This window comes from Microbulbifer zhoushanensis (genome assembly GCF_021729055.1).
Lineage (GTDB): Bacteria > Pseudomonadota > Gammaproteobacteria > Pseudomonadales > Cellvibrionaceae > Microbulbifer > Microbulbifer zhoushanensis.
The window spans coordinates 57,672-115,342 of the sequence record NZ_JAJSAO010000007.1 but is presented as its reverse complement, the minus strand read 5'-3'; the positions used below and the strand labels follow the sequence as shown (position 1 = coordinate 115,342).

Sequence of the window (57,671 nt, the reverse complement as noted above, 5' to 3'; positions counted from 1 at the left end):
CTGCCCGAGGACTTTCCCAGCAGGGTGTTCTTTACCCTGGACGTGGACGGGATCGACCCATCGGTCTTCCCCTCCACCGGCACCCCGGTCCCCGGGGGGCTCGGCTGGTACCAGACGCTGAACCTGTTCGAATCGGTGGCCCGGCAGCGGGAGATCATTGGTTTCGACCTGCTCGAGTTCGCCCCCATCGAGGGCTTCCACGCCTATGACTTCGCCGCCGCCCAACTGCTCTACAAACTGATGGGTATTGTCCAGCGCAACCGGCAGTGACCGGGGGTTTCCGGGCGGAGCAGGCAACAATTCTTAACAAATGGCCATGGCGCCGGGCCAATGAAAGGGGTTAAAATTTAAACTAATGTAAGTACTCGCTTCGCCGGAGAAGCCATGAAATCGTTGAAAACGACGCTATGGGTGGCCGCCGTGGTGGTGCTGACTGCCTTTGCGTTTGCCCCCGCCGCCGACGCCCGCGGCGCCGGCTACGAGCGCCACGGCTACGGCCATCATCACTTCAAGCGCCATCACCATGGCCCCCGCCACTGGCGCGGCAGCCACGGCCCGCGAATCTCGCTGGGGCTGACCTTCCCGGTACTGCCCCATGGCTTTGTCAACCTGAGTGTCGGTGGCAGGCCCTTCTACTACCACGGTGGCCATTTCTACCGCCACGGTCCGGCCGGTTACGTGGTGGTCTCCGCCCCCCTGGGTGCCTCGGTGGTCTCCCTGCCGGGCAGCGCCGTGCGGGTGGAAATCGGTGGCGCGATCTTCTACCAGTACGCCGACGCCTTTTACCAGTGGCATCCCGCGCGCCGGGTCTATGTGGTTGTCCCCCCGCCCGCCGGGGCCAATATAGCGGCACCCGCGCCACCCGCGCCACCCGTGCCCGCAGCCCCGATAAAAGGCGGCAGCGGGCCGGTCAAGGGTGGCACTGGCTACGCACCGGGAGAAGTCCTGGACAGCCTGCCCACAGGCTACACGGCGGAGATTATCAACGGGGTCCAGTACTACCGCTACGGCGACCAGTACTTTATGCCCACCCAGCGCGATGGCCAGGAGGTCTACGTAGTGGTGCAGTTATAGGGCAGACCGCACAGCCAGGTGATTACGGCTGTGGATATGACAGGGGCGATCCGGGTGGATCGCCCTTTCTGTTTCAGGAGGGGGAAACGGGGCGTCAGTCGTCGCCCTGGTAATACTCCGGCGCCAGGTTGTCGAAGCGCGTGTACTTGCCCACGAAGGCCGCGCGGCAGGTGCCGATCTCGCCGTTCCGCTGCTTGCCGATAATCAGCTCCGCCATCCCCTTGTCGGGGCTGTCCTCGTTATAATACTCGTCGCGGTAAATAAACAGGATCACGTCCGCGTCCTGCTCGATTGCACCGGATTCCCGCAGGTCAGAGTTCATCGGCCGTTTGTTGGGGCGCTGCTCCACACCCCGGTTCAGCTGTGACAGGGCGATGACCGGGCATTCGTACTCTTTCGCCAGCCCTTTCAGGGAGCGGGAAATCTCCGAGATCTCCTGGGTACGCCCCTCGGTGGCCCCCTTCACCTGCATCAGCTGCAGGTAATCCAGCATGATAAGGGCCGGCTGGCTCTTCGCCTCGGCGTCCTCACGGCTCATCTGCGGATTCTCCCGCAGCAGCTTGTTGGTGTGATCGCGCACGGTGCGCTTGGTCCGCGCCCGCACCTCACTGGGGGACAGCGCGGGAGTGTCATCGATATACAGGGCCTTGCCCTTCATCTTCTGCACCGCACTGGAGAGCTTGGGCCAGTCATCTTCCTGCAGTTTGCCGTTGCGGATACGGCCCTGGTCGATGCGCCCGATCGAGGACAGCATCCGCATTACCAGGGAGTCGGAGGGCATCTCCATACTGAATACGAGCGTCGGTCGCTCCTGGCTGAGCATCGCCGTCTCGATAAAGTTGAGTGCCAGCGCGGTCTTGCCCATGGACGGGCGCGCGGCGAGGATGATCAGCTCGCCGGGCTGCCAGCCGGAGGTGCGCTGGTCAAGTTCGGTGAGGCCGGTCCCCAGGCCGGTGAGGTCGCCCTCGGTCTTGAAGAGTTCGTCGATCCGCTCGACGGTCTTTTTCAGCAGCGCGTCGACACCGACAAAGCCACCGTCCTTCGCCCGCCCCTCGGCAATTTCCGCCACCCGGCGCTCGGCCATCTGCAGCAGGTCCGCCGAGGCCAGGCCGCCGGGGTTGAAGCTGGTACGACTGATCTCGCCAGCAGCGGCAATCAGCTGGCGCAGCATCGAGCGCTCACGCACGATCTTGGCGTAGGCGACGATGTTTGCCGCGGAGGGGGTGTTCTCGGCCAGTTCAGCCAGGTAGGCAGGCCCGCCGACGTCTGCCAGCAGGTCGCGACTGGCCAGGGCCTCGGCCAGGGTGACGATGTCCAGCGGCTGTTCCGCGTCCGCCAGCTGGGTCATTACGCCAAAGATCACCCGGTGACTGGCGACAAAAAAGTCCTGCTCGCCCAGCTGCTCCGCCACACTGTCGATGCGGCTGGAATCCAGCATCAGGCCGCCCAGCACCGACTGCTCCGCCTCTACAGAGTGCGGCAGGGGCGAGGTCTCCTCGGTCTGCAGTTCTTCTTCCGCTGCGGCGTATTCTTCGTTCATTGCAATAACTGACTACCAGAAACAGATCGGGCGCTGGATCCACAGGGAATCCAGCGCCCGATTGTAGCGCGACTGGGCCGCAGATGGGCATCCCATTGGAGTGAACCAGGTTCACCCGGGAGAATGCCCGGCCCGGCGGGCGAACCGCAGGGGCCGCCCGGCCGCCAGATAAGCGCGTGGCGCTTATTCTGCGACGATCACAACCTTGACGGTGGCGACAACGTCAGCGTGCAGCTGTACGTCGATGTCGTACTCACCGGTCTCACGCAGGGTGCCTTCCGGCAGGTTGACCTCGGCCTTGGCCACTTCAACGCTGTCGGCAGTAATTGCCTCGGCGATGTCACCGGCGCCCACGGAACCGAACAGCTTACCCTCATCGCCGGCATTGGCGGTGATGGTAACAGTCAGGCCGGACAGCTTCTCGGCACGCTCCTCGGCAGCCTTCACCTTCTCGGCGGCGGCAGCTTCCAGCTCGGCGCGCTTGGCTTCGAACTCGGCGATGTTGGCGGCAGTAGCACGGATGGCCTTGCCAGTGGGCAGCAGGAAGTTGCGGCCGAAACCGGCTTTGACCTCAACGCGGTCACCCACGTTGCCCAGCTTGCCTACTTTATCGAGCAGAATAACTTCCATCTCGGTTTCCTCAATTTCAGTATTGTGCGGCCCGTTCCTACTTGTTGGCGGAACGCCCGCGAATATCAATCCAGCTATCGATCAGCGCCAGCCCACACAGGAACCCGGCCAGCGGCAGTGCCGCGATTACCAGCGCCACATACATGGCCACCAGTGGACCGCGCCCCCAGCCCCGCTGGGCTACCAGCGAGTGGATCAGCGCAATGCCGGCCAGTACCAGCGGGAAGGCGACCACTGCGCCCCAGAAAGCCAGCCCCGGGGTCAACAGGCAGAATACCCACAGCAACATGGCCGTCGCCGCCAGCGGCAGCGGCATGCGCAGCTGGTGGAACTCCTCACGCAGCCCGCCAGGGTTGTACAGCAGCGCCTGCCACCAGCGGCCCAGTACCAGCGCCAGGGTGGCGGTAATCGCCGACACCAGTGCCAGGTAACCGGTGGCCAGGGCCTCACTGTTGAAGACCTGGCGCAACTGGTCGGCCTGTGCACCACCGGATTCCGTGGCAGCCTGCAACAGGGTCTCCAGCAGGCCACCGCTGAAATGCGATGTCGCCAGGATTCCCGCTGAGGCTACTGCGGTGAGCGCCACCAGCCCCGAAGTCCAGGAGCGGGTCCCGCGCAGTGCCAGGGCACCACAGAAGACCGCTGCCAGGTGCGTGGCTCCCAGGCCTGTCATCAGCGGGGAAAAGACCCCGCTCATGCCACCGGCAACCACCGGCAACAGGGCCCAGACCAGCACCATCAGGCCATCGTTGGTCCCCTTGCGCAGGCTCACCAGGGCCAGCGCTGCCGGGCTGATCAGGGGGATACCCACCATCGCAGTGAGCACCGCCCGCACGCGCCCGCGCATAATAAACTCAGCCAGGGCGCGCATATTTAGATAGCTTCTCTTGTAACGATTCTAAGCAAAACGGCTGCTTAGGCTTCGTGGCTGTCCGTGTACGGCAGCAGTGCCAGGTAACGAGCGCGCTTGACCGCAGTGGCCAGCTGGCGCTGGTAACGGGCCTTGGTACCGGTGATACGGCTCGGTACGATCTTGCCGGTTTCGGAAACGTAGGCCTTCAGGGTATCGAGATCTTTGTAGTCGATACGCTTTACACCTTCCGCGGTGAAACGGCAGAACTTACGACGACGGAAAAAACGTGCCATCTGGTAACCCCCTTACTCTTCGCTTGCCTGGTCGGAAGATTGCTCTTCGCTGGGCTTGGATTCGCCGGAAGACTTGTCGTCCTTCTCGGCGCGCTCGCGGCGCTCACTGCGCTCGGCACGGGCGGCCTTGCGCTCGCGGCTCTCTTTTTCCGCCTTCATGATCGGGCTCTCTTCGGTGATCGCTTCATCTTCGCGAATCACCATATTGCGCAGCACGGCATCGTTGTAACGGAAGTTGGTGGTCAGCTCTTCCAGAGCTTCTTCGGTGCACTCGACGTTCAGCAGAACGTAGTGCGCCTTGTGGATCTTGTTGATCGGGTAGGCGAGGCGGCGACGACCCCAGTCTTCCAGGCGGTGAACCTGGCCACCGCTGTCCTTGATGGTGGCGGTGTAACGCTCCACCATGCCGGGTACCTGCTCGCTCTGGTCCGGGTGAACCAGGAATACAATTTCGTAATGACGCATTTTTGCTCCTTACGGGTTAAACAGCCTCCCGGACAGTCCGGTGAGGCAAGGAGAGCGACGGCCCTGTTTGCGGGGGCACATCGCGGGCGGCGTATTCTATGCACTTGCCACCCTGGTTGCAAGTTGATCAATCGATCCAGCATACCCTCAGCCACCCCCGGGGCAAGTGGCCAACCGGTTTCATCTTTCCAGTCATGTCAGCATCCGCCGACCGGGGGTAACTTACTCCCCTCCACCCCGGAAACTCAGGAGCTGCCATGGCACCCAGCCAGGAGATACTCGATCACCAGTTCGGTCCCTTCCGGGTACCGGTCATGCTTCGCAGGCCCCGCGGCGACGCCCCGCTGCTGCTTGTGCTGCCCGCCCTGGGCGTGCCCGCCTCCCGCTACCAGCGCCTGCAGGAGAGCCTGGCGGAAGCCGGCTACAGCAGTGCGGTCACCGAGCTGCCTGGCACCGGGACCAGCCGGCCGCGCCCATCGCGGCGCTCGGACTTCGGTTACAACGACCTGGTGCACGGGTTCCTGCCTTCATTGCTGGAGCGGCTGGGATTGCCGACGGCAGTTCTCGGCCACAGTATCGGCGGCCAGGTGGCGACACTGGCTGCGAGGGAGGGGCTGACGGGACAGGCGCGTATTGTCACGGTCGCCGCGGGACACCTGCATTTCCGCTGCTGGCAGGGCAGCATGCGTATGAAGGTGCTGGCCCTGGCGGGGCTGGCCTGGGGCAGCGGCCACCTGCTGGGCTATTTCCCCGGCCGGGTACTGGGTTTTGGCGGTCGCGAGGCGCGCGGGGTAATGGCGGACTGGGCAGCCTCAGTATTCAGCGGACGCTTCGCGCCGGAGCGGCGACAAACTGGTGAGAACCGGGCAGGACCCTCCCTGCACCTGGCCATCAGCGGCGATGACTTCGCGCCACCGGCGGCAACTGCGCGACTGGCCTCGTTGCTGGGGGGCGAGGTACGCCACCTCGACCTACCGCTGACCGGCGGCAACCCGCACCTGAGCTGGCTGCGGGCACCGGACGCCATCGTTGCGGAACTGCAACGCTGGCTGGAATAAAGCCGGCACGCTTCCCTGTGCGCCGGGAAAAACTGTCGGCCCGCTTGTCGACGGGCCGTCGGGGACAATCAGAAGGTGTAGGTGACGCCGAGGCTGGCCTCGGTTTTGTCGTGGTCATACACCGCGAAATTCTCCTCGTTGTTGGTGAATGTCAGGTTGCCCGCCAGGCGCAGCCGCGGCGACACCAGCCACTGGGAGCCCAGCCACGCCTTGAGGCGATCGGCTTCCCGCTGCGCCTCGCGCACGACACCGTCGGTGTCAACCAGCCGGTTCTCACCGTCATAGGTACTCAGCCGGTACTCGGAACCTGCAGACAGTAACCAGTTGCCAGCGAGCGACCACTGCACCTCGGCGCCGAAGGTGTGCCGGACCGGGGAGTAGCTATAGAAGTTGTCGCCCGTCTCCGTGGCAACCAGCAGGTCGTCGCGGTCATTCAGGTCCAGCTGGTAGCCCACTTCCAACTGCGCGCGGCCCAGGGGCTGTTCCCAGTCGGCCCCGAACCGCTGGCGCGTCCCATCCAGGTATTCGTAGCCACTGCCACCGGAAAACCGTGAGGGCATAAACGAGAGCTCCAGCTCGCCGTCACCGATCCGCTGCCGGGCCTTGGCCTGGAGGCGCAGCTGTCGGAAAACCTCTTCGCCATCGAGGCCCACCTGTTCGGCCGCACCGCCCAGCTCAAGCTGCCAGGCCCCCCAACTCAGGTCCCGGGCGACACCGGCACTGAGGCTGCTGAGATCGAGGGAGCTGTACTCGGAGTAAGAACGCCGGAAGGCGTACCCCTGCAGGCGCCAGCCGTCGCTTGGCGTGCCTGCCAGCCGGTACTGGCCCCAGGCAAAAAGATCCGTATAGCTATCCTCCCCTTCGGACGCACCCGCCAGCAGCTCATCCCGCAGGGCGTAGGCGTTGTCATCGTAGCCCGCGGCCAGTCTCAGCAGCGCCGAGCCGCGCCGGCCGCCACCGCGGGCCGCCCCGCTGTCACGCGCGGGCCCGGCAGGCCTGGCTGGGTCATCCAGGTGATCCAGCCGGACACCAGCGAGGCGACGCAGCTTTTCCGAGCGCGACGCCGCTACTCTTTTATAGCGCCGCTGCGCCAGCTTTCGGTCTCCCTGCTTCTCTGCCACCAGCCCCAGCTGGAACAGTGCCAGGTCGTGCCACTGCGGGCTGTCGAGCAGGGACTCAAACCAGACGCTGGCCTCCGGATAGCGCCCCAGCCTGTACAGGGTCACCCCCAGGTTGTAGGACAGGTTGTTACTACGGTTGCCACGCGCACGGGCGGCCTCGAAACGCTCCAGGGCCACGCCATAGTCTCCGCGCTTGAATGCAGTGGTCCCCTGGGAGAAAGCATCCTGCTCAGCGCTTGCCACGGTCGCACTGGAGGCGAGGCAACAGGCTGCCAATGCATTTATTATCGTGCGCACAAAACACCTCTTTTATATACACAAAAAGGCCGGGCATTCCTGCCCAGCCTGAAACCACATTTTTCCTTGCGCGAATCACCCGCCCGATGGCGTGTCGACCTCGGGGGTTTCTATATCCGGCCTGTTATCCAGCACTTCGTTTAACCTGTCCAGCACATCCTCAGGCAGGTTCTCAATCACATCGTCCGGGATATTCTCCAGGATTTCCTCAGCGGACCCCCCACCGGAGAGCGCATTATTAATAGCCTCACGAGCGGCCTCATTGGCATTGGCTGCCGCTTCGGCCAGTGCTGCTTCCGCATTCATGGCCGCTTCTTCAGCAGCCTCTACATCCCCGGCCACCTCTTCCAGCTCCTGGTCATCACCGCCCAGTTCGCCACTGCGTGCCGCCTCGGCCACCGCCAGGCCACCTTCCTGGATCGCCATGCGGGCAACATCACTGATCGCCTCCGGCAGCTCGATATTGTTGACAGCGTCTGCGGCGCTCTCGTTTGCCTCGACCACGGTTACTTCAATATCGAGGTCGTCATTATCGGCCTCTTCCTGTCCGAGCGCTGGTAGTGCAACCTGGGACGACAGGAATACGGCTGCAATCAGCAAGTTCTTATAAGCTTTCATTGTCCACCTCATCGTGGTTCGCTTTTCAACTTCTCTCTATATCTTTTGCATTCCCTGTGCATCCTGCCCCTGCAAGACGGCACCATTACCGCCGGGGACCGGTACCCGGAATTCCCGGCGGGCACCGTCGTGCTCTATCTCGATCAGAATCACATCATTTTCGCGATCATTACGCTGGCGTATCGGAAGTGTCAGCCGGTTGGCCCCGGCCTTCAGGTCCGTGCGCCACTGCAGGTCGCGCTGGTTCTCGAATCCGTCCACTTCCAGGTGCTCAGGCATTACCACCCGGATTTTTGCACCTGCCAGGTCCCGCCCACTCTTCAGGGCAAGTGTTACCGGCATCACCCCTGGGCTCACGGTTCCCGCCAGCTGCCCAACCGGCTCCGCTGGAGTCGGCGCCTGCCGGGGCAGGGCCAGGAAGATCGCCAGCAGCAGGCTCGCGGCAGTGGCCAGTTTCCAGCCGACAGCATTCGCCCCCTGCGGCACCCCGCGCGACTGGCTGATCGCAGTGCGCAGAACACGACTCTCGAAGCCTGCCTCCGGCTCGGGAGCCGGCATGGTACGCAGCAGGCGAGCGACCCGCAGGTCCTCGGCATATTCCCGGCAATCATGACAGCGACGCAGGTGTGTCAGCAGATCCGGCTCATTTTCGGGCTTGAGCTGTTCAAGCTGCTGCTGTGCCTGTCTGCAATGCATCATCATTCGCTCCCGTTTGTCCCTTAACACGACTCGGCAACGGTTTTGGTTCCCGTTTCCAGCGCCAAACGCAATTTTTTTCGTGCACGGTGCAATCGCGATTTCACCGTGCCCACACTCAGGTCGAGGATTTCGGCCACTTCCAGCACCGCATAACCCTCTACATCGTGAAGCAGAACCACATCCCGCCAGCCGCTGTCGATCGAGGACAGGGCCCGGTTGAGTTCGCGCTGCAGGATCAACCTCTCCAGCTGCTCACTCTCTACGGTGAGCCGCTCGTCAAACAGTGCATCATCCCCGGAGGGCTCGACACTATCGTCAATGGGGGAGTTGGCATTGCGACGATAGAGGTCGACAAAGCGCCGATACAGCACCCGGACCAGCCAGGGGCCCAGCTTGTCCACCCTCTCCAGCTCGTCGACTCTCGGAAACAGGCGGGTGAGGATGTCCTGCACCAGGTCCTCAGCCTCGTCGTTATTCTGTGTCCAGCGGTAGGCCATGCGATGCAGGAGGCGCAGGTGCGGGCGCACCAGGGCGGTAAACCGGTCTTCCGGTCTTTTTGGCCAGCGTAAAAACGTCATCGGGCTTACCCGTTCCCCCTAGAAATCGCACACAGACTGCTTGTGCATCCTACACGTGTCAGACAGGGAAAAGGTTCCCGGGCAGGAGCAATTATTTTCCCAACGCCCCACAGGCTTCGCCCAAACAGGCGTTCCGCACAGTTTCGCTGCAATGAAAAACCATTAACTGCCGGCAAGGAGAAACAGGGATCTCAAAGACAGGCATATAACGCGATCACGATTGCGCAAGCCATTGACTGGCTTCGACCCGCACCCGCCAGAAGAATTCCCCCGGCAACACTCGTGGGGCAAATGCCCGCACAGTGATGACAATGGGCACCGGGGACTGCAGCACTGGTGACCGGGACGGCAACCCGCGCCTGGTCCCCGGCCATTGTCACGATCTCCACCGCTTTCCTGTCCCCGCACTACATGCGAATATTCCGTAGCGGCACTGCAGGCCTTGCACTGCGGGCGCCACGATCACAAGAATAACTACAGAGAGGCGGTTTTCATGGATTCCCTGGTCGCAATGTTTGAAGATGCGGTTCCGGCAGAAGTATGCGATCACCTGATACAGCGCTTCGACAGCGCACCGGACAAGCAGGCGGGCCGCATCGGCTCCGGTGTGGACAAGAGCAAGAAAAACAGCTCTGACCTGTATATCTCCAGCATGGAGTCCTGGCGGGAGGAGTGCACCTCCGTCAACCAGGTGGTGCTGCGCGCACTGATGGCCTATTGCCGGCGCTACCCGCATATGCTTACCGGCGCCCTCTCCCCGACCATCTACGATGACAGCCTGCAGGCGCCACGGAACCTGGCCAGCGACGATATCGCGCAGCTTCCCGATGAGCAGCTGCGGATGCTGGTCTCCGGGATCTTCCACTTCGACGGCATCAATTTCCAGCACTACCGCCAATCCACCGGCGGGTTCCGTCACTGGCACTCGGAACACTACCCGCACCCCACCGATCCCGGGCAGAAATCCCTGCACCGGGTGCTGTTCTGGCTTCTTTACCTGAATGATGTGGAGGAGGGGGGCGAGACCGAGTTCATTTACCAGGATATTCGCCTGAAGCCGCGGCGGGGTAGCCTGGTACTGTCACCCTGCGGTTTCACCCATACCCATCGGGGCAATGTACCCACCTCCGGTGACAAGTATGTGCTCACCTCATGGGTGATGTACCGCCCGGCGGCCGAGCTCTATGGCACCCGGCAGTAAGCGGCGGCCTGTTGCCGCCCCCCCCCAGGCACTTGCGCAGGTAACCCAACAGGGAATGCGATGCTGGCAGGAACACCCGCGCATACACACCCTCCAGGTCCGGGGGGATAGAACAACTGGTTCACGCGGTAGCTCACACGGCCCTGCGGGTGAAACAGGTGCAGCATCTTGAAATCCACTACCTCACTGAGGTTGGTGGCGGTCACTGGGCAGTCGAGCCCCCTTCCTCCAGTTCCGGCTCGCATAACAGCGTAGGCAGAGGCGGGATCACTGCAGATGCTGGCGTTACTGGCGTTACTGGCGTTACTGGCGAAGGTGCCATCCTTATTCAGGCAACCGGTAGTATTACCCACGCAGGTTACGCAGACCGTATCGCACCATTCCCGGGTAAACCCCCGTGCGCCGGCCGGAAGTGACATGGCCAGGGTTCTCATCACTGCGGCAGGTCACAAGCGAAAGCACGGCAAATCCAATGGCGGCAAATTTTGGCGCAGCAATAATCTTGCTTACCTTTTTGGCCCGGCATGACCGCGACCCAACCAACAAAGCAGGCAAAAACCAGGGAAGCAATAATTTAAGACTCACAAAGGCAAAAGAGAGGCAATTCGGTCAGGTATTGAAGATTGAGGGGCCACTCGAAGAAAAATATATTTTCTATCGGGCTTCGCCCCCTGAATAAGGGAAAGTGCGAAGCATAAATAGATTACCAACGAACATGAAACTGTAATTAAAAATGGCGGCTTCACGGCATAGACAAGGGAGAGGTCTACAGGATTCGATGAAGCCGCCGGAAAAGCACCTCTGGCCAGGGCGTGACGGGCAGGGAAAACATGCAGCTCTACCCTCCCCGGCCGATTCCGCCGGGATCAGAAAATATAACTGACCCCCAGGCTGAACTCGGTTTTATCGAATGTATAGATATCCCGGTTTTCACGGTTATCGATATTGAGCACCTTACCATCGAGGCTGAATCTCGGGCTCAGCCGGTAGCGCGTCTCGACCCAGGACTTTATTCGATCAGACTCACGCTGATACCGCACGACAGAGCCGTCATCACCGGTCAACTGGTTGGTGCCGTCATATACACTCTGGCGAAACTCCATCCCGGCGGAAACACTCCAGCGCAGTGTCAGCGGCCATTCCAGCTCAGCGCCCAGCGAGTTGCGGGCCGGCGAGTAGCTGTAATAATCCCGGGCCTCCCGCTCCAGGTCGGCACGGTCGTTACTGTCGTACTGGTAGAATGCCAGCAACTCTCCCGCCAGCAGCGGACGGCGCCACTTTAACGCCACCCGCTGACGCCAGCCGTCCAGGTATTCGTAGCCCTCCCCGCCCAGGTAATAACCCGGCAGGTAAGACAGTGACAGACTACCCAGACCGAACTCCCTCACAAGCCTGCCCACAAGATTGAGCTGGCGGGAAACCTGGTCGCCACCAAGGTAGATAAACTCGCCGGCCACCCCCAATTCCGTGTCCCAGCCCCACCAGCGCCGATCCCGGGACAGGGCTGCGCTCACGCTGTTGAGATTCAGGTTCTCCAGCTCCCGGTAGCGGCGACTGAACGCGTATCCATGCAAGCGCCAGCCATCCACCGGGCTACCGTGCAGACGGTACTGCCCCCAGGCAAAAAGCTCTGTGAAACTGTCTTCCCCTGTTTCCACATCGGCGAGCAGGTCATTTTGCAATGCGTAGGCGTTGTCGTCATAGCCGGCGGAAAGACTGACGAGACCCAACCACTGGCGGGACAGGGCCCCGCGCTCTTCTGCAGCCAGGGCGTTGAGCCGGCTCGTGGCGAGCTTGCGCAGTTTTGCCGAATCCGTAGTCTGCGTCACCTGTCGGTAATGCTTTGCTGCCAGCAGTGGCCGGTCACGCTTTTCCGCTGTAAGCGCCAGGTTGTAGCGTGCCAGGTCGCGCCATTGCGGGTCGTTGAGGAGCTGGTAGAAGTAGGTACCGGCCTCCCGGTATCGCCCCAGCTTTACAAGAGTGACGCCCATGTTGTATTTCAATCGCGGACTATCCTGTCCACGTGCCTCCAGCGACGAAAAAGCGGTGAGCGCACGCTGGTAGTCCCCGGTCTTGAACGCTTTCACACCGTCACCGAACTCTACTGCAGCCACGGACTGTGATACCGCACTCAGTGCAGCCATCAGTGCCAGGCCTCTCAGGTATTCCTTTACCTTCACTTTGCTTACCCCATTGTTCCCTATCAGTATTACCAGTTACAGTCCCGGCACGGGGCACTTCCCCGCGCCAGGCACACATATACTCCACTGTCAGGTTTCGGGGGTATCAGTGGTGGTCCCTTTCGCCTCCTCGATCAGGGTGTTGATATCAGCAGGCATCTGCTCGCGCACATCCTCCGGCAGGCTATTGAGAATATCCTGCATCATCTGGTCGATAATGCCCTCGACTTCCGCACCGGTGAGGCCGTTTTTAACCGCTTCCTCGATCGCCTCGCGGGCGGCCTCAGCGGCCAGCTGTGCGTCGGCTACTGCAGCATTGGCAGCGGCGGTATTACTTGCGGCCATCTCGCGGCTGCGCTCCAGGGCCTCGGCAAATCGCGCCTGTGTCTCGGGATCGAGACTGGCCTGGTCTTCACCGGATGACTCCCCTGCCCGGGCCGCTTCCATCGCCGCCAAGATGGCTGCCATCTGCTGCTCCGCCACTTCCCGCAACTCCGGTGGCAATTCAATGCTGTTCAGCACATCCTGTGCATCCTGTGCGTCCTCGACAACCGACATGGTGACATCCAGGTCGGCCTGGCTTTCAACTTCCTGGGCATGGGCTGGCAATGCCAGGCAGGCGCCAGTGGCCAGCCCCAGGACGAGTAGATTTTTCCGTAACATCTTCCTTTACCTCTTCTGGAAAAAAACAACCTGCTTTCAGGTTTTGGTGATGGACGCACCGCCGCCATCCGGTGGCGACGGGATTGAAATTTCCAGCGCCTTGCGCGCGCCGCCATGCTCTATTTCCACCTGGACAGTCCCGCCGCTGATACCCTCCTGCACCAGAAGCGGCAGGGACAGCCGGTTGCCACCGGCAGGAATATCCGCCTGCCACTGCAGGGTATCGACGTCGCGGTACCCCTCCAGCACAGCACCGGCCGGCAAGGTCACACGGATGATTGCGCCCCGCAGCTGGCGCGGGCTATCCAGCACCACATGCACTGTATGCGGAGTTTGCCCAACCGGAGCCCATGCCTGGCCCGCCATCGGCGACCGTTCCCGCAGTGCGCCCTGGGAGAAAACCAGGGTGAGCAACATGATGGCGGCAGCTGCCACCGGCCAGCGCGTCGGCTGGAAAAACCAGGCCGGACGCTTATTTCGGGCTTGCTGCGAATCCAGTACCGCACGGAGTACCCGGCGCTCGTAACCGGCGTCCGGCTGCGGGACTGGCATATCCCGGAGAGCGCCAATTAACTCATTGTCGGCCAGTTGCGCGGGGGTGGGATGATTCACTGTGTGCCTCGATCGCATGAGCTGCTCCTATGCTCACTAACACGCTTCAGAAATCTGAAGGGTTCCGGGGGAGAGACTTTTTTTAAGCTTGGCGCGGGCGCGATGCAGGCGGGACTTCACAGTCCCCACACTGATATCCATGATGTCCGCCACCTCGATTGTGGTGTAGCCCTCCATATCGTGCAGTAACACGATATCGCGCCATTCATCGTCCAGCTCCTGCAGGGCCCTCTGCAATGCGCGCTGCATTTCAGTACGCCTGAGATCTTCACCGCCATCACCGGGCAATCGACTCTCCTGATCCGTGTCATCCAGCGACTGGCTGGGATCAATGGGTGATGCGCAGCGGCGGCGGTAAAGATCGACAAAGCGCCGGTAGAGCACCCGTACCAGCCAGGGTCCCAGCCGCTCGACGCTTTCCAGCTCTGCCGTTCTCGGCAACAGCCGCACCAGCACGTCCTGCACCAGGTCTTCGGCCTCGTGAGCATTCAAGGTCCACCGGTAAGCCATGCGGTACATTCGGCGCAGGTGGGGCGAGACCAGGGACACAAACCGGTCTTCCGGTGAGCGCGGGGCATGGAAAAAACGCGTCAGCCAGGTATTCAAACCACTACTCCCGATTGGCTGGAACTTGGGGTAATGCCGGCCCAATGCGGAAGTCCCCGGAGGGGAGGCATACTGCTGAGGCGGCCTGTCGCTGTTACACGAGCGGGCGGGACAGAGGGTTCCGGAAAATTCTGCCGCGGGGAAAATTTAGCAGGAGGAGGGTGTATTCTGACGCAACGCCTGAACCCAGGCGTCGATTACCGCCGGATTTTGCGAGAGGTTTCAATTGCCTGGCGAAAAAAGGCTTGCCGGCCACTATCGCAACCGGCACAGCTTTCAGCAATGGGATAACGCAATGGCGGCGGGACCGCTATTCCGGGGTTCAGCTGGCGCGCTGGCGCACCGCCTCGAACAGGCAGACACCAGTGGCAACGGAGACGTTGAGGCTGCTCACCTCTCCAGCCATGGGAATGCGAATCAGGTGGTCGCAGTGCTCCCGGGTCAGGCGACGCAGGCCCGAGCCCTCCGCACCCATGGCGAGGGCGACACCACCCGTGAGACTGGCAGCAAACACATCCTGCTCGGCCTCGCCGGCGGCGCCGAAAATCCATACCCCCGCCTGCTGCAGTTGCTGCATGGTGCGCGCCAGGTTGGTGACTGTCACCAGCGGCAGGACTTCGGCTGCGCCACAGGCAACCTTGCGCGCAGTCGGTGTTAGACCGGCGGACTTGTCCTTGGGCACAATCACCGCGTGTACCCCCGCGGCCTCGGCGGAGCGCAGGCAGGCGCCCAGGTTATGGGGATCGGTTACGCCGTCGAGGATCAGCAGGAAAGGCGCCTCGGATTTCTGGTCGAGCGTTTCCAGCAGCTCCTTGAGGAACCGTTCATCGTAGACTTTCGCGGCCCCCGCACATACGGCCACCACGCCCTGGTGGTTGCCATCGTCTCCCACCTTTTCATCCAGGGCCCGACGGTCCACATAGCGCAGGGCAATATCATTTTTCTCCGCCTGGCGGACCAGCTTTTGCAGCTTCTGGTCCCGCCGCCCACGGAGTAGCAGCAGTTCCTGTACCTGCTGGGGAGAGCTTTTCAGGAGAGCCTGCACTGCGTGCAGGCCATAGACGATCTCTGTGGCCATAAATCCAATTCAACTGGTTGGGTCAACGGGAACCTGCACGTGCCTGGCTACTTTTTCTTCTTGCCCTTGGCGGCGACATGCTTCTTGCGGACTTTCTTCTTGCCCTTGCCGTTACCGGCCTTGGCGGCTTTCTGCGCCGCCTTGCGTGCGGCCACTGCGGGGCGCTTGCCTCCCTTGCGGGGAGGGGTCCGGCGCGGACCGCGCCGGCGGGGCGCCTCTTCCCCCTGTTCACCACCGGCAGGGGCGGATTCCCCTGTGGCCGGGGTCGCTGCAACCGGTTCGGTCTCAGCGGATCCCACCTTGCGCTTACGGAATGGCGTTTCGCCCGGGGGGGTTTCCGGGCGCTTCTTCCAGGGGCTACCGGCGGCACGGCCGGCTTTTTTTGCAGCATCCCGTTCCGGGCCCTTGGCGCCACCCGAGCCATTGCGTCGGCCCCGCTCTTGCTGGTGTTCAACCGCCATCTCCATGGCGCGCGGGCTGACTCGGGTCTCTTTCTCTTTGCCTCCGCTCTCTTTACCCCCGCTTCCTTTACGCGGGCGCTTGCGCTTGGGGCTCGTCAACAGCTCTTCCAGGGTGAAATCCACCTTGCGCTCTTCCAGGTCCACCCGTGCCACCTGCACGGTTACCGAATCGCCCAGGTGGTAGCGGGTACCACTGCGCTCACCCACCAGGCGCTGGTGCGCCTGCTCGAAGTGGTAGTAGTCCTTGGGCAGCGCGGTGACATGTATCAGCCCCTCCACATACAGCTGGTCCAGTTCCACGAACAGGCCGAAGCCGGTGACCGCACTGATCACCCCGGGATAGACCTCACCCACGTGGTCCTGCAGGTATTCACACTTGAGCCAGCTGACCACATCGCGGGTGGCGTCGTCGGCCCGGCGCTCGGTCATCGAGCAGTGCTCACCCAGCTGGACCATGGCGGGCATGTCGTAGGGAATGATCTTTTCCCGGGGAATGGCTTCAGCACCCGGCACCGGGTGAACCTTTTTGGCCACCGCCGCCGGGTTGGCGCTGCCATTGCGAATCAGCCAGCGCAGTTCGCGATGCAGCAGCAGGTCCGGGTAGCGCCGGATCGGCGAAGTGAAATGGGCATAGGCCTCATAGTCCAGGCCGAAATGCCCGCGATTCTCGGGCTGGTACACCGCCTGGTTCATGGAGCGCAGCATCATCATCTGGATGATGTGGGCGTCGGCACGCCCCTCCACCTGCTCCATCAACACCTGGAAATCCATCGGCTGTGGCTCTGCCCCGCCTGGCAGGCGCAGCCCCAGCTCACCCAGGTACTCCCGCAGGTTGGTGAGCTTTTCCTCCTTGGGGGTATCGTGCACACGGAAGAGTGAAGGCAGTTCCGACAGTTCCGCCAGCTTGGCGGCACAGACGTTGGCCGCCAGCATGCACTCTTCGATCAACTTATGGGCGTCGTTGCGCTGCACCGGCACGATACGCTCGATCTTGCGCTGCTGGTCGAACAGGATCCGGGTTTCGGTGGTCTCGAAATCGATCGCGCCGCGCCGGTCCCGCGCGCCCCGCAGTGCCCGGTAGAGGTCGTGCAGGTTATCCAGGTGCGGAGTGAGCGCGGCAAACTGCTTGCGCAGGCCACTGTCGCGGCTGTCGCGCTCCTCGATCATCTGCCCCACCTGGGTATAGGTCAGGCGCGCATGACTTCGCATCACGCCCTCGAAGAAGCGGAAATCACGGATCTCCCCGCGCTGGTCAATCTGCATTTCGCAGACCATGCACAGGCGATCAACCTCCGGATTCAGGGAACAGAGGCCGTTGGACAGTTTCTCCGGCAGCATGGGCAGCACGAAATCGGGGAAATACACCGAGTTGCCGCGACTATGTGCCTCCTCGTCCAGGGCACTGCCCGGGTGCACATAATGGGACACGTCGGCGATGGCCACCAGCAGCTTCCAGCTGTTGTCCGGCATCAACTCGCAGAACACGGCGTCATCGAAATCGCGGGCATCCTCGCCATCGATGGTCACCAGCGGCAGCTGGCGCAGGTCGACCCGCGCCTTTTTGTCCGCTTCCCCCACCTCATCGGCGATGGCATCCACCTCTTTCTGCACCGCTGCCGGCCAGGTATGGGGCAGGCCGTAATTGCGGATGGCGACATCGATCTCCATCCCCGGCGCCAGGTGGTCGCCCAGCACTTCCGCCACCTCGCCCTGGGGCAGGCTGTCGCGGCTGGGCTGGGTGACGATATCCACCACCACGTACTGGCCGTGCGCCGCACCGGCCACCTTGTCCGCCGCCACCATGATGTCCTGGTTGATGCGCGGGTTGTCCGGGCGCACGAAACAGATGCCATTTTCCTGATAAAGGCGACCTGCCAGCTGCCGGGTATTGTGCTTGAGCACCCGGACCACCGCCGCCTCGCGCTTGCCGCGGAAGCCACCGGGGGTCTCGCGTACCAGCACCTCGTCCCCGTCGAATACCTTGCGCATCTGCCGGTGGGACAGGAACAGGTCGTCGCCACCGTCACGGGGCGAGACAAAGCCAAAGCCGTCGCGATGGCCGATCACACGCCCGCGCACCAGGTGCATCTTGTCCAGCACACCGAAATCCCCGGCGCGGTTACTGGCAATCTGCCCGTCCCGGGACATGGCGATCAGGCGCCGGCGCACGCCCTCGCGGCGATCCTCATCGTGGATATCCAGCAGTTCCGCCACCGCCTCCCAGGACACCGGCTCATGCTGTTGCTCCAGCAGCTGCAGCAGGTATTCGCGACTGGGCACCGGCTTGTCGTATTTCTCCGCCTCGCGCTGGGCGTGGGGATCGGCGTCGGTATGGTTTGTAGGTTTGTCTCGTGTCAAAACATCGTCCGTTGTTGGGGAACCGCGGCTCATCCACGGTCGCCGGGATCATCCGGCGGAGTCTGCAGGCGGCGGGGAATTGAGAATATGGCCGGGAACCGGCCGGTCGGTGTTGCCGCTCATTGCTGGCAGTATAAGCGATTTCCCCGCGTTTCCCGACCATACCAGAAAAAGTTGAATTAAACGCAAAAAAGGCCGTTGACACCCTGCGGCCAAATCTCTATAGTTCGCGACCTCAACGGCACACGCCGCTGAATTGCCCAGGTGGCGGAATTGGTAGACGCGCTAGCTTCAGGTGCTAGTGACCGCAAGGTCGTGGAAGTTCAAGTCTTCTCCTGGGCACCAATTCCGAAAAGGCCGACTCGCGAGAGTCGGCCTTTTTTCGTTGGGGCGCCCTGCCCCCTGTCCTACGCCGCACTAACGATTCGGGTCGCACCGGTCACAGTCGGCGATTGACACGCCCCGGAAATTCTTTATATTGCGCACCCTCGACGGCGCACACCGTCGAATTGCCCAGGTGGCGGAATTGGTAGACGCGCTAGCTTCAGGTGCTAGTGACCGCAAGGTCGTGGAAGTTCAAGTCTTCTCCTGGGCACCAATTCCAAAAAAGGCCGACTCTCGCGAGTCGGCCTTTTTTATTTCTGCCCCACCCGGCGGCGGGCATCAGCCGGTATTGCGCATCCCCGCGGCGATGCCGGCAATGGTGACCATCAACGCGCTCTCCAGCACCGGGTCGGTATCGCGCTCGCGCAGCCGCGCCATCAGCTCCGCCTGCAGCAGGTGTAGCGGATCCGTATAGGGGTCGCGCACGCGAATCGACCAGCGCATGACCGGGTTGTTGTCGAGCAGGCTCTCATGGCCGGTCAGTTCATGCAGTGCCGATACCGTGTGAGCCAGCCGCTCACGCAGCAGGCCACCGAGGCGAACCAGTTCAGCGTCGCCGGTGAGCCGCTCCTCGTACCATGACGCCACCCGGGTGTCGGATTTCGCCAGCACCATCTCCAGCATATCCACCGCGGTCTGGAAAAACGGCCACTCCCCGCTCATGGTGCGCAGGGTGGCGGCGCCCTCCTCGCTCTGCAGGGCACTCTCCAGCGCCGCGCCGGTGCCCAGCCACGCGGGCAGCATCAGCCGGATCTGGGTCCACGCAAACACCCAGGGAATTGCCCGCAGGGTCTCGACCCCACCGCCGGGCTTGCGCCGTGCCGGCCGGCTGCCCAGGGCCAGGCGGCTGAGCTCGGTTTCCGGCGTGACGGTGCGCAGGTAACCCACCAGCGCCGGATCGTCGCGCACCACTTCGCGATAGCTGTTGACCGATACCTCGGTGAGCCGGTCCATGGCCGCGCGCCACTCGGGGCGCGGCTCCGCCGGGGGCAAGAGGGTGGCCTCCAGGGTGGCGGCCACGTACTGCTCCAGGTTGTAGGCGGCCACGGACGGCCGCCCGTACTTGAAGCGGATCATCTCGCCCTGCTCGGTGACCCGGATACGGCCGGCGACCGACCCCGGCGGCTGCGACAACAGCGCCATGCGGGTGGGCGAGCCACCGCGGGAAATGGAGCCACCGCGACCGTGGAACAGGGTGAGCGGGATACCGTGCTCGCGGAAAATTGCCGTGAGTCCCTCCTGTGCGCGGAACTGGGCCCAGGCCGCGCCCAGGAAGCCGGCATCCTTGGCGGAATCGGAGTAACCGATCATCACTTCCTGGCCCTTCGCCACACGCTGCCGGTAAGACGGAATCTCCAGCAGCGCGCTCATGATATCGCCGGCGTTGTTGAGGTCATCGAGGGTCTCGAACAGCGGCACCACCCGCATGGGTTCCTGCACACCGGCAATCTTCTGCAGCAGCATTACCGCCAGCACATCGGACGAGGCCCGGGCCATGGAAATCACGTAGGCACCCAGCCCCTCCGGTCCCTGCTCTGCAATCACGCCACAGGTCTCCAGCACCTGGCGTACCTCGTCATCACAGAACTCGCTCTGGTAGAAGGCGCTGTCGACCAGCGGCCGGCGATTCTCCAGTTCCGCCAGCAGGAAGCGCTGCCGGGTCGGCTCGTCCCAGTCCCCGTAACTGCCGAGGCCCAGGTAGCGGGTGATGGCATCGAGTGCGTCGCTGTGGCGGGTGGACTCCTGGCGGATATCCAGGCGCAGCAGGGTGATGCCGAAACAGTTTAGCCGGCGCAGGGTATCCTTCAGCTGGCCATCAGCGATGGCGGACAGCCCTACCTCGCGCAGGGAGCGATCAATCAGGCGCAGCTCGCCGGCCAGCTGTGCGCCGCTGGTGTAACCCTCTCCCGCCGGCTCTGGTTTGCCGTTGACCCGCGCTTCCATCTGCTCGCGGGTCAACTGCAGCTGGTCGCGAACCTGTCGCAACAGTAACCGGTAGGGTTCATGACTGGGCCCGGTGCGCGCCAGCAACTCATCACTGGCGCGATGCATGGACAGGTCAGCCAGCAGGTTTTCCACATCGCGCAGGTACAGGTCCGCGGCCATCCAGCGGGCCAGTTGCAGCACCCGGCGGGTAACAGCGGCAGTCACATTGGGATTGCCATCGCGGTCACCGCCCATCCAGGAGGCAAAGCGGATCGGCACCCAGTCTGCCGGTAGCGGGTCCAGGCCCGCCAGCTCCAGCTCCGCCTCGATTTCGCGCATGACTGCCGGCACCGCTCGCCACAGGGACTGTTCGATAGTGGCGAACCCCCACTTGGCCTCATCCACCGGCGTCGGGCGCTCACGGCGAATCTCGTCGGTGCTCCAGGCGGACAGGATCTGTTCGCGCAGGTGGCGGCGCAGGTGCTCCGCCTCCTCCTCGGTGAGGTCGGGCCGGTCCCGGTCGGTGAGCAGGTCGGCAATCCGGTCGTACTTGCGAATCAGGGTGCGGCGGGTGACCTCAGTAGGATGTGCAGTAAGCACCAACTCCACAGACAACTGGTCCAGCACCGAGCGCACCTTAGCCTTGTCGACACCGGCTTTTTTCAGCTCGGCAAGTACCTGTCGCAGGCCCTGGTCGGTGTCCGGGTCTCCCGGAAAACGCTGGTGATGCCGGTGCAGGCGCTCGCGATGGCGCTGCTCGGCAATATTGGCCAGGTTGAGGAACTGGCTGAACGCCCGCGCTACCTCCAGCAGGGTGTCATCGTCCAGCGGGTCCAGCAGTTTGCGCAGGCGCCCCGCCTGCATCTCACCCTGGCCACGGCTCTCCACCGCCGCCTGGCGTATGGTTTCCACGGTTTCGAAGAGCGGTTCGCCGGCCTGCTCACGCAGAACCGATCCGAGCTCCTCGCCAAGCAGGCGGACATCCTCTCGCAACGGTGCGTTCTGGTCCTGATTCACGAATCATTATCTCCCTGGCAGAAATTTGGCGTTATGTTCGCATATTTCCGCCTGTCGGTTGCCGGGTTGCGCGACAAGCCGGACCACTGGCGGCACGAGTGGCGCAACAGGACCCCAGAATGAAAAGGGGCGACGCAATAACTTCGGCGCCCGCAGTGCGCCGCGCGGAGACTGCGTGCTTTTTACCTGGTGCGGGCAACCAGTATTCCGGCCGCGGGCCTGTATAGTAGTAGTTCAGTTCGGAAGCAGGCAGCTGCAGCTGGCCAGCCGACTGGGATAGAGTCGCCAATAATGGGACCAGCCCGGTTGCTCGACAAAGCCACGCCAAGGCATCGCATTCCGCCTGTTGAAGCTTCTTACGAACCTGCCAGCAAAATCCGCGATCAACCCCTGCCGAGAGAGTCCTGCCCGAAGTGTGTACGGTGGCTAGCGCAGGTTCTCATGAATCATCCGCGCGCTGCCAACCAGGCTGCCAATGCTACCCAGCAATCCCATCACTGTGGCCACTATCAGGTAAATCGAGTTCCCCGAGCTGATGGCGATTGCCCCAACCAGCAGCAGGATCACCAGCGTCACCGGCAACCGGTAAGTGAGCCAGGCGCCCTGGTGACCGCTCTCCAGCAACTGGCGCATGGACTCCAGATCCTCGGCGTTCAGGACAAAGTAGGCAAAGCTGTTGTTCACGATCTGCACGCGGCCGTTTTCGATGCGCACCAGGCCCTGTATCGCCAGCTGTTCAAGTACCTGGGTGTTTGCGGGATTGATGCGCTTGCCGCGCGCAAGGTAGTACAGGGCCAGCTTCTCTTCACTTGAGCAGGCTTCCCACTGGTAGCGGAAACGGGCGCCGGCCTTTAGCAGGATACACAGGATCGAAGCCCACTCCGGCCCGGTCTTGTGCCGGTCCAGCAGGGTGCGCCAGCCCTGTCGCAGGCGACCGCTTGACCCGCGCGCGTGCTCGGCAAGTTCAGGGATCAGGTAGCGCAGCAACCGGCCACCCCGGCACTCCTCAATCACAAAAGCCGGATCTGCGCGCTCCACCAGCGCCTGCGGCAAGTCGACGGTAAAGTCCATCAGCAACTCGGCCCAGGCTGCCCGCTCCTGCGCATCGGGCCAGCTGCGTCCGGGCGCCGGCGCATGGGCATTGAGCAACAAGGTCTCGAAGCACTGGCTCTCCAGGCACAGGCGCAGTTCCGACAAACGTCCTGACAGCTGCATGGACTTTAACTGCCGGACCAACTGCAGCAACCGCGCGCGCCCCGGCGGGGTAGCGAGGCAGGTCTCGATATTTTCCAGGCAGATTGCTGGCGCCTTGCCGGCGACCGGTGCTCCGCCCCGGGAACCCATCCCATTGAGCCGGACACGCACCTCGGGAAACTGCTCTTCATCCTCACTGCTGGTACGCAGCGCCGGGCAGTGGGCCAGCAGCAGGTCCAGTACCGGCGTGGCGGGACCATTGTCCTGGCCGGCCCGGTGCACCAGCATATCCAGGCCGATACCCGTGACTTCCTTATCACACAAATCCACAACCAGTCCTGGTGCCGGCCGAACGCCGCGCAGGCGCCCGCCCGGTCCTGAGAGCTGCTTCAGGTGCACAAGGAAATCCGGCGTACCAAACATCCTGGGAGTAATAACACGCCGGTAGAACATCAGCCAGAGACGGCAGATCACCAGGAATACCAGCACCTGCAGGACAATATACAACGCCATGTGGCCAGCCAGCTGTAATGTGCCGTCACCAGCAGGGCTGGCATCGGGGAGTTCTGCCTGCCCACCGCCAGGGCTGTCGACTTTCCCAACATCGTCGCAAGGATCGGGCGCGTGGCCTGCCCGCCAGCGACCGTCATTGGTCCATCCGAGCACATAGCGTCGAAGCCAGTTCGCCACCCCAGTGGTGGCTGTGAGCTGGCTAAAGGTGCCGATTTCTGCCGGCAGCCGATGCCGCTGGTTCGAAGGCTTGCCGTCGCGGGTGCAGGCCAGCGCCGTCCGCCAGCGCGGGCTGATCGGTAACAGGTCCAGCGGATCAGCAGCAAATCGCTTGATAGTATTGGGGTAACGGGTCAGCGCGATCGTTTCCAGTTCGGCCAGCTCCTGGTTGAGACGTGCCGGGTAGAGCTTGCTGGAAAAGTACCAGTGCATCGCCGAAACCGGTGTATTTCCGACACGCTGCAGCTGGCCAATAATCGCCAGGCCAAACAGGAAATACAGCGTCAGCAGGACCAGCAGCCCGCGGTCCGGTGCCAGCCCTGCATCACCACCGGAGACGCGCCGCATGTGGAAATAGCGACAGCACCCCCAGGCCAGCACCAGCAACAGTGCGATAACGGGCGCCCATACCGGGGCCGCCGTCGATACAGGGCCCTCGCCGAGCTCCCCCTGTATCACCGAGCCCATGCGGAAACCCAGGTAGAGGCTGGCAATCAGGATTGAAGTAAACAAAAGTGTGTTATGGCGGTTGATCGCCAGCGGGATACCCAGCCGCGCTTTGGGATCCCCAAAAATGGCGGGCAGTGCGTATAGCAGTGCGGTCACCAGCAGCAGCGAAAGTCCCATCCCCGCCGTCATCGACAGGAAGAAATTCGTCATCAGGCTGTCGGTACCATCGTCGGGAATAAACGCCACAGCCACCCATTGCTCCAGCGGCAACCGCCCGGCAATAAAATCACCCGAGATGCCGCGGTAAAACCCGGGCACCGCCCGGTTGCGATACAGGCCCGAGCGAATCACCTGACTGATTGCTACCGTTCCCTGCCCCGAGTGAAACAGGTTCTCCACCATGGTCCGTCGGTGATCCATATGAAACAGGACGTCACCTGTGGAGCGATCCACCACCATCAACACCAGGTCCTGCAATTTTTGCGGCTCGTGCCACTCATTGAGCGTCATCGAGGGCAACAGGATATCGGACCCGAGGATATAGTCGCCGGGCGGCCAGTCGGCACCATCTGCCGCCCCTACCCCTTCTTTAGCCAGCGGCATACCGACCGTGGTGCCGCGAGTTCCGCTGCTGAAGTTCAACAGGCGCTGGATATAAAAATTGTGGATACTGCGGGTATCCCCTTCGTCGATGCCATGCTCCGGGTCGGCGCAAGTGGCCCAGCATCCACTGACCGGCGCAGGCCCGCTACCGCGCGCGAAAACCCCGTGCCAGCCTGTACCCGCGCGCACTTCGCGAAAATAATCCCGGTGCCCAAGTGGATAACTGATCGGCGTTTTGTTGCTTTCGACAAACTGGAAGGTCGGCAACACCCGGTCGCCGCTCTGGTTCATCAGGAAGACATTGATCAACTTGGGTCCGCGTTGTGCAGCCATCTGGCTGCTATCGAACCTCTCGCCGACCTCGCCTGGCGTGACAAGTCGCGCACCACAACCAAACAGGTAAACCTGAGAAAACGGAAGCAGCCCCTCAGAACGCTTGTCGGTGATACTGCGTGCAACCGCAACCTCATCAGGACTGAGGGTCCACTCCTTTTCAGCTTCCTCGGGTCGTTCATAGCCGCTCCCGTCTCCTAGGGTCACTGCCTCAACCTGGCGGCAATTAACATTCCCCCCTGGCAGCACCAGTAACCCGGGATCCCGTAGCTCGCCCGCAGCGCCGGGCGTGCCTTCAGGTTTCGTGCCTGCCTCTGGGTGAACCCCGGATGACAACAGCCGGGCATAATAGGTGTGGAAGCTCTCCAGGTCGCGGAACAGCCAGTAGAGCTCGCTCTCCAGGCGCGCGGAGGTCTCCTGTAACAATTCCCTTGCGTTGGCCTGTTTGCGGGCGACCTCTGCGGCGCGCTCACCCCAGGCGAGCCACAGGGCCACAACCATAATGAAAACAACAAAAGTACCCGCAAAGGTGGCGCAGTAAAAAAACGTACCCAGCGGTTCGTTGCGGGACATCATCACCAGCCGCGCGACGGTCCAGCAGGAAGCCAGGAACATGATTGAGAGCAGCAGCAGGCTGAGATTCCAGCGCTTGTCCTCCTTCAGGTCCAGCAACCGGTCGGGCAGCACCCCTATCAGGTACAGGTGGTCTGATGGCGCGAACCCCTCCCCATTCTCTCCATCGCTCCGCGGAATCAGTAAATCGACTCCCGAGCGCAGGCGGTATGGCTGGATATATACCCGCGACGCCCCGGAACTCAGTACCATATCCACGTAATAGCTGTGCCCTGGCAACTCTTTCCTTTCGTCGATCTCGGGGCCCTCTTTCTTCGAGACCAATCCCAGCCAGCTCTGTCCTCCCTGCGCCTGGATTTCACGACTGATCGCGCGCGTATCGATGATCGAAAGACCTGAGGCCCCGCCAGTGCTGCCGAGAACCCTGCCACCCGCATCGGCGAGCAGGTAGAGGACAAAGTCGCCGCCCGGATCAGGAAGCACATCACTGATGGAAACCTCGTAACCCCTGCCGGAACCGAGACAGCCGATGACATGGCTTCCCTTCAGGGTAAAGACGGAATCGTGGGCCTTCTGCTCCCCTTTTCGCACTACTTCCCTGACCCCGAGGCAATCCGCGTCAGAGGCCGGTTTATACGTCGGGAAAATAGAAACTATCTTGACGTCGCTCTCGCCCCACCAGTTTACGTTGTAGAGCTGCTCAAGGCGTGTATCCAGTTCTGCGGCGACTTCCTGCAGGGTGCGGAAGTAGTAGGTATTGGTAAAGACCTCCTGCTGCTCCTGGTAGCGGATGTAAAAGTAGAGCGATGCCAGCGACGCCAGGGCCAGTAATATCAGCCACCCACGCACCTGCCGCTTACTCGCGGCTCCGCCGTTTGTCTCACTTTGCTTGTCCGCCGCCATGTCCCCAGCCCGACAAGAGAGGGTAATCCCAGGATCCCAGGCCTGTCACAGCGAACGCCCGGGCACATCTACACAATAGTTGGTATGCAGTCCCAGCCTAGTCCAGCGCCCCGGGCCCCGCTAGCGCCTGCTGCGGTGACAGCGTCCGGTACAAAGCAATACGGGAAGAGACAATGGTGAAGGGTGCCCTGCCCCGGCAGGGCACCGGGGGCTTAAGCGATTATTTTCGACTAGTGCCGCTACGGAACTACCAGGCCGACCATTGCTGCAGGTACACCACAGAGATATAGCGCAAACATTTGCCGATCCCCACCAGCAGTACGAATAGCCACAGGCGCACGCGCATGATGCCGGCGATCAGGGTGAGGGCATCACCGCCCACCGGCATCCAGGCCAGCAAAAGGGACCAGAAACCATAGCGCTGGAACCACTCCTGGGCACGGCTGATCTGCTTGCGGGAGAAATAAAACCAGCGCCGGTCCTGGAAATGCAGCAGGTAGCGCCCCAGCACCCAGTTCACCACGGCACCGAGGGTGTTCCCCAGTGTTGCCACCGCCACCAGCAGTGCCGGGTCACCACCTTCCCGCAACAGCGCGAACAGTACCACCTCAGAGTAAAAAGGCAGGATGGTCGCGGCGAGAAAAGCAGAGGAGAAAAGGATCAGGTACTCGACTATCACCCGGCACATCTCCGCAACCAGCGAAACAGCCCGAACTGGGAGGGCAGGTAGAACAGGTACTCAGGGTGCCACTGGACACCGATGATGGGCTGCCCCGAGGCACTCTCCACGGCCTGGGTGAAATGGTCGAGGTCCTCACCGACGATTCGCAGGCCCCGGCCCAGCCGGTTGATTGCCTGGTGGTGCAGGCTGTTGACCCGTAACTTTTTGCGTGAGGCCAGGCGCGACAATGCCGATCCCTCTGTGAGGAACACCTGCTTGGTGGGCAGCAGCCCGGGACGGTTGTAGGTTTTCCGCCGCAATGGCCGGATATCCAGGTGCAGGTCGCCACCGAGCACCACATTGATCAGCTGGGCGCCGCGACAGATACCCAGCAGTGGCAGGCCATGCTTGAGGGCATATTCAATCCAGTGAATTTCCAGCAGGTCGCGCTCGGGGTCGGATTTCACTTTTTCCCGCAGGTCCCCGTGATAGTGTTCCGGGCTGATATCGTCGCCACCACCAATGACCAGCCCCTGCAGGGGGCGGCCCGTGGGCTTATGGCGGACGCTGATACGCTCCGGTGTCGCGCCCGCCAGTCGCAGCGCAGCGGCCGTACACCACCAGCCCGGCGACCAGCGGCTGGCCGTGCCGGTTACACCAATCCGTGGTCGCTCAGCCATACCGACATAAACTCAGTCCAGTTTCCACGGTTCACGCCCAGCAGGGGCTGGCTCCGCGCCAGGTATGCCTCGCCCAGTTCTGCCAGCCATTCCGGTCGCGCTGCCAGGGCCTCTACCACGCACCAGGTATTCCAGCTGGAGGCCAGCGACCAGCCCGGCTTTTCAATCTGGCAGTTGGGCAGGCGGTAGTGAAAAGCCGGGCGCGGCTTGATGCGGGGGTCGTCCACGGCCCGGCGCACACGCGCCTCGTCAATTTCCGCCAGCAGTGGCAACAGGTCCAGGGCGCGGTTGCGAGTCGCATTGTGCTGCAGGTAATCGCGGAAGACGTTGTCCAGGGTGGGTTTTTCCCGCTCCAGCAACAGGCGGATATAGGTTTCCGGGTAGAGGTCAATATAGGGACTGACACGCCGGGCGATATCCACCCGATGTGCCTGCACCAGCCACCACTGCAGCAGGGCGAATGCGCGCAGGTAAGCGTCGAGCGTCTCGGCATTCAGTTGCGGGATTTCGGCATTGATATGCACCCCGTAAGCGGCGATCAGCGAATCCTCGGTACCCCTCGCACCGGCCTCGCGCAATGCCGGGGCCAGCGGCTCCAGATCCTTTAGCCGATCGAGGGGCAATGGCGGGCAGACCACCTCAATCGGGACCACCAGGGACGCCGCCTGGCTGAGCAACTCCAGCCAGCCGTCGCCACCCTCCTCGGCCCCCGCTTCGGCGGCCTCGCGCTTGAGGAAGTCCCAGTCGATTTCGATGTTGAAGCGGCCCAGCTCGTTGTGCAGCGACAGCTCGGCCACGGAATCGGAGTGTAATTCCCCACCCAGCGCCGACTGTACCGCTTCACCGGCCTGCTTCAGCGTCACACCGGAGAACTCGAGCTCAAAACCCACCCGGCGGCGCTCGCCGGATTTGGTGTCGAGCAACGGCGGCATGGCAAAACCGGATTCTTTAATAGCCACGGTTATTCCCCCAGGCAAATTTCCAATCGTTGCGCCAGATTGCCTACCCTAACACGGACGGCAATCCGCTGCCGGCGGCTGCCCCGATCATACACCTGTCACCTGTTCGCAAAACTGCGGTTACCGCGTGCCCAAAGGCTGCCACCACCAGCCCCTGTCACCGGTACTTCTGTCCCGCGGAATAGCCCTGTCGGAAGGATGACTCCCGGCCTGCCAGGCGCAGAAATCATGGCCATCGCTTTCCCGACCCTATTGCACCTACAATGAGTGCCAGCAGCAGCCAGGAAGGGAGCAATGGCAGAAAAGTTTTCTATTGGCGGTGTCGAGGTTGCCCGGGGGGAAACCCGCCGCATCGAACTGCCGATTGTCCGGCTTTATACCGGCACAGACATGGCGATCCCGGTTTACGTCAAGCGCGGCAAGAAACCGGGTCCAACCATGTTCGTCTGTGCCGCCATTCACGGCGATGAACTGAACGGTATCGAAATCATCAGCCGCCTTATTGGCAGTCGCAGCCTCAAGAACCTGCGCGGCACCCTGATCGCGGTACCGGTAGTCAATGTGTATGGGGTTCTGGAGCAGTCCCGCTACCTGCCGGACCGGCGCGACCTGAACCGCTCCTTCCCCGGTTCCGACAAGGGTTCACTGGCTGCGCGTATGGCCCATGTGTTCCTGGAGGAAATTGTCTCCAAGTGCGACTACGGTATCGACCTGCATACCGGCGCCATCCACCGCAGCAACCTGCCGCAGATTCGCGCCAACCTCGACGACCAGCCCACCCGTGACATGGCCCGCGCCTTCGGTGTGCCCGTGCTGCTGAACAGCACCCTGCGCGACGGCTCCCTGCGCCAGGCGGCAGCCGACCTGGGCGTGCGTATCCTGCTCTACGAGGCCGGCGAGGCCCTGCGTTTTGACGAGTTCTGCGTACGGGCGGGCCACAAGGGCATCATCAATGTCATGCGTCACCTGGAGATGCTGCCGCGAGTGAAGAAAAAGGGCAATATCGAACCCTTTGTGGCCAGGCGCAGTGGCTGGTTGCGGGCCACCGGCAGCGGCATAGTTAACTATCGCAAGGACCTGGGTGACCATGTACTGAAAGGTGAGGCACTGGCTTCCATCTCCGACCTGTTCGGCGAGGAGATCGACCGGGTACCCTGTAATGCCGATGGCATTGTGATCGGGCGCCAGAACCTCCCGCTGGTGCAGGAAGGCGATGCCATGTTCCATATTGCCTACTTCCATGAACCCCAGGAAGTGGCCGAGAACCTGGAACTGTTACAGGACAGCCTGCTGCCGGATGAGAACTTTTAAGCGGCCCTGAAACAACAGTGCCGGGCTGAAGCCCGGCCCTGTTTGGATTAAACAGGGGTTTTCACTATTACTGGCGCTCGCGCAGGGCTTCCAGCACCTCCTTGCTCGGGTAGCCCTGGACCTCAACACCGATCTCCTTCTCAAACTGCTGCACCGCCTTGCGGGTCCCCGAGCCGGCCTTGCCGTCGATCTCACCCTCGTAATAGCCGCGGGCCTTCAGCAGTTTTTGCATTTCCTCCACCTGGGCCGGGTCCAGCGGGGTAAACGGGCGCGGCCAGTCCTTGACCAGTCCCTTGCCGCCGCCGATCTGGTCCGCCAGCAGGCCCACCGCCGTGGCATAGCGATCGGAGTTGTTATAGCGCTTGAGCACAAAGAAGTTTTTCAGCATCAGGAAAGCCGGGCCCTCGCGACCGGCGGGAAGCTTCAATTCGGCAATATCATCCGGGCGCGGGAACGGCTTGCCATTGACCCGCTTGACGCCGAGCTGCTCCCACTTGCGCAGCGGCAGCTTACCGGCAGGCAGCTTGCGCTCGGGGATCGTCACCTCATAACCCCAGGTCTCCCCGCGGCGCCAGCCGTTACTGGAGAGCAGGCTGGCGGCCGTGGCCAGGGCATCCGGTACGGAGTTCCAGATGTCGCGCTTGCCATCGCCGTCGATATCCACCGCATAGGCCTGGTAGCTGGTGGGGATAAACTGGGTATGCCCCATGGCGCCGGCCCAGGAACCCACCAGGTGCTTCTCGTCGACGTCGCCACTCTCGAGGATTTTCAGCGCCGCCAGCAGCTGCTGGCGACCGAACTTGCTGCGCTTGGGATCCGCATAGGCCAGGGTTGCCAGCGACCGCACCACATTGCGGATTACCCTGTCATTATCGAGGATGGCACCGAAGCTCGATTCAATCGACCAGATCGCCAGCAGGATATTGGGATTGACCCCATAGCGCTGTTTTATCTTGTCCAGCCAGGGTTGCAGCTCTTCTTTCTTGGCACGGCCCATGCGGATCGCGCGCTTCTGCACCCGGTTGTCAAAGTACTGCCACACCGGCGCCTTGAACTCCGGCTGGTAGCTGGCCTTGTCCAGTACCCACTGATCCGGAGAATCAATGCCCTCAAAGGCGCGATCGAACACTTCCGGGGAAATACCGTTATTCAGGGCGGTCTGGCGAAATTCCTTCACCCATTGCTGGAAGCCCGCATCAGCGGCCAACAGTGGTGTGGAGAAAACCAGGCACAGGGCAAGCCCCGCACGGGTGAGCCATTGGGACAGTGCGGGCCGCAATACGGGCAGACTGGACATGCAAACTCCTTCGACAGTCAGTGCTCGCCATAGGGTAGAGCCGGCGACGGCAAACTGAAAGTCGAATCGTGTAGAGCGTGACGCCGGTCAAGCACTGGCGCCAACCCCGTCGTCACCCACGGCCCGCCGGAATCAGGGGATAACGTAAATCAGCACGGCAAAGAAATGCAGGATACCGCCGGCCAGTACGAACAGGTGCCAGATGGCATGGTGAAAGCGCAGGCTGCGCCAGAGGTAGAAGGCGATACCCCCGGTATAACAGAGGCCGCCGATCAGCAGCAGCCACAGGCCACCGGGTGCCAGGTTATCCAGCAGTGGCTTGGCCGCCACCACCACCACCCACCCCATCAGGGCACTGAGGGTAATCGACAGGGCACGCACCTTTTTCAGCGGCGTAAACTGGATCACCAGCCCCGCCAGGGCAAGCCCCCAGATAATCCCGAACAGCCACCAGCCCCAGGAGCCCGCGGGCGAGGAAGCCTCGCGCAGGGTAACCAGGGTAAAAGGCGTGTAGCTGCCGGCGATCAGCAGGAAGATGGAGGCATGGTCAATGGTGCGCAGGACGCCCTTGGCGCGTTCGTGGGTGACACTGTGATAGAGGGTCGAGGCACCGAAACAGAGAATCAGCGTGGCAGCGTAGATGCTGCAGCTGACAATATGCCAGGCATCCCCATAGACCGCGGCGAACCCGCACAGTATGCCCAGCCCGGCAATGGCGAGCAGTGCGCCGATGCCGTGGGTGACGCTGTTGGCGATTTCCTCGGCGAGACTGTAGCGCGAGACGGCGGTGCTGGATGACATGGACTACCCCGGAAAATCATGAGTCTGGAGTATGGCACAGGAATGTGACCAAATTCTGAAAACGGGTTCCATCATCAACAGAGATGGGGAGGAAAGCAAGGGCCATGACGGACCGGCTGTTCACAATACAGGCAGGAGGAATTGGTCAACGTGAGCCCCCGGCCGGGGGCTCCGGCAACGCGACCGGGCAGGCTCCCGGCCGCGCTGGCTATCGATCCCGGCGGCTCAGACGCTGGGGTTGTGGATACCCATCTCGCACAGGGCCGAGGTTTCACGCACGATGGTCTCGCTGCGATCCGGGCCGGTGGAGACGATGTCGATCGGCGCACCCACCAGTTCCTCGATACGGGCAATATAGGCACGCGCATTGGCGGGCAGGTCAGCCTCGCGGCGGACGCCAAAGGTGGTATCACTCCAGCCGGGCAGGCTCTCATATACCGGCTCGACTCCCTCCCAGCCAGCGGCGTCGAAGGGTACCGGCACTTCCTCACCGGCGCTGTTGCGGTAGCCGGTGCAGATCTTCACCTCGTCCAGGCCATCGAGCACATCCAGCTTGGTCAGGCACAGGCCGGAAATACTGTTGATACGGATGGCATGGCGCACCGCCACGGCGTCGAACCAGCCGGTGCGACGCTGGCGCCCGGTGGTGGCGCCAAACTCGTGGCCCTTCTCGCCCAGGTGGCGGCCGACGTCGCAGCCCAGCTCGGTGGGGAAAGGACCGCCGCCGACGCGGGTGGTATAGGCCTTGGTGATACCCAGTACATAGTCCAGGTAGAGCGGGCCGAAACCGGAGCCGGTGGCGGTGCCCCCGGCGGTGGTGTTGGATGAGGTCACGAACGGATAGGTACCGTGGTCGATATCCAGCAGGGAGCCCTGGGCCCCCTCAAACAGGATGTGCTCACCGCGCTCGCGGGCGCAGTGCAGCCAGTCGGCCACGTCGGTGATCATCGGCACCAGCTGGTCGCGCCACACCTTCGCCTCCGCCACCATGTCGTCATAACTGACCGGGTCCACCTTGTAATACTGCGTCAGGGCAAAGTTGTGGTATTCCAGCAGTTCTTTCAGCTGTTCGCAGAAGTAATCCCAGTTGCACAGGTCGCCCAGGCGCAGGCCGCGGCGGGCCACCTTGTCCTCATAGGCCGGGCCGATGCCGCGCCCGGTGGTACCGATGGGGTTATCGCCGCGTGCCTTTTCCCGGGCCTGGTCGAGGGCCACATGCACCGGCAGGATCAGCGGGCAGGCCGGGGACAGGCGCAGGCGCTCACGCACCGGCACGCTCTTGTCCTCCAGCTCGGCCATTTCCTTCAGCAATGCTTCCGGCGACAGCACAACGCCGTTGCCGATCAGGCAGGTGACACTGGGGCGCAGGATGCCCGAGGGAATCAGGTGCAGGACGGTTTTTTCACCGTCGATGACCAGGGTGTGGCCGGCGTTGTGCCCGCCCTGGAAGCGGACCACCAGGGAGACCTTTTCGGTCAGCAGGTCGACGATCTTGCCCTTGCCCTCGTCGCCCCACTGGGTGCCCAGCACTACTACGTTCTTACCCATTTGCCTAAATCTCTGAATCCACGTGATACTGCAGCGGCCGCCGCTGCAAATTCAATAATCTTAGTCCGGTTCAGCCCCGCGGCTGCACCACCCATTCACCATCGCGCTCAACCAGTTCACGGTCGCAACGTTCCAGGATCTCCCCCTCACCGATATCGGGCATGGCGGTAATCACCACCTCTCCCGCGCGGCGCAGGGCATCCACCTTGCGCCACAGGGACTCGCCATCCACCTGCGGGGCAAAGATTGCCCCGGGCTCCGCCAGTGAATCGCGGCCGAGGGTATTCAGGGCCACCAGGTCAGTACTGAAGCCGGTGGCCGGACGCTCGCGACCGAACACCGACCCGATACCGTTATAGCGGCCGCCATTTGCCAGAGCCTGGCCGTGGCCCGGGGTATAGGCGGCGAATACCAGCCCGGTTTCGTAGTCGTAGCCACGCACTTCGCTCAGGTCAAAGAAGAGCTCCACTGCCGGGTAGCGCTGCGCCAGGGCGTCAGCCACCTGCTGCAGGTCCGCCAGTGCCTCCCACAGGGCCTGCGGCGCCTCGTCGAACAGCTCCCGCGCCCGTGCCAGGCAGTCATTGCCGCCGGCGAGGCCCGGCAGCGCACACAGCCAGCTGGCGATGCGGGTTTCACCAATATTGTCGGCGACCCACTGCTGGATATCGGCGCTGGCCTTGCTCTGCAGCATCCCGAACAGCTCACCCTGCTGCTCGGCATCCAGGCCGGCGGCTGCCGCCAGGCTGCGGTAGATTGCCACATGACCCAGGTCCAGGTGGATCTGCTCCACCCCGGCGGCCAGCAGGCTTTCCAGCATCAGCGAGATGACTTCGATATCGGCCTGCAGGCTGTCGACACCATAGAGTTCGGCACCGATCTGGATCGGGGCCCGGGAGCCCATGGCTGTGCGCGGGCGCGTATGCAGCACCTGGCCGGCATAGCACAGCCGGTTGGCGCCGGCACGCGGGAAGCTGTGAGCGTCAATGCGCGCGGCCTGGGGAGTGATATCCGCACGAATGCCCAGGGTGCGCCCGGACAACTGGTCGGTCACCTTGAAGGTGCTGAGGTCGATATCGCGGCCCATGCCGATCAGCAGGGAATCGGTAAACTCCACCATCGGCGGGATTACCAGTTCGTAGCCCCAGCTGTGATAGAGGTCCAGCAGGCGACGGCGCAACGTTTCGATGCACTTGGCGTCCGCGGGCAGGATTTCGGCGATGCCTTCCGGCAGCATCCAGCGATCTGGTTGGGTCATGATTGCAACAGGCGCTGATTGTGAAGCGACGGGAACCGGCCGGACAGGCCGGCAGCCCACAAAAAAACCGGGCGACGCCCGGTTTGCATGATTTTACCATCAAGTGGCCGGCGGAAGGTAGGGGTAACAACCGGGCCGGGGGCACCATGCCCCCCGGCACCGCATTATGTGCCCTGACCGGCCGGTTAGGGGGGACTCAGTCCTTCTTCCCCTCGGCATCCTTGAGGTAGCGGAAGAACTGGCTGTCCGGCTCGATCAACAGCATATCCGCGCGATCGTTGAAGGACTCCCGGTAGGCCTTGAGGCTGCGGGTAAAGCGATAGAACTCCGGGTCCTTGCTGAAGGCGGCCGCGTAAATGGAAGCTGCCGTGGCATCCCCCTCACCGCGCAGCTCCTCGGCCTTGCGCTCGGCCTCGGCCTCGATCTCCACCACCTGGCGGTCCGCATTGGCGCGGATGCGCTCGCTGGCCTCCTGGCCCTTGGCGCGGTGGTCACGGGCTTCCAGCTCCCGGCCGGCACGCATCCGCTGGAACACGGATTCCGACACTTCCGGCGGCAGGTCGATGCGCTTCACCCGCACGTCAATCACTTCCACGCCCAGGTTTGTCTGCGCCACCTCATTGAGGTTCGTGGTGATTTCGGACATCAGCTCATCACGCTGGCCACTCACCACCTCGTGCAGGTCGCGCACACCGAACTGGTTACGCAGGCGGTTATTGATCTGCTCGGAAAGCAGGCGCACCGCGTTGCGTTCGTCGCCGCGGGTGGCGACATAGAAACGGCTCACGTCAAAGATGCGGAACTTCGCATAGGAGTCCACCATCATGAACTTGTTTTCCGAGTTGAGCATCCGCACCGGCTGTGAATCGACCGTCTGGATTCGCGCGTCGAACTTGCGCAGCTCATGTACCAGCGGAATCTTGAAATAAAGACCCGGCTCATAGTCGGTCCGCACCAGTTCACCGAAACGCAGCAGCACCGCCTTTTCGGTCTCCTTGACCACGAAGGCACTGGAGGAGATCGCCAGCACTGCCAGCAGCAGCGCGGCGATGATTACGAGAGTTCTGTTGTTCATGCTTCTCCCCCCTTACCGTACATCGCGATTGCGGCGGCTGTTGGCAGCCTCGGTGCGCAGGCGCTCCACCACACGCTGGTAGATCTCGTCGATCACCTGGGGGGAAGTATCCTTGCGCTGGGCCGCATTACTGGCAGTGCCCTCGGCGAGCTTGTCGAGTGGCAGGTACATCATATTGTTGCCGCCCTCGACATCCACCATCACCTTGGAGGTATTGCTCATCACGTCCTGCACTGTGTCCAGGTACAGGCGCTCGCGGGTCACCGCCGGGGCCAGCTGGTATTCGGTCAGCAGTTTTTCAAAGCGGACTGTCTCACCCCGGGCCAGCTCGACCACGCGGGCCTTGTAGGCCTCGGCCTCCTCGATCATGCGCTGGGCGCTACCGCGTGCCACCGGGATCACCTGGTTGGCGTAGGCCTGGGCCTCGTTCTTGAAGCGCACCTCGTCCTCGCGGGCCTTGGTCACGTCATCAAAGGCGTCCTGCACCTCGCGCGGCGCCTTGGCATCGGTCAGGTTGACCACGTCGACGCGGATACCGGTCTGGTAGAGGTCAAGGTACTCCTGCAGGCGCTGCTGGGTGTCGGCAGAGACCTGGGTCCGGTTCTGCGAGATAACCCCGTTCAGCGTCGCCGAGCCGACCACATGGCGAAGCGCGCTGTCGGTGGCTTCCTGCAGGCTTTTGAGGGGGTCGGCCACCCGCAGCACAAAGGACTCCGCGTCATCGATATGCCACTGGACCGTGAGCACCACCTCGACGATGTTGGCGTCCTCGGTGAGCATCTGGCCGGTGGTGCGCTCGGTACGCACTTCGGTCATGTTCACCTTGGTGACACTGTCGATCAGCGGCGGATTCCAGTGCAGCCCCGACATCTCGGTGCCGTGGTACTTGCCCAGGCGCATGATCACGGCCGACTCGTTGGCGTTAACCTGGTAGAAGCCCAGCAGGCCATAGAGGACTGCCACGACAATCACCACCAGCGCCCACGGGAAGCGGCCGGACTCGCCGCCGCTGGCGGGGCCACCGCCACCGAAAATGCCGCTCAACTTGCGCTGCAGCTTGCGCAGCAGCTCATCCAGGTCCGGCGGGCCGCCGTTGGGATTGTTACCTCCACCGCCGCCCCAGGGGTCCTTGTTATTACCACCCGGCTCGTTCCAGGCCATCGACTTACTCCAACTCTCTGAGAATCTTGTTCGTTGCGGCGCGATTCTAGCATTGATCGCTACCGGTTTTCCGTCACTCCGACGCCCGCCACTGCGGTCCGTCGCCGGCGTCGGCATAGGGTGCCAGTAATCGCTGCAGGTCGCCCCGCGGCAATACCAGCTCCAGCTCGACGTCGCCGTTGTCGCGGTAGGCTTCGTGCTTGACCGCGTTGATTTCGTACAGCTGTGCCCGCAGGCGCCCGTGGCGCGGGGCAACCAGCAGCTGCCCCCGCACCATCTGCTCGCCCAGGCGTTCGGAAATGGCCTCCACCAGCAGGTCACACCCGGCCCCGGTGACCGCCGACACCCACACCGCCCGCGGCACGCCGTCGGCATCGCGATCGATGGTGGGCTCTTTCGCCGCCAGCAGGTCGATCTTGTTGTACACCACCAGCTGCGGCAAGTCAGCGGCGTCAATTTCCTCGAGTACCAACTGCACCTCCTCCATCAGGTGCAGGCGATCGTCCGCAGCAGCATCCACCACGTGCAGCAACAGCGTGGCACTGGCCGCCTCTTCCAGGGTGGCGCGGAACGCCTCGACCAGCCGGTGCGGCAGGTGCGAGACAAAGCCCACGGTATCGGCCAGGATCATGCCACCCACGCTCGGCAGCTCAACCCGTCGCATGGTGGGGTCGAGCGTCGCAAACAGCTGGTCCCTGACATATACGCCGGCATCGGTCAGCCGGTTGAATAACGTGGACTTGCCCGCGTTTGTATAGCCTACCAGGGATACCGTGGGCACCTCGGCACGGGTGCGGGCGCGGCGCCCCTGGTCGCGCTGTCGGCGTACCTTTTCCAGGCGCTTCTCGATGGAGTCGATACGGGCCCGCAGCAGCCGGCGATCCGTTTCCAGCTGTGTCTCACCGGGCCCGCGCAGGCCGATACCGCCCTTCTGGCGCTCCAGGTGGGTCCAGCCGCGCACCAGCCGCGTGGCCATATGCCGCAGCTGGGCCAGCTCCACCTGCAACTTACCCTCGTGGGTGCGGGCGCGCTGGGCAAAGATATCCAGGATCAGGCCGGTGCGATCCAGCACCCGGCAGCGAAGCTCACGCTCGACATTGCGCTCCTGGCTGGGCGACAGGTTGTGGTCAAAAATCACCAGCTCGGCGCCGTGCTCTTTGACCGCCTGCTGGATTTCCTCCAGCTTGCCGCGCCCCACAAAAGTACGGGGATCGGGCTTGGCGCGCTGGCCAAAAATGAACGTGACCGGGTCCGCACCGGCGGACAGGGCCAGCTCTTCGAATTCGCGCGGGTCCTCGGGGCTGTCGACTGCTGACAGTTCCAGGTGCACCAGCACCGCCAGTTCACCGGATTCCGGTCGATCAAAAAACAATGGGAATTCTCAACTGTTGCCGGGGAATCACGGTTACCGCTCCCCACGGCAGAAAAGGCTTGTTGCGGGCACGGCTATTGCCGCCCCCCAACCGCAAAAGCCCCGGCGGGCCGGGGCACTCACTGCGTTTCGGGCAGGGCGGGATCAGGCGAAGCTGTCGCGCTCACCACCTTCACCAGCACCTTCAGCACCACCCTGGGCCGCCGGGTTCAGCAGCGGCACGCGCACCGCACGGGACGGCACTACGGTGGAGATGGCGTGCTTGTATACCATCTGGCTCACGGTGTTCTTGAGCAACACCACGAACTGGTCAAAAGATTCAATTTGCCCCTGAAGCTTGATGCCATTTACGAGATAGATGGAAACCGGGATACGCTCTTTGCGCAAAACGTTGAGGTAAGGGTCTTGTAAGCTGTGCCCTTTTGACATCTTTTTTCTCCTTGTCAAAAGCTGGAAGCCGTATGCAGGCCATAATCGCGCTCGCGAACGCCGCGAACTAAAGAACGGTTACGGTTGAATACGCGTACAAAATGAGCCGGAAATCGCCGGACTCTGTGATAATAACTGACTGATCAATACCGACCTGAGGACGGCACACCCACGTTATGGCTGCTCATGCGAGAAATTTCAAGGCTTCCGCCAAGATTTCGTCATTTTTGCGCAATGTGCCATCCGGCGCCTGGAGGTAAATCCGCGCCAGGTCCGGCCAGCGCCGCAGCCAGGTGAGTTGGCGCTTGGCCAGTTGCCGGGTGGCGGCGATCCCCGCGGCGACCATTTCGTCGTAATCCAGCTCACCGGCCAGGTACTGCCATACCTGCCGATAGCCCACTGCGCGAATCGCCGGCAGGTCCGCGTGCAGGTCGCCCCGCGCGTGCAGGGCGCGCACCTCATCCACGAACCCGTGCTCCAGCATCCGCAGGAAGCGTCGCTCTATGCGCTCGTGCAACAGCGCGCGGTCCCGCGGCAGCAGTGCCAGCTGGGTCACGCGGTAGCGATCGGTGAGCGGGTCGCGAGCCTGCTCGCGCCGCAGCTCCGACAGCGGCCGCCCGGTAAGGCGGTAAACCTCCAGGCCCCGCTCGATTCGCACCGAATGGTTCGGATGCAGCTCGCCAGCCAGTTCCGGGTCCACCCCGGCCAGCTCTGCGTGCAGTGCCGGCCAGCCCTCCCGCGCCGCCCGCGCCTCGATCTCGGCACGCACGGCCGGATCCGCCGCAGGCAGTTCAGCCATTCCCTCCAATAGAGCACGGAAATACAGCATTGTTCCGCCAACCAGCAAAGGGATGCGCCCGGCGGCAGTGATTTCATCCATGGCCGCCAGCGCATCGCGGCGGAAATCACCGGCGGAATAGGATTCGGCCGGATCACAGATATCGATCAGGCGGTGGGGGTATTGCGCCAGCTCGGCGGCACCGGGCTTCGCCGAACCGATATCCAGGCCGCGATAGACCAGCGCCGAATCGACGCTGACCAGCTCCACGGGCAACCGGTCGGCGATCGCCATGGCCAGGTCGGTCTTGCCCGAGGCCGTCGGGCCCATCAGGAAAATGGCGGGCGGCAGGTCGCCGCCGTTGGCATTTTTCAAGCTTGCATCATCCTTGCCGCGGGTTCACTGGCCGCGCATAAACCACTTATCCATGTCGCCCAGCTTCACCTGGGTCCAGGTGGGGCGGCCGTGGTTGCACTGCCCGCTGCGCTCGGTGCGCTCCATATCCCGCAACAGGGCGTTCATCTCCGGCACCGTCAGCTTGCGATTGGCCCGCACCGAGCCGTGGCAGGCCATGGTGGACAGCACCTCGTTGATGCGCTCCCCGATCCGGTCGCTGCCACCCTGGGCCAGCAGGTCAGAAAGTACGTCCCGCACCAGCTGCTCCACCTCGGCGCCATGCAGCATGGTGGGTACCTGCCGCACCAGCAGGGTCTCCGGTCCCGCCCGCTGCAGAACAAAGCCTAGCGCGGTAAAGACCTCACTGCGCTCCTCAAAGCAATCCGCCTCGCGCTGGCTCACCGCCAGGCTCACCGGCACCAGCAATGGCTGTGCCTGGATACCGCCGGCGGCATGGGCGGTCTTCATCTGTTCATAAACGATACGCTCGTGGGCCGCATGCATATCCACCACAATCAGCCCCTGGTCATTCTGCGCCAGGATATAAATGCCATGCAGCTGCGCCAGGGCAAAGCCCAGGGGGGGCGCCGCGGCTTCATCGGCCTCAGCCGGCAGGGATGCATTCCAGCCCTGCGATGCCGGGGCGGCAGGTGATGCCTCGGCCACCGCGGCGCCACCAGCATAGGGCTGGTGCAGCGCCCCGTACCCCTGCATCTGGCCCTGCAAACGCTCCGGCGAAGGTGAGGAGGACAGGGGCATACGCTGCTGGCCGGCAAACTCCCCCGCCGCCACTCCCGCGACCGCCGGCGCCGGCGATGGCTGTAGCGGCTGGCCCGCGGGGGCCTCGCCGCCATTGGCGTCGTCCCGGTCCCCCGGCCGCACGGAAGCCAGCGCCCGGTGCAGGCTGCCGAAGAGGAAATCGTGCACCAGGCGGCTGTCGCGGAAGCGCACCTCGTGCTTGGTGGGGTGCACATTGACATCGACCGAAGCCGGGTCGAGCTCCAGGTACAGGACAAACGCGGGATGGCGGCCGTGGTAGAGTACGTCGGCGAAGGCGCGCCGCACTGCGTGGCTGACCACCTTGTCGCGAATGGCGCGCCCATTGACGTAGAAAAACTGCAGGTCGGCCTGCGAGCGCGAGAAGGCCGGCTCCGCCACCCAGCCCCACAGGCGCAGGCCACTGCGCTCAACGTCGATGTGCAGGGCATTCTGCATAAAGGCCGGGCCGCAGACCTGCGATACCCGGCGCTCCATTTCCACCCGGCCACTGCCGGCGCGCAGGTTGTGCACCCCCTTGCCGTTGTGCCGCAGGGTAATGGCGACATCGAACCGCGACAGCGCCAGCCGCTTGATGGTGTCGTCAACCCGGTTGAACTCGGTCTTCTCGGTGCGCAGGAACTTGCGCCTTGCGGGCGTATTGAAGAACAGGTCGCGCACATCGACGGTGGTACCGCGCGGGTGCGCGGCGGGGGCCACCTGCGCCTGCATGTCGCGCCCCTCGGCACTGACCTGCCAGCCCTTGCCACTCTCGTCGCGGCTGCTGGTCAGCGCCAGGCGCGCCACTGACGAGATACTGGCGAGCGCCTCGCCGCGAAAACCGAGCGTGGCCACCGCTTCCAGGTCTTCCAGCGCATGGATCTTGGAGGTGGCGTGGCGGGCCAGGGCCATGGGCAGGTCATCCTGGCCGATGCCCTTGCCGTTGTCCCGCACCTTGATCCGCTTGATGCCGCCGTTGTCGATCTCCACGTCCAGGCGCGTGGCGCCGGCATCGAGACTGTTCTCCAGCAACTCCTTGATCACGGACGCGGGGCGCTCGACTACCTCGCCGGCGGCGATCTGGTTGGCGAGGCGCGGGGAGAGTTGCTGGATCTTGTCGTGCATAAACGGGAATAACGGCCTGTGACCAGGCTCCTGTATCGGGGGTCTTTTTATGTGACGGGCCTCAGCCCGAGGGAATCCTCAGCGTCTGGCCCACCCGGATCACCGAATTGCTGATGCCGTTGACCTTTTTCAGCGCGGTAACCGAAACGTTGTAGCGCGCGGCAATCGCCGACAGGGTATCCCCGCGGGCGATGGTGTGTTTGCGGTTCTGGCCGGCATTGGCGGCGAGCCAGGATCCCGCCGGCGGGCGGCTACTGAAGTGCGCCACTATACCTTCGCTGAGTTTTTGTGCCAGCCTGCGCTGGAATGACGGGTCACGCAGCCGGCGAGCCTCATGGGGGTTGGTGATAAAGCCGGTCTCCACCAGGATCGAGGGCACATCGGGCGAGCGCAGCACGGAGAAGTTGGCCTGCTCCACCTGCTTCTTGTGCAGGTGGGTCACCTGGCCCAACTGCGCCAGGACACTCGCGCCCACATCGAGGCTGGCATTCATGGTTGCCGTCATCGACAGGTCCAGCAACACGCCAGCCAGGGTGTCGTCCTTGTCGCCCAGGTTGAGGCTGCCGGCACCGCCAATCAGGTCGGACTCGTTTTCCCGCTGCGCCAGGAAGCGCGCGGTTTCACTGGTGGCGCCGCGGGAGGAGACCGCGTACACACCGGCGCCGCGGGCATCCTTGCGGGTAAAGGCGTCCGCATGAATGGAGACGAAGAGGTCGGCGCGCATCTTGCGCCCCTTGTTCACCCGCTCGCGCAGTGGAATATAGTAATCACCGGTGCGCACCAGCTTGGCACTGAAACCGGGACGACTGTCGATCGCCTTGTGCAGCTGCCGGCTGATGGCCAGCACCACATCCTTCTCGCGCAGCCCACCGGGACCGGATGCGCCCGGGTCCTCGCCGCCGTGGCCGGCGTCGATGGCGATCACGATATCGCGCTCCCGGCTGACCTCGAGCACGGTTTTCTCCTGCTGCACGACGTGATCGTAGAGGTCAATCACCAGGCGATCGGGTTTTTCGTCCAGGCGTCGCAGGGCGAAACTGCGCGGCTTGGTTTCCTGCTTCAGGTCCAGCACCACCCGCAGGTCTTTCTTGTTGTGCCGGGCATGGCGCACCTGCTCGATAGGCGTGTTTTCCAGCTCCAGCCCCTCAATCGCTGCCGCCAGGCGGGTGTCGTCCACATCGATCACCACCCGGTGCGGGTTATTCAGGGTAAACAGCTTGTGCTCGGCGGGACCGCTGAGGTCGAATACCAGTCGTGTGTGGTCCGGGGCCCGCCACAGGCGTACCCCCTGGACTTCGGTCGCCAGCGCCCCCCCGGCAGGGAGCAACAGCACTGCAATAAGGGCCAGTGCCCCCGGCAAAGTTAGACGCTGTTGACCGCGATGCTGCGCGAGAAGCCGTGAAAGATGTCGAGGAAAAAGTGCCGCTGCCCGCACACAGGCCGGGCCGCTAAGTCGACGCCAGACTCGATTCATGGTTCAGCCCTGTTAACGTTATTCTTGCCGCTTGTCCCTGCCCTGTCGGCGGTAAGTTTATCCCAACAGGGGAGCAATTGCCCTGAGCACCCGCTCCCCCTGCCCGGATTGCGCATGCATGCGCAGTGCCCGCCCCTGTTGCGGCACCGACAGTGCCACCACCAGGTCCGCGGGCGGCAGTACACCCTCACCCCGCTCCGGCCATTCCACCAGGCTCAGGCTATCGGGCGCAAAATAGTCGCGCACCCCCATAAACTCCAGCTCCTCGGCGTCGCCCAGGCGGTAGAGGTCGAAGTGGTACACCCGCTGCGGCCCCTGCTCATAGGGCTCCACCAGCGTATAGGTGGGGCTTTTGACTGCGCCGCGATGGCCGAAGGCCCGCAGCACGCCCCGACAGAATGTCGTCTTGCCCGCGCCCAGCTGGCCGTGCAGGTGCACAGTCATGCCGGCCGGCATCCCCACTGCCAGGCAGGCGCGACCCAGCGCCTCCCCCGCTGCCACAGTGGACTCTTCGTCAGCCAGCTGCCGGTTCAGTTCCATCAGTCCACCAGTTTTCTTATCCAGGGCAGCAGGTCGGTGGCCAGCAGGCCGCGCTGGCCATCTGTGGCTGCGCGGTTACCCGCCTCACCATGGAGCCACACTGCCAGCTGCGCTGCCTTCGGCAGCGGCATGTGCTGCCCAACCAGCGCAGCGACGATCCCGGTAAGCAGGTCGCCCATGCCCCCGGAGGCCATGCCCGGGTTGCCGCTGTTGACCAGGTCCACCCCGCCCTCGTGGGCAATCAGGGTTCCCACTCCCTTGAGTATCACCACACCGCTGAACTTCTCCTGAATCGCCTGCGCGGCACCGCGCGGGTCAGCCAGCACCTCGGAAGTCTCCCAGCCCAGCAGCCTTGCCGCCTCACCCACATGGGGCGTAAGAATCCAGTCGTCGCGCCGGTGCCCCGCCAGCACGCGCCCACCGGCGAGGATATTGAGGGCATCCGCATCCAGCACCACCGGCACCTGTGCGCGGGCAGCGCGCGCCAGCAGTTGTTCGCCCCAGGGATCGCGACCCAGCCCCGGGCCCACCGCTATCACGCTGGGAGCATCCAGCAGCGGCTCGAGCTCCTGCCCGGAAATCACCGGGCGCGCCATCACCTCAGGGCATCGCGTCAGCGCCGCCGGCAGGTGCTCGGGCCGGGTGGCGAGGGAAACCAGGCCGGCGCCGGTGCGCGCTGCAGATTCCGCCGCCATCATCGCCGCGCCACCGAAGCCGCGATCACCCCCAACCACCAGCACGTGGCCGAACTGGTTCTTGTAAGCATCCGCCGGGCGCTCTGGCAGCCGTGGCACACTGGCGCCGTCGTAACGTTGCGCCAGTAGGGGCATATCCCGATATACCGAATCCGGCGCACCCAGGCCGGCAAACACCACCTCGCCGCTCAGCGCCGCACCGCGGCCGCAGAACAGGCCGAACTTGCGCGCGATAAAGGTTACCGTGATATCTGCCTGGACCGCGGTCCCGGCTGCCCCACTGTCAGACTCCACCCCGGAGGGCATATCCACCGCCAGCACCGGCGCCGGGGACTTGTTGATGCGCTCGATGGCATGAGCCATATGCTCCCGCACCGTCCCGGAAAAGCCCGTGCCCAGCAGGGCATCGACGATCACCGTATGCCCGTCGGCGCTGTCCACCTCTGCCAGCGAGGTCACAATATGCACGCCCTCGCGCTCGGCGTAGCGGAAGGCCTCTTGCGCATCGCCGGACAGTTTCTGCGGCTCCACGCAGGCATAGACGGTTACCGGGATCTGCTTCTGCGCCGCCAAGGCTGCAATCACATAACCGTCGCCGCCGTTGTTGCCACCACCGCAGAACACCTGCACGCGCCCCACCTCGGGCCAGCGTGCCTGCAGCTGGGCGAAGGCGGCACGACCGGCGCGCTTCATCAGCGTGATCGATGGGATCTTGAGCGCGGCGATAGTGCGCTGGTCCAGCTCGCGGACCGACTCGGCGCTGTAGAGGGGATGTGGGACTTCCATTGCGCTTCCCTGGGAGGCTCCAGTGTGGTTAATTTTTAATCTGTGGCAGAATAGCCGCCGCCGGGCCTTCCCCGGCCCTGCGGAATACCCGGGAGTATACCTTTCCGGGCGTATAATTTGTCCCCTGTCCAACGATCCCGCCACCTCCAGGAGGGCGGCCCAACGGAGCCCCATGAGCGACACCGCTGCCACCGAAAAACTGCTCTCTGAACTGGCCGCCAGGATCAGGACCTGGGCGCGGGAGCTGGGTTTCCAGCAGGCAGGCATTACCGACTGCGAGCTGGAGAGCCACGGTGAGCGCCTGCAGCAGTGGCTCGACGCCGGTTACCACGGTGATATGGACTGGATGGCGGCCCACGGGGCCAAGCGCTGGCGGCCGGACCTGCTGGAGCCCGGCACCCTGCGTGCCATCAGCGTGCGCCTGGACTACCTGCCGCCGGACACCCAACCCGTAAGGATTCTGAAGGACCCGGGCAAGGCTTACGTGTCCCGCTATGCCACCGGCCGCGATTACCACAAGCTGATCCGCAAGCGGCTGGCCAGGCTGGCGGCACAGATCGAAGCATTCTGCGCGGACCACGGCCTGGACGCCCGCGGCCGCGCCTTTACCGACAGCGCCCCGGTGATGGAGCGGGCACTGGCGGAAAAGGCCGGGCTGGGCTGGATCGGCAAGAACTGCATGGTACTGAACAGCGGCGCCGGCTCGTGGTTCTTCCTCGGTGAAATCTACACCAACCTGGCCCTGCCGGTGGATCACAGTGAACAGCCAAACCAGTGCGGCGAGTGCACCGCCTGCCTGAAGGTCTGCCCGACGGATGCCTTTGTGGGCCCTTACCAGCTGGATGCGCGGCGCTGCATTTCCTACCTGACCATCGAGAACAAGGGCGCGATTCCCGAGGAATTCCGCGAGCCCATGGGGAACCGGGTGTTCGGCTGTGACGACTGCCAGATCATCTGCCCCTGGAATAAATTCGCCAAACCCACCGCGGAAGCGGATTTCCACCCGCGCCACGGCCTCGACGACGGCGAATTGCTGACCCTGTTTGGCTGGACCGAACAGGAGTTCCTGGATCGCACCGCCGGCTCAGCCATCCGCCGCATCGGCTACGAGCGCTGGCAGCGCAACCTGGCGGTGGCCCTGGGCAACGGCGAGGCAAGCCCGGAAGTGATCGCGGCGCTGGAACAGCGCCTTGCAAGCACCACGCCGCTGGTTGCGGAACATATCCAGTGGGCGCTGGCGCGCCTGCGCAGCGGGCGACGTCGAAAACGCAAAATCAGGCGGGAGCCATAGGAGAAACCCTGCGTTTGTCACCGCTGCCAGCCGGCAACCGGGCGTATACAAGATCCGCCCCTACGGTCCAGCGTTGAAACCGGTCCTCGCCCACCTCTCCGGGGCCCGTCACGCCCGTAGGGGCGCACCTTGTGTCCGCCCTTTTGTGCCACCACTCCCGCAGAGCATCAGAGCCGGAAGAAGTTGTCCCGGTAATGGCGCAGCTCGTTGATGGAGTCGCGGATATCGTCCAGCGCCAGGTGGCTGCTTTCCTTCTTGACCCCCTCCAGCACATCCGGGCGCCAGCGCCGGGCCAGCTCCTTGACTGAGCTCACATCCAGGTTGCGATAGTGGAAATAGCTCTCCAGCATGGGCATATAGCGCACCAGGAAGCGGCGGTCCTGGCCGATGGAATTGCCGCACATGGGGGAGGCCCCCTCCGGCACCCACTGGCGCAGGAAGTCGATGGTTTCCCGCTCGGCCTCGCGCTCGGATATAGTGGATTCGCGCACCCGCTTCACCAGCCCGGAACCACCGTGCTGCTCGGTGTTCCACTCGTCCATCGCATTCAGCAAGGCGTCGCTCTGGTGAACGGCCATGGTGGGCCCCTCGGCCAGTATGGTCAGCCGCGAGTCGGTAACGATGGTGGCAATTTCGATGATGCGCTCTTTTTCCGGATCGAGGCCGGTCATTTCCAGGTCGATCCAGATAAGGTTGTTCTGGTCCACTGCGGGTCTCCTCTGCATGGCAGCAAGTTACCGCAACTGCCCCCGGATGCAAACTAAACCGCGAAAACAACGCCGGGCGCTTCGGTCAGGCTATAATCCGCGACGAATCGCCACCGGCACCGATTACGATGAGCAGATGAGCAAACGCAAACTGAACCGGCGCCAGAAGTGGCGCATTGAGAAAATCCAGCAGGAACGCGAGGCGCGTGCCCGCAAACGCGCGGAAGGTGCTGAACACGTCCTCGAAGAAGGCGACCTGGGGCCGGAACAGACCGGACTGGTGATCGCCAACTACGGTACCCAGGTACTGGTGGAGAGCAGCAGCGACCCCGAGCTGCGCCAGCGCTGCCATATGCGCGCCAATATCGACACCCTGGTGACCGGGGACCGGGTGGCCTGGCGGCCAGCCTTCGGGGAGCGCAGCGGTGGCACTGGCGTCGTCGGCGCTCGCCTGGAAAGACAGTCGGAATTACAGCGGCCGGATCGCTATGGTGACCTGAAGACCGTGGCCGCAAACATCGATCGCATCCTGATCGTCATCGCCCCCTACCCCGAGCCCTTCGCCAATGCCATCGATCGCTACCTGGTCGCCGCCGAAACCACCGGGATACACCCGCTGCTGGTTCTCAACAAGATCGACCGGATCGACGACAGCAACCGCGCCGCGCTCGAGGACCTGCTGGCTCCCTACCCCGGGCTGGGATACCCGGTATTGCGGCTGTCCACCAAAACCGGGGAGGGGCTACCAGGGCTGCTGGAAACCCTGGCACAGGGCACCAGTGTATTCGTGGGGCAGTCCGGCGTGGGCAAGTCATCGCTGGTCAATGCGCTGCTGCCGGAGGCCGGAGCGCGCACCGGGGAGCTGTCACAGGCGACCCAGAAAGGCACCCATACCACCACCGCGGCAGAACTGTTTCACCTGCCCACCGGCGGTGATCTGATAGACTCCCCCGGCATTCGCGAATTCGGCCTGTGGCATATGAGCGAGGCGGACCTGCTCGAGGGCTTCGTCGAGTTCCGGCCATTTATTGGTCACTGTCGTTTCCGGGACTGTCGCCACCAGGGCGAACCGGGCTGCGCCATCAACGAGGCCCTGGCCCGGGGCGAAATCAGCGAACGACGCATGAACAGCTTTATCCACCTGCGCAACAGCCTGCAGGAGGAATGATCGCCGATCCGCCGGTTGCGCCAGCGGAGAGCGGGATCAGCGGGAATCGAATGAAAGGAGACGCACCTTGTCCGCATCACTGCCACTGATCGTCGAACCGGAGCAGCTCGCCGCCCGGCTCGGGAACGAGGGCCTGCTGCTGGTAGACCTGAGCTCCCCCCAGAATTATGCCAGCGGCCATATTCCCGGCGCCCTGCACCTGCCCTTCCAGGCCCTGCTGGCGGGAACTCCACCGGCACCGGGCAAACTGCCCACTGTCGAGCGCCTGACCCAGGTATTCCGCGCCATCGGCCTGCGCCCGGACCTCCACGTGGTGGCCTTTGATGACGAGGGTGGCGGCTGGGCCGGTCGCTTCCTCTGGACCCTGGAGGTTATCGGGCACCGGCAGTACAGCTATCTCAACGGCGGCATGCACGCCTGGCGCGCTGCAGGCCTGCCATTGACGACCGACGAGCCCGAAATTACCCCCAGCGAGATCTCCCTGGCAATCGACCCGGCACCGATAATGGATACTGACGAGATCCGCCAGCAGCTCGACTCCCCCAGCTTCTGTGTCTGGGATGCGCGCTCACCGCAGGAATACAGCGGCGAGAAAGTGGTGGCGATGCGCGGTGGCCATATTCCCGGCGCCATCAACTGCGAGTGGACCCAGCTGATGGATCCCGGTCGTAATCTGCGCATCCGCGCGGATGCGCGGGAATTCCTGGCGGCGCTGGGCATCGACGACAGTAAAAAAATCGTAACCCACTGCCAGAGCCACCACCGCTCCGGGTTTACCTGGCTGGTGGGCAGGTCCCTGGGCCTGGATATCCGCGCTTACCCAGGATCCTGGAGCGAGTGGGGCAACCTGCCGGACACCCCGGTGGAAACCTAGGCACTCACCCGGCATCGATATATTCCAAGTTTTACCAGTTAGGAGCCTGGCCAGCAGGCATTTGATATGCATCCAAAAGTCTTTACCACACTGCAGTACCTTACCCCGCAACACGCCCTGTCCCGCGCCGCCGGCTGGCTGGCGGAGACCCGCATCAAGGCGATCAAGGACCCGTTTACCCGCTGGTTCGTGGAGAAATACGGCGTCGACATGAGCGAGGCTGCAGAGCCGGACTACACCGCCTACGCATCCTTCAATGATTTCTTCACCCGGGCACTGAAAAACGGTGCACGGCCGGTGGTCGAGGGGGAGAACTCCATTGCCTGCCCGGCCGACGGCACCATCAGCCAGCTCGGTGAAATCCAGAACGGCCGCGTGTTCCAGGCCAAGGGCCACGACTACAGCCTGATGGAGCTGGTGGGCGGGGATGCCCAGTTGGCGGCCCAGTTTACCGGTGGCCACTTCGCCACGGTGTATCTCTCCCCCAGGGACTACCACCGTGTGCATATGCCGGTGGACGGCACCCTGCGCAGCATGACTTACGTCCCCGGGCAGCTGTTTTCCGTGAACGACGTGACTGCCGAGCACGTACCGCGACTGTTTGCCCGTAATGAGCGTGTGGTCTGTGTTTTCGACACGGCGGCCGGGCCCATGGCAATGATCCTGGTGGGGGCCATGATCGTCGCCAGCATCGAGACCGTCTGGGCCGGCCTGGTGGCCCCGCTGAAGCGCCGGGTGCAGACCATCAACTATCGCGACAGCAAGCCGGTAGAGCTGGAGAAAGGCGAGGAAATGGGACGTTTCAAACTGGGCTCCACCGTGATCATGCTGTTCGGCGCCGAGCGGGTGAACTGGCTCGAATCCCTGACGGCGGAAACCGAGGTCCGCATGGGCCGGCACTTCGGCGATATTGCCTGATCCACACACCATAGCGGCCCCGGCGCGGGGCCGCTCCCTCCCACGGATGAATTGACTGCAATGCCACAGCTTCCCGCATTCATGCGCGAACGCGCCCACCTGGTATTTTTCGCGCTGCTCGCCGTGGCCGCCTCCGGGTTCGGGCAGACTTTTTTTATCTCGATCTTCGGCGGTGCACTGCGCGAGGAATTCGCCCTCAGTAACGCCTGGTACGGCGCCAGCTACAGTGCCGCCACCCTGGTTTCGGCCCTGGCCCTGCTGGCCTGCGGCAGCCTGGTGGACCGCTGGCCGCTGCGTCGCATCACGGCCCTGATCGTTGTACTACTGGCGGCAGCCTGCCTGGTGATGGCGTTTGCCAATCACGCCCTGATGCTGCTGCCCGGGTTCTTCCTGCTGCGCTTTGCCGGCCAGGGCTTTATGACCCACCTGGGTATGACCACCGCGGGGCGCTATTTCAGCAGCAACCGGGGCAAGGTGATCGCAGTGGCCGCACTGGGCTTTCCGCTCGCCGAGGCCTTGCTGCCCACCGGCGGTGCCTGGCTGATCGAGGCATTCGGCTGGCGCAGCGCCTGGATCGCATCAGCACTGTTGCTGCTGGGCCTGGCACTGCCCACCCTGCTGTGGCTCGCCCGCGCCGGCCAGCACAGCCAGGCCGGAGGGGACGGGAACGAGGACGCCGGGGAGGGTTTCAGCCGGGCCCAGGTATTGCGGGACCCGGGCTTCTACCTGCTGCTGCCGGCGATCCTGATGACCCCGGTAGTCGTAACCGCCGTTCTTTTCCACCAGGCCGCAATCGGCGAGGCCCGGGGCTGGTCCCTCACATTACTGGGGACCGCTTTCAGCGGTTATGCGGCGGGCCACCTGCTGATGCTCTTCCTGGCCGGCAGCCTGGTGGATAGGTTCGGTGCGCAGCGCAGCCTGCCGCTGGCCCTGGTGCCCATGGTGGCGGGACTGCTGTTACTGGCCCTGTTCGAGGCTCCCTGGGCACCACTCGCCTACCTGACCCTGTTCGGCATCACCCAGGCGGGCACCGGCACTGCCGCCGGCGCCCTGTGGCCGGAGCGTTACGGCACCCGCCACCTGGGCGCAATTCGATCGGTGTCGCAGGGTGTGATGATCCTGTCGACCGCTGTGTCGCCGCTAGTGGTGGGGATTTTGCTGGATCAGGGAATCAGCGTGGCCACGCTGGCGGGTTCACTGGGAGGCATGGTGGCCGGGTCAATACTGCTAGCGATGCTGGCCGGGCCCATCCCCCGACAGCCGAATACCGCCGGCAACAAGTAAGGCCCGGGCAACAGGAATCTAGCGGGAGAACAAGCGGGTAAATACGGCCGCGATGCCGCCATCCTTGAGCAGGTAGTGATCCCTTATCGCGGCAACATCCACACCGGGGTAACGGCTCGGCTCGAGATCCTGGACGATGGTGATCTTGTCGTTGGGACCCAGCTTGCCGCGCTCTATCAGGCGCTGCTTGCGATCGTCATCCACGGCCAGGTCCAGTAACCGGGGCTTGGGCAGCGCCTGCCCGTCCCGGTCCAGCACCACCATTACCCGCGGGCGAAGGCGATGATGGTATGTCTGCTCCACCACTACCGCCACCTCGCCGGTGGACAGCTCGACCTCAGTGCCGGTGGGGTACAGGCCTATTGCCTGGATAAACTCCACCACCAGCTGTTCCTGGAAGCCGATCCCCCGCAGGTCGTAGAGCTGGGCGACCGCCCGGGATGGTGCCACCGGGAAAGCCTCACTGCGGGGATTGGTGGCCTCATCGTAAAACGTGACGATGCCGCACATGCGTGCCAGTACCGGGATCTTGTCTCCCCGCAGGCCCCTCGGGAAACCACTGCCGTCATGGCGTTCACAGTGGCAATGGACAATATTCACCACCTGCGGATCCAGGCGGGGCTCTGTGGACAGCAATTTGACACTGTAATCGACAAAGCGGCGATACTCCCGCTCAACCTTGGCATTTCTCCGCCCCGCCCGCAGCACCCTGTCGTCCAGCTGCAGCTTGCCGACATCCTTTAGCAGGCAGGCGAGTCCCAGCTGCACCAGTTCGTGACGCCCCAGGCCAATATGGCGACCGAAGATGACCGCCCAGATGCCGGACCGCATCGAGTGCTTGTAGGTGTATTCGTCTTTTTCCCGCACCCGGGCAAGCCAGGCTGCGGCGTCGGGGCTGCGGAGCACATTGTCCACCAGCTCTTCCACCACGGCAGTTACCTGGGGGATGGGCAGCGGCCCCTGGCTACTGACCTGCACCATCACCTCGTGCAGGCATGCCTCGAGTTGCCGGAGTAGTCTTCGTGCCCTGGGTGCGGCCTTGCGTGCGGCGACCGGCGGCGGATAGGCCTGGTGGGAAACCTGCACGGGCCGGCAGGGTATGAGGGCAGGTACTTTTGTCCGGTTGCGGGATGAAGCGGCCACGGGCTCCCTGTCACCGCCCGCATTCAGGCGTGACAACCGTCGCAAACTGGCGCCTACATCGCCCACCGTCTTGGTGATATCGACATAGACGTAGCGGCAGTATTTCTGCAGCTGGCGAACTTCCTCCAGGTCACGGATGTAGAAGCCCTGCAGCGCAAAGGGTGTATGCGTCCACGGCCGGTCGAGCCGGGATACAAACATGCCGCGCTGTAGCTGCTCCGTATAAACCTTGACCTGCTGGATCGCCACGCTCGTGAGGGTTTCCGTCAAATTTTATTTATTTCACATTATTTAAGTGACGCAGTGCTCACCCGCGCCTGTACCAGTTCGTCTTTATAGCACGAGATTCCACTCTGGTGCACGATCTCGATAGTTACAGAGACAGAAACCGCCAGTTTCCTGCCAGAACAGGAAACTTCCTTCCGCCCCAACGGAAACTTTACTGGTGGTACAGGGGGGACAGCTCGCAGACCGCCTCGATCATGGCCCGTGCATGTTCCGGATCGACTTTCGGTGTAATGCCGTGCCCCAGGTTAAAGATATGCCCGGAACCGTGACCAAATGACTCCAGCACCGCCGCCACCTCGGTGCGGATTTTCTCCGGTGAGGCATACAGTACAGCCGGATCCAGGTTCCCCTGCAGGGCCACACGATCCCCTACCCGCTGGCGCGCGGCGCCGATATCCGTGGTCCAGTCCAGGCCCAGGCCAGTGGCGCCGGTATCAGCCATGGCCTCGAGCCACTGGCCACCGCCCTTGGTGAACAGGATCGCCGGCACGGGGCGCCCGTCCGCCTCCTTGATCAGTCCCTGCAGGATGCGCGCCATATACTGGAGGGAGAACTCCCGATAGGCACCGTGACTCAGGGCACCCCCCCATGTGTCAAAAATCTGCACAGCCTGGGCGCCGGCGCGGATCTGGGCATTGAGGTAATCAGTGACAGAGTCGGCCAGCACCCCCAGCAGGTGGTGCATCAGCTCGGGCTGGGAGTAAAGCATCTCCTTGCAGCGTGCGAAATCGCGACTGGAACCGCCTTCCACCATATAGGTTGCCAGGGTCCAGGGACTGCCGGAAAAACCGATCAACGGCACCCGGCCGTTCAGCTCGCGACGGATAGTGGTCACGGCATTCATGACATAGTCCAGGTCACGGGCGCTGTTCACCACCTCCAGCGACTCGATTTCGGCCCGCGTGCGGACCGGCTTGCGGAACTTGGGCCCCTCGCCCTCTTCGAAATAGAGCCCCAGCCCCATGGCATCGGGGATGGTGAGGATATCGGAAAACAGGATGGCGGCGTCCAGCGGGTAGCGCTCCAGCGGTTGCAGGGTCACCTCGCAGGCCAGTTCGGTATTGCGGCACAGGTCCATGAAACTGCCCGCCTGGGCCCTCGCAGCCCGGTACTCCGGCAGGTAGCGACCGGCCTGGCGCATCATCCATACGGGGGTGCGATCCACCGGCTGGCGCTGCAGGGCACGGAGGAAACGGTCGTTTTTCAGTTCGGGATAGCTGCTGTCGGACATGGGTGCTTTGGCCGCGGTCGAAAAATGGGCGGCCATTGTACAGAGGACAGCAGGTCTAGGACAGTGGGAGGCAATTGCGCCCCCGGCCGCCAGGAGTACGGCGGCCGGGGACCGGATGGCAGGGATCAGACGTCGAGGTAGTCGAGGATGCCCTCGGCAGCCTGGCGCCCCTCCCAGATGGCGGTCACCACCAGGTCGGAGCCGCGCACCATGTCACCACCCGCAAAGACCTTTTCATTGGAGGTCTGGAACTTGAACTCCTGCTCCTCCGGCGCCACCACACCGCCCCAGTCAGCGGTGTCGATCTTGTGCTCGCCGAACCAGTCTGCCGGGCTGGGACGGAAACCGAAGGCCACCAGCACCGTGTCCGCAGGGATGATCTCCTCCGAGCCGGGCACCACCTGCGGGCGGCGGCGGCCGTTTTCATCCGGCTCACCCAGCTCGGTGGTCACCACCTTGACGCCTTCCACCTTGCCATCGCCAACGATCTCGACCGGCTGGCGATTGAACAGGAAGCGTACGCCCTCTTCCTTGGCATTGGCCACCTCCCGGCGGGAGCCGGGCATATTCTCTTCATCCCGGCGGTAAGCACAGGTAACGCTGCGCGCCCGCTGGCGGATGGAAGTGCGGTTACAGTCCATGGCGGTATCACCACCGCCCAGTACCACGACGCGCTTTCCCTCAACAGAGATAAACTCTTCCGGGTTCTTCTCCCAGCCCATGTTGCGGTTTACATTGGCCACCAGGAACGGCAGTGCGTCATGCACACCGGGCAGGTCCTCGCCGGGGAAACCGCCTTTCATGTAGGTGTAGGTGCCCATACCCATGAAAACTGCATCGTAGTCATTCAGCAACTGCTCAAAGCTGATGTCCTTGCCGATCTCGGTATTGAGGCAAAACTCGATGCCCATCTCGGTAAAGATCTCGCGCCGGCGCTGCATCACCGACTTCTCCAGCTTGAACTCGGGGATGCCGAAGGTGAGCAGGCCGCCGATTTCCGGGTACTTGTCGAACACCACGGGCTGCACGCCATTGCGCACCAGCACGTCGGCACAGCCCAGACCCGCCGGGCCGGCGCCGATCACGGCAACGCGCTTGTCGGTCTTGACCACATGGCTCAGGTCCGGCCGCCAGCCCAGGGCAAAGGCGGTATCGGTAATGTACTTCTCCGCATTGCCGATGGTAACTGCACCGAAACCATCATTCAGGGTACAGGCACCCTCGCACAGGCGATCCTGGGGGCATACCCGGCCACACACCTCCGGCAGGGTATTGGTCTGGTGGCTCAGCTCGGCCGCTTCCATGATGTTGCCGTCGGAGATCAGACGCAGCCAGTTGGGAATAAAATTGTGTACCGGGCAGCCGGTCTCGCAGTAGGGATTACCGCAATCCAGGCAGCGGTGCGCCTGGTTGGCGACCTGGCGCTCACTGTACGGCTGGTAAATTTCCACAAACTCATTGGTGCGGGTGATGATGTCTTTTTTCGGCGGATCGGTGCGATCCACATCGATAAACTGGAAATCATTGCTCAATCGATCTTTCATATTTTCATCACCCCTTTATTCGCCACGCTTGCGCACATCCGCCAGCAAGCCGGCGAGGCTCGCGGCCTTGGGTTTCACCAGCCAGAAGCGGTGGAGATAATCGTCGAAGTTATCCAGTAACTCCGCGCCCCATTCACTGCCGGTCTCGTTAACATACTCCTCGATCACCTCGCGCAGGTGGCTCTGGTTGGGCTCGAGGGTCTCACTGCTGATCCGGCGCAGCTCGATCAGCTCGTGGTTACACTTGTCGAAGAAGTCGCGTTCCAGGTCCAGCACGTAGGCAAAGCCGCCGGTCATCCCGGCACCGAAGTTGACCCCGGTCTTGCCCAGCACCGCCACCATACCGCCGGTCATATATTCACAGCAGTGGTCACCGGCACCCTCCACCACCGCAAAGGCACCGGAATTGCGCACGGCAAATCGCTCGCCCGCACGGCCGGCGGCGAACAGCTTGCCGCCGGTCGCGCCGTAAAGACAGGTGTTGCCGACGATACTGGTTTTCTGTGACTCGAAGCTGCTGCCCGCCGGTGGACGGATGACCAGCTTGCCACCGGCCATTCCCTTGCCCACATAGTCGTTGGCGTCACCGTCCAGGTACATCTCCAGGCCACCGGCATTCCATACGCCGAACGACTGGCCGGCAACACCCTCCAGGCGCAGTTTCACCGGTGCGTCCACCATGCCCTGGTTGCCGTGGCGCTTCGCGATCTCACCGGACAGGCGCGCACCAATGGAACGATCGCAGTTGGTCACGCGATAGCTGAACTCGCCGCCGGCAAGCTTGTCGATCGCCGGCAGGATTTCGGCAACCATTTGCTCCGCCAGCTCGCCCTTGTCCCAGGGATCGTTCTGCGATACCTGGCAGGTCTGCGGCTTGCTGGCCAGCAACTCGTCGGTATGCAGCAGTGGCGACAGGTCCAGCTTTTTCTGCTTGTCCGTATCCCCATCCAGGGCCTGCAGCAGGTCCACGCGGCCCACCAGCTCATCCATAGTGCGCACACCCAGGCGCGCCATCCACTCGCGCGTCTCCTCGGCAACAAACTTGAAGAAGTTCATCGCCATTTCGACGGTGCCGATATAGTGCTCATCCCGCAGCTGCTGGTTCTGGGTGGCAACACCGGTGGCGCAGTTGTTCAGGTGGCAGATACGCAGGTACTTACATCCCAGCGCCACCATCGGCGCAGTGCCGAAACCGAAACTCTCGGCACCGAGCATTGCCGCCTTGACCACATCCAGGCCGGACTTGAGCCCGCCATCGGTCTGCACCCGCACATTGCCGCGCAGGTCATTGGCCCGCAGGGTCTGGTGGGTTTCCGCCAGGCCCAGCTCCCACGGGGAACCGGCGTAGCGGATCGAGGTAATCGGGCTGGCGGCAGTGCCACCGTCATAACCGGAAATGGTGATCAGGTCCGCATAGGCCTTGGCCACGCCCGCGGCAATGGTGCCGACACCCGGCCGCGATACCAGCTTGACCGAAACCAGCGCATCCGGGTTGACCTGCTTGAGGTCATAGATGAGCTGCGCCAGGTCCTCAATGGAATAAATGTCGTGGTGCGGCGGCGGGGAAATCAGGGTCACCCCGGGCACGGAGTAGCGCAGGCGCGCGATCAGGTCATTGACCTTGCCG

Annotated in this window: 49 protein-coding genes and 2 tRNA genes (2 of these 51 cut by a window edge); 13 read left to right on the top strand and 38 right to left on the bottom strand. The window is 63.2% G+C overall.

Going from position 1 to position 57,671, the window contains the following annotated elements:
* Both speB and LVD10_RS15175 read left to right on the top strand, forming a co-directional pair.
* On the top strand, window positions 1–270 hold the final stretch of the coding sequence (gene speB, locus LVD10_RS15180) for an agmatinase (RefSeq protein WP_232940719.1). 606 nt of this gene lie to the left of the window's left edge; the window shows 270 of its 876 coding nt (coding positions 607–876); the start codon falls outside the window, past its left edge; it ends in the stop codon at window positions 268–270.
* 114 nt (window positions 271–384) lie between these two features.
* The gene (locus tag LVD10_RS15175; RefSeq protein WP_237064179.1) at window positions 385–1,074 is read left to right on the top strand and encodes a DUF6515 family protein; all 690 of its coding nucleotides are present in this window, start codon (window positions 385–387) and stop codon (window positions 1,072–1,074) included.
* Between the two features lie 94 nt (window positions 1,075–1,168).
* Here LVD10_RS15175 and dnaB read toward each other — a convergent pair whose 3' ends face one another.
* From dnaB to rpsF, 5 genes are all read right to left on the bottom strand, one after another.
* Window positions 1,169–2,614 carry a replicative DNA helicase gene (dnaB, locus tag LVD10_RS15170; RefSeq protein WP_232940717.1) on the bottom strand — a complete coding sequence of 482 codons (1,446 nt, stop codon included), beginning with the start codon at window positions 2,612–2,614 and terminating at the stop codon, window positions 1,169–1,171.
* 183 nt (window positions 2,615–2,797) lie between these two features.
* Entirely contained in the window at window positions 2,798–3,244 is a 447-nt protein-coding gene (rplI, locus tag LVD10_RS15165; protein ID WP_232940716.1) for a 50S ribosomal protein L9, read from the bottom strand.
* A gap of 37 nt (window positions 3,245–3,281) precedes the next feature.
* On the bottom strand, window positions 3,282–4,115 hold the full coding sequence (locus tag LVD10_RS15160; protein WP_237064178.1) for a hypothetical protein: 834 nt from the start codon (window positions 4,113–4,115) through the stop codon (window positions 3,282–3,284).
* Window positions 4,116–4,159: 44 nt separating this feature from the next.
* Entirely contained in the window at window positions 4,160–4,390 is a 231-nt protein-coding gene (gene rpsR / locus LVD10_RS15155) for a 30S ribosomal protein S18 (RefSeq protein ID WP_091514984.1), read from the bottom strand.
* Window positions 4,391–4,402: 12 nt separating this feature from the next.
* Entirely contained in the window at window positions 4,403–4,855 is a 453-nt protein-coding gene (gene rpsF, locus LVD10_RS15150) for a 30S ribosomal protein S6 (protein ID WP_232940714.1), read from the bottom strand.
* A 257-nt stretch (window positions 4,856–5,112) separates the two neighbouring features.
* On the opposite strand from rpsF, the gene LVD10_RS15145 reads away from it, so the two are divergent.
* Window positions 5,113–5,913 (top strand): alpha/beta fold hydrolase, encoded by an 801-nt coding sequence (locus tag LVD10_RS15145; protein WP_237064176.1) that lies wholly within the window; start codon window positions 5,113–5,115, stop codon window positions 5,911–5,913.
* Window positions 5,914–5,981: 68 nt separating this feature from the next.
* Here LVD10_RS15145 and LVD10_RS15140 read toward each other — a convergent pair whose 3' ends face one another.
* From LVD10_RS15140 to LVD10_RS15125, 4 genes are all read right to left on the bottom strand, one after another.
* Window positions 5,982–7,331 (bottom strand): tetratricopeptide repeat protein, encoded by a 1,350-nt coding sequence (locus tag LVD10_RS15140; protein WP_237064175.1) that lies wholly within the window; start codon window positions 7,329–7,331, stop codon window positions 5,982–5,984.
* A 75-nt stretch (window positions 7,332–7,406) separates the two neighbouring features.
* A complete protein-coding gene (locus LVD10_RS15135; protein ID WP_232940711.1) occupies window positions 7,407–7,949 on the bottom strand; it encodes a hypothetical protein in 543 nt (180 codons plus the stop codon).
* Between the two features lie 36 nt (window positions 7,950–7,985).
* Window positions 7,986–8,648: an anti-sigma factor gene (locus tag LVD10_RS15130; protein WP_237064174.1), complete on the bottom strand. Its 663-nt coding sequence runs from the start codon at window positions 8,646–8,648 to the stop codon at window positions 7,986–7,988.
* Between the two features lie 20 nt (window positions 8,649–8,668).
* Window positions 8,669–9,226 carry an RNA polymerase sigma factor gene (locus LVD10_RS15125; protein WP_232940709.1) on the bottom strand — a complete coding sequence of 186 codons (558 nt, stop codon included), beginning with the start codon at window positions 9,224–9,226 and terminating at the stop codon, window positions 8,669–8,671.
* A gap of 493 nt (window positions 9,227–9,719) precedes the next feature.
* Here LVD10_RS15125 and LVD10_RS15120 point away from each other — a divergent pair, with 493 nt between their 5' ends.
* Together LVD10_RS15120 and LVD10_RS15115 are read left to right on the top strand one after the other, a co-directional pair.
* Window positions 9,720–10,427: a 2OG-Fe(II) oxygenase gene (locus LVD10_RS15120; protein ID WP_232940708.1), complete on the top strand. Its 708-nt coding sequence runs from the start codon at window positions 9,720–9,722 to the stop codon at window positions 10,425–10,427.
* Between the two features lie 472 nt (window positions 10,428–10,899).
* Window positions 10,900–11,106: a hypothetical protein gene (locus LVD10_RS15115; protein WP_237064173.1), complete on the top strand. Its 207-nt coding sequence runs from the start codon at window positions 10,900–10,902 to the stop codon at window positions 11,104–11,106.
* 187 nt (window positions 11,107–11,293) lie between these two features.
* Here LVD10_RS15115 and LVD10_RS15110 read toward each other — a convergent pair whose 3' ends face one another.
* The 6 genes from LVD10_RS15110 to rnr all read right to left on the bottom strand — a co-directional run bounded on the left by LVD10_RS15110 (window position 11,294) and on the right by rnr (window position 18,418).
* Window positions 11,294–12,607: a hypothetical protein gene (locus tag LVD10_RS15110; RefSeq protein ID WP_237064172.1), complete on the bottom strand. Its 1,314-nt coding sequence runs from the start codon at window positions 12,605–12,607 to the stop codon at window positions 11,294–11,296.
* A 90-nt stretch (window positions 12,608–12,697) separates the two neighbouring features.
* Window positions 12,698–13,270, bottom strand: a complete 573-nt coding sequence (locus LVD10_RS15105; RefSeq protein ID WP_237064171.1) for a hypothetical protein — start codon at window positions 13,268–13,270, stop codon at window positions 12,698–12,700.
* A 36-nt stretch (window positions 13,271–13,306) separates the two neighbouring features.
* A complete protein-coding gene (locus LVD10_RS15100; protein WP_237064170.1) occupies window positions 13,307–13,900 on the bottom strand; it encodes a hypothetical protein in 594 nt (197 codons plus the stop codon).
* 18 nt (window positions 13,901–13,918) lie between these two features.
* Window positions 13,919–14,488 carry an RNA polymerase sigma factor gene (locus LVD10_RS15095; protein WP_232940703.1) on the bottom strand — a complete coding sequence of 190 codons (570 nt, stop codon included), beginning with the start codon at window positions 14,486–14,488 and terminating at the stop codon, window positions 13,919–13,921.
* A 322-nt stretch (window positions 14,489–14,810) separates the two neighbouring features.
* Window positions 14,811–15,566 (bottom strand): 23S rRNA (guanosine(2251)-2'-O)-methyltransferase RlmB, encoded by a 756-nt coding sequence (gene rlmB, locus LVD10_RS15090; protein WP_232940702.1) that lies wholly within the window; start codon window positions 15,564–15,566, stop codon window positions 14,811–14,813.
* Between the two features lie 47 nt (window positions 15,567–15,613).
* On the bottom strand, window positions 15,614–18,418 hold the full coding sequence (gene rnr, locus LVD10_RS15085; RefSeq protein WP_370636649.1) for a ribonuclease R: 2,805 nt from the start codon (window positions 18,416–18,418) through the stop codon (window positions 15,614–15,616).
* Window positions 18,419–18,643: 225 nt separating this feature from the next.
* On the opposite strand from rnr, the gene LVD10_RS15080 reads away from it, so the two are divergent.
* Both LVD10_RS15080 and LVD10_RS15075 read left to right on the top strand, forming a co-directional pair.
* A tRNA-Leu gene (locus LVD10_RS15080) sits at window positions 18,644–18,730 on the top strand.
* Window positions 18,731–18,896: 166 nt separating this feature from the next.
* Window positions 18,897–18,983 (top strand) — tRNA-Leu (locus tag LVD10_RS15075).
* A gap of 65 nt (window positions 18,984–19,048) precedes the next feature.
* Here the strand turns inward: LVD10_RS15075 and ppc are convergent.
* The 5 genes from ppc to LVD10_RS15050 all read right to left on the bottom strand — a co-directional run bounded on the left by ppc (window position 19,049) and on the right by LVD10_RS15050 (window position 28,797).
* Complete coding sequence (gene ppc, locus LVD10_RS15070; RefSeq protein ID WP_237064168.1) at window positions 19,049–21,712, bottom strand: phosphoenolpyruvate carboxylase; 2,664 nt, start codon at window positions 21,710–21,712, stop codon at window positions 19,049–19,051.
* A 426-nt stretch (window positions 21,713–22,138) separates the two neighbouring features.
* Window positions 22,139–26,443, bottom strand: coding sequence for a hypothetical protein (locus LVD10_RS15065; RefSeq protein ID WP_237064166.1), 4,305 nt, complete (start codon window positions 26,441–26,443; stop codon window positions 22,139–22,141).
* 301 nt (window positions 26,444–26,744) lie between these two features.
* A complete protein-coding gene (locus LVD10_RS15060) occupies window positions 26,745–27,176 on the bottom strand; it encodes a YqaA family protein (RefSeq protein WP_232940698.1) in 432 nt (143 codons plus the stop codon).
* Window positions 27,173–27,838: a gamma-glutamyl-gamma-aminobutyrate hydrolase family protein gene (locus tag LVD10_RS15055; RefSeq protein ID WP_237064164.1), complete on the bottom strand. Its 666-nt coding sequence runs from the start codon at window positions 27,836–27,838 to the stop codon at window positions 27,173–27,175. Before LVD10_RS15055 ends, LVD10_RS15060 begins: the two co-directional genes overlap by 4 nt.
* A complete protein-coding gene (locus LVD10_RS15050) occupies window positions 27,811–28,797 on the bottom strand; it encodes an amidoligase family protein (RefSeq protein ID WP_237064162.1) in 987 nt (328 codons plus the stop codon). Before LVD10_RS15050 ends, LVD10_RS15055 begins: the two co-directional genes overlap by 28 nt.
* A gap of 294 nt (window positions 28,798–29,091) precedes the next feature.
* On the opposite strand from LVD10_RS15050, the gene LVD10_RS15045 reads away from it, so the two are divergent.
* Window positions 29,092–30,108, top strand: coding sequence for a succinylglutamate desuccinylase/aspartoacylase family protein (locus LVD10_RS15045; protein WP_232940695.1), 1,017 nt, complete (start codon window positions 29,092–29,094; stop codon window positions 30,106–30,108).
* Window positions 30,109–30,175: 67 nt separating this feature from the next.
* Here LVD10_RS15045 and LVD10_RS15040 read toward each other — a convergent pair whose 3' ends face one another.
* From LVD10_RS15040 to LVD10_RS14980, 13 genes are all read right to left on the bottom strand, one after another.
* Window positions 30,176–31,405: a lytic murein transglycosylase gene (locus tag LVD10_RS15040; RefSeq protein WP_232940694.1), complete on the bottom strand. Its 1,230-nt coding sequence runs from the start codon at window positions 31,403–31,405 to the stop codon at window positions 30,176–30,178.
* 132 nt (window positions 31,406–31,537) lie between these two features.
* Entirely contained in the window at window positions 31,538–32,206 is a 669-nt protein-coding gene (trhA, locus tag LVD10_RS15035; protein ID WP_232940693.1) for a PAQR family membrane homeostasis protein TrhA, read from the bottom strand.
* 225 nt (window positions 32,207–32,431) lie between these two features.
* A complete protein-coding gene (locus LVD10_RS15030) occupies window positions 32,432–33,754 on the bottom strand; it encodes an adenylosuccinate synthase (RefSeq protein ID WP_232940692.1) in 1,323 nt (440 codons plus the stop codon).
* A 70-nt stretch (window positions 33,755–33,824) separates the two neighbouring features.
* Window positions 33,825–35,009, bottom strand: coding sequence for an ATP phosphoribosyltransferase regulatory subunit (locus LVD10_RS15025; protein ID WP_237064160.1), 1,185 nt, complete (start codon window positions 35,007–35,009; stop codon window positions 33,825–33,827).
* A gap of 196 nt (window positions 35,010–35,205) precedes the next feature.
* A complete protein-coding gene (gene hflC, locus LVD10_RS15020; RefSeq protein ID WP_237064158.1) occupies window positions 35,206–36,084 on the bottom strand; it encodes a protease modulator HflC in 879 nt (292 codons plus the stop codon).
* A 12-nt stretch (window positions 36,085–36,096) separates the two neighbouring features.
* Window positions 36,097–37,245 carry an FtsH protease activity modulator HflK gene (gene hflK, locus LVD10_RS15015; protein ID WP_232940689.1) on the bottom strand — a complete coding sequence of 383 codons (1,149 nt, stop codon included), beginning with the start codon at window positions 37,243–37,245 and terminating at the stop codon, window positions 36,097–36,099.
* 73 nt (window positions 37,246–37,318) lie between these two features.
* On the bottom strand, window positions 37,319–38,617 hold the full coding sequence (gene hflX / locus LVD10_RS15010; protein ID WP_232940688.1) for a ribosome rescue GTPase HflX: 1,299 nt from the start codon (window positions 38,615–38,617) through the stop codon (window positions 37,319–37,321).
* A 144-nt stretch (window positions 38,618–38,761) separates the two neighbouring features.
* Complete coding sequence (gene hfq / locus LVD10_RS15005) at window positions 38,762–39,046, bottom strand: RNA chaperone Hfq (protein WP_232940687.1); 285 nt, start codon at window positions 39,044–39,046, stop codon at window positions 38,762–38,764.
* A 184-nt stretch (window positions 39,047–39,230) separates the two neighbouring features.
* Window positions 39,231–40,154: a tRNA (adenosine(37)-N6)-dimethylallyltransferase MiaA gene (gene miaA / locus LVD10_RS15000; RefSeq protein ID WP_233006713.1), complete on the bottom strand. Its 924-nt coding sequence runs from the start codon at window positions 40,152–40,154 to the stop codon at window positions 39,231–39,233.
* A gap of 69 nt (window positions 40,155–40,223) precedes the next feature.
* Window positions 40,224–42,101 carry a DNA mismatch repair endonuclease MutL gene (gene mutL, locus LVD10_RS14995; protein WP_237064156.1) on the bottom strand — a complete coding sequence of 626 codons (1,878 nt, stop codon included), beginning with the start codon at window positions 42,099–42,101 and terminating at the stop codon, window positions 40,224–40,226.
* 61 nt (window positions 42,102–42,162) lie between these two features.
* A complete protein-coding gene (locus LVD10_RS14990; RefSeq protein WP_370636824.1) occupies window positions 42,163–43,434 on the bottom strand; it encodes an N-acetylmuramoyl-L-alanine amidase in 1,272 nt (423 codons plus the stop codon).
* A 198-nt stretch (window positions 43,435–43,632) separates the two neighbouring features.
* The gene (gene tsaE / locus LVD10_RS14985; RefSeq protein WP_232940684.1) at window positions 43,633–44,115 is read right to left on the bottom strand and encodes a tRNA (adenosine(37)-N6)-threonylcarbamoyltransferase complex ATPase subunit type 1 TsaE; all 483 of its coding nucleotides are present in this window, start codon (window positions 44,113–44,115) and stop codon (window positions 43,633–43,635) included.
* Entirely contained in the window at window positions 44,115–45,596 is a 1,482-nt protein-coding gene (locus LVD10_RS14980; protein ID WP_237064154.1) for an NAD(P)H-hydrate dehydratase, read from the bottom strand. The genes tsaE and LVD10_RS14980 overlap by 1 nt, the downstream gene beginning before the upstream one ends.
* A gap of 172 nt (window positions 45,597–45,768) precedes the next feature.
* Here LVD10_RS14980 and queG point away from each other — a divergent pair, with 172 nt between their 5' ends.
* The gene (gene queG / locus LVD10_RS14975) at window positions 45,769–46,887 is read left to right on the top strand and encodes a tRNA epoxyqueuosine(34) reductase QueG (RefSeq protein ID WP_237064152.1); all 1,119 of its coding nucleotides are present in this window, start codon (window positions 45,769–45,771) and stop codon (window positions 46,885–46,887) included.
* Window positions 46,888–47,054: 167 nt separating this feature from the next.
* On the opposite strand, the gene orn is transcribed toward queG, so the two are convergent.
* Window positions 47,055–47,594, bottom strand: a complete 540-nt coding sequence (orn, locus tag LVD10_RS14970) for an oligoribonuclease (protein WP_232940681.1) — start codon at window positions 47,592–47,594, stop codon at window positions 47,055–47,057.
* Between the two features lie 136 nt (window positions 47,595–47,730).
* Here orn and rsgA point away from each other — a divergent pair, with 136 nt between their 5' ends.
* The 4 genes from rsgA (at window position 47,731) to LVD10_RS14950 (ending at window position 51,838) form a co-directional block, all read left to right on the top strand.
* Complete coding sequence (gene rsgA, locus LVD10_RS14965; protein WP_232940680.1) at window positions 47,731–48,762, top strand: small ribosomal subunit biogenesis GTPase RsgA; 1,032 nt, start codon at window positions 47,731–47,733, stop codon at window positions 48,760–48,762.
* 67 nt (window positions 48,763–48,829) lie between these two features.
* On the top strand, window positions 48,830–49,636 hold the full coding sequence (locus tag LVD10_RS14960; protein ID WP_237064151.1) for a sulfurtransferase: 807 nt from the start codon (window positions 48,830–48,832) through the stop codon (window positions 49,634–49,636).
* A gap of 66 nt (window positions 49,637–49,702) precedes the next feature.
* A complete protein-coding gene (asd, locus tag LVD10_RS14955; protein WP_232940678.1) occupies window positions 49,703–50,554 on the top strand; it encodes an archaetidylserine decarboxylase in 852 nt (283 codons plus the stop codon).
* A gap of 60 nt (window positions 50,555–50,614) precedes the next feature.
* Window positions 50,615–51,838, top strand: a complete 1,224-nt coding sequence (locus LVD10_RS14950) for an MFS transporter (RefSeq protein ID WP_237064150.1) — start codon at window positions 50,615–50,617, stop codon at window positions 51,836–51,838.
* An 18-nt stretch (window positions 51,839–51,856) separates the two neighbouring features.
* Here LVD10_RS14950 and LVD10_RS14945 read toward each other — a convergent pair whose 3' ends face one another.
* The 4 genes from LVD10_RS14945 to gltB form a co-directional block, all read right to left on the bottom strand.
* Window positions 51,857–53,251 (bottom strand): cyclic di-GMP phosphodiesterase, encoded by a 1,395-nt coding sequence (locus LVD10_RS14945; protein WP_237064149.1) that lies wholly within the window; start codon window positions 53,249–53,251, stop codon window positions 51,857–51,859.
* 169 nt (window positions 53,252–53,420) lie between these two features.
* Window positions 53,421–54,500: a uroporphyrinogen decarboxylase gene (gene hemE, locus LVD10_RS14940; RefSeq protein ID WP_237064148.1), complete on the bottom strand. Its 1,080-nt coding sequence runs from the start codon at window positions 54,498–54,500 to the stop codon at window positions 53,421–53,423.
* Between the two features lie 125 nt (window positions 54,501–54,625).
* Window positions 54,626–56,044, bottom strand: coding sequence for an FAD-dependent oxidoreductase (locus tag LVD10_RS14935; RefSeq protein ID WP_232940674.1), 1,419 nt, complete (start codon window positions 56,042–56,044; stop codon window positions 54,626–54,628).
* Between the two features lie 15 nt (window positions 56,045–56,059).
* On the bottom strand, window positions 56,060–57,671 hold the 3' portion of the coding sequence (gene gltB, locus LVD10_RS14930; RefSeq protein WP_237064147.1) for a glutamate synthase large subunit. 2,852 nt of this gene lie beyond the right edge of the window; the window shows 1,612 of its 4,464 coding nt (coding positions 2,853–4,464); its start codon lies off the right edge, out of view; it ends in the stop codon at window positions 56,060–56,062.

Excerpts from the sequence above, each read along its gene's own strand:
- hflC (WP_237064158.1), bottom strand. The coding sequence starts at position 36,084 with ATGAACAACAGAACTCTCGTAATCATCGCCGCGCTGCTGCTGGCAGTG.
- LVD10_RS14980 (WP_237064154.1), bottom strand. The coding sequence starts at position 45,596 with ATGGAAGTCCCACATCCCCTCTACAGCGCCGAGTCGGTCCGCGAGCTG.
- LVD10_RS15135 (WP_232940711.1), bottom strand. The coding sequence starts at position 7,949 with ATGAAAGCTTATAAGAACTTGCTGATTGCAGCCGTATTCCTGTCGTCC.
- LVD10_RS15055 (WP_237064164.1), bottom strand. The coding sequence starts at position 27,838 with ATGGCTGAGCGACCACGGATTGGTGTAACCGGCACGGCCAGCCGCTGG.
- LVD10_RS15045 (WP_232940695.1), top strand. The coding sequence starts at position 29,092 with ATGGCAGAAAAGTTTTCTATTGGCGGTGTCGAGGTTGCCCGGGGGGAA.
- LVD10_RS15125 (WP_232940709.1), bottom strand. The coding sequence starts at position 9,226 with ATGACGTTTTTACGCTGGCCAAAAAGACCGGAAGACCGGTTTACCGCC.
- rplI (WP_232940716.1), bottom strand. The coding sequence starts at position 3,244 with ATGGAAGTTATTCTGCTCGATAAAGTAGGCAAGCTGGGCAACGTGGGT.
- queG (WP_237064152.1), top strand. The coding sequence starts at position 45,769 with ATGAGCGACACCGCTGCCACCGAAAAACTGCTCTCTGAACTGGCCGCC.
- LVD10_RS15030 (WP_232940692.1), bottom strand. The coding sequence starts at position 33,754 with ATGGGTAAGAACGTAGTAGTGCTGGGCACCCAGTGGGGCGACGAGGGC.
- rpsF (WP_232940714.1), bottom strand. The coding sequence starts at position 4,855 with ATGCGTCATTACGAAATTGTATTCCTGGTTCACCCGGACCAGAGCGAG.
- LVD10_RS15120 (WP_232940708.1), top strand. The coding sequence starts at position 9,720 with ATGGATTCCCTGGTCGCAATGTTTGAAGATGCGGTTCCGGCAGAAGTA.
- LVD10_RS14950 (WP_237064150.1), top strand. The coding sequence starts at position 50,615 with ATGCCACAGCTTCCCGCATTCATGCGCGAACGCGCCCACCTGGTATTT.
- LVD10_RS15100 (WP_237064170.1), bottom strand. The coding sequence starts at position 13,900 with ATGCGATCGAGGCACACAGTGAATCATCCCACCCCCGCGCAACTGGCC.
- trhA (WP_232940693.1), bottom strand. The coding sequence starts at position 32,206 with ATGTCATCCAGCACCGCCGTCTCGCGCTACAGTCTCGCCGAGGAAATC.
- LVD10_RS15160 (WP_237064178.1), bottom strand. The coding sequence starts at position 4,115 with ATGCGCGCCCTGGCTGAGTTTATTATGCGCGGGCGCGTGCGGGCGGTG.
- asd (WP_232940678.1), top strand. The coding sequence starts at position 49,703 with ATGCATCCAAAAGTCTTTACCACACTGCAGTACCTTACCCCGCAACAC.
- tsaE (WP_232940684.1), bottom strand. The coding sequence starts at position 44,115 with ATGGAACTGAACCGGCAGCTGGCTGACGAAGAGTCCACTGTGGCAGCG.
- rnr (WP_370636649.1), bottom strand. The coding sequence starts at position 18,418 with ATGAGCCGCGGTTCCCCAACAACGGACGATGTTTTGACACGAGACAAA.
- mutL (WP_237064156.1), bottom strand. The coding sequence starts at position 42,101 with ATGCACGACAAGATCCAGCAACTCTCCCCGCGCCTCGCCAACCAGATC.
- LVD10_RS14935 (WP_232940674.1), bottom strand. The coding sequence starts at position 56,044 with ATGAAAGATCGATTGAGCAATGATTTCCAGTTTATCGATGTGGATCGC.
- LVD10_RS15105 (WP_237064171.1), bottom strand. The coding sequence starts at position 13,270 with ATGTTACGGAAAAATCTACTCGTCCTGGGGCTGGCCACTGGCGCCTGC.
- rpsR (WP_091514984.1), bottom strand. The coding sequence starts at position 4,390 with ATGGCACGTTTTTTCCGTCGTCGTAAGTTCTGCCGTTTCACCGCGGAA.
- LVD10_RS15025 (WP_237064160.1), bottom strand. The coding sequence starts at position 35,009 with ATGACCCAACCAGATCGCTGGATGCTGCCGGAAGGCATCGCCGAAATC.
- rsgA (WP_232940680.1), top strand. The coding sequence starts at position 47,731 with ATGAGCAAACGCAAACTGAACCGGCGCCAGAAGTGGCGCATTGAGAAA.
- hfq (WP_232940687.1), bottom strand. The coding sequence starts at position 39,046 with ATGTCAAAAGGGCACAGCTTACAAGACCCTTACCTCAACGTTTTGCGC.
- LVD10_RS15040 (WP_232940694.1), bottom strand. The coding sequence starts at position 31,405 with ATGTCCAGTCTGCCCGTATTGCGGCCCGCACTGTCCCAATGGCTCACC.
- LVD10_RS15175 (WP_237064179.1), top strand. The coding sequence starts at position 385 with ATGAAATCGTTGAAAACGACGCTATGGGTGGCCGCCGTGGTGGTGCTG.
- hflK (WP_232940689.1), bottom strand. The coding sequence starts at position 37,245 with ATGGCCTGGAACGAGCCGGGTGGTAATAACAAGGACCCCTGGGGCGGC.
- dnaB (WP_232940717.1), bottom strand. The coding sequence starts at position 2,614 with ATGAACGAAGAATACGCCGCAGCGGAAGAAGAACTGCAGACCGAGGAG.
- LVD10_RS15130 (WP_237064174.1), bottom strand. The coding sequence starts at position 8,648 with ATGATGCATTGCAGACAGGCACAGCAGCAGCTTGAACAGCTCAAGCCC.
- LVD10_RS15145 (WP_237064176.1), top strand. The coding sequence starts at position 5,113 with ATGGCACCCAGCCAGGAGATACTCGATCACCAGTTCGGTCCCTTCCGG.
- rlmB (WP_232940702.1), bottom strand. The coding sequence starts at position 15,566 with ATGGCCACAGAGATCGTCTATGGCCTGCACGCAGTGCAGGCTCTCCTG.
- LVD10_RS15115 (WP_237064173.1), top strand. The coding sequence starts at position 10,900 with ATGGCGGCAAATTTTGGCGCAGCAATAATCTTGCTTACCTTTTTGGCC.
- miaA (WP_233006713.1), bottom strand. The coding sequence starts at position 40,154 with ATGGGCCCGACGGCCTCGGGCAAGACCGACCTGGCCATGGCGATCGCC.
- hemE (WP_237064148.1), bottom strand. The coding sequence starts at position 54,500 with ATGTCCGACAGCAGCTATCCCGAACTGAAAAACGACCGTTTCCTCCGT.